40 protein-coding genes (1 of these 40 running past the window's edge) are annotated in these 57,671 nt (G+C 45.5%); 22 read left to right on the plus strand and 18 right to left on the minus strand.

The annotated features are described in order from the left end of the window. Positions 1–577: 577 nt before the first annotated feature. The 5 genes from QUA90_RS16075 to QUA90_RS16095 all read right to left on the minus strand — a co-directional run bounded on the left by QUA90_RS16075 (position 578) and on the right by QUA90_RS16095 (position 9,952). Positions 578–5,365 (minus strand): nSTAND1 domain-containing NTPase, encoded by a 4,788-nt coding sequence (locus QUA90_RS16075; RefSeq protein ID WP_333446491.1) that lies wholly within the window; start codon positions 5,363–5,365, stop codon positions 578–580. 111 nt (positions 5,366–5,476) lie between these two features. Further along, complete coding sequence (locus QUA90_RS16080; protein WP_333323905.1) at positions 5,477–7,615, minus strand: caspase family protein; 2,139 nt, start codon at positions 7,613–7,615, stop codon at positions 5,477–5,479. A gap of 71 nt (positions 7,616–7,686) precedes the next feature. Then, positions 7,687–8,328 (minus strand): lysozyme, encoded by a 642-nt coding sequence (locus QUA90_RS16085; RefSeq protein WP_333446493.1) that lies wholly within the window; start codon positions 8,326–8,328, stop codon positions 7,687–7,689. Positions 8,329–8,392: 64 nt separating this feature from the next. After that, complete coding sequence (locus tag QUA90_RS16090; RefSeq protein ID WP_333323909.1) at positions 8,393–8,938, minus strand: hypothetical protein; 546 nt, start codon at positions 8,936–8,938, stop codon at positions 8,393–8,395. A gap of 117 nt (positions 8,939–9,055) precedes the next feature. Continuing rightward, the gene (locus QUA90_RS16095) at positions 9,056–9,952 is read right to left on the minus strand and encodes a C39 family peptidase (protein ID WP_333236885.1); all 897 of its coding nucleotides are present in this window, start codon (positions 9,950–9,952) and stop codon (positions 9,056–9,058) included. A gap of 491 nt (positions 9,953–10,443) precedes the next feature. Between QUA90_RS16095 and QUA90_RS16100 the strand changes: the two genes are divergently transcribed. Continuing rightward, entirely contained in the window at positions 10,444–10,692 is a 249-nt protein-coding gene (locus QUA90_RS16100; RefSeq protein WP_333061712.1) for a gamma-aminobutyric acid A receptor, epsilon-like protein, read from the plus strand. A 133-nt stretch (positions 10,693–10,825) separates the two neighbouring features. On the opposite strand, the gene QUA90_RS16105 is transcribed toward QUA90_RS16100, so the two are convergent. Further along, the gene (locus QUA90_RS16105) at positions 10,826–11,128 is read right to left on the minus strand and encodes a hypothetical protein (protein WP_333446496.1); all 303 of its coding nucleotides are present in this window, start codon (positions 11,126–11,128) and stop codon (positions 10,826–10,828) included. Positions 11,129–11,303: 175 nt separating this feature from the next. Here QUA90_RS16105 and ychF point away from each other — a divergent pair, with 175 nt between their 5' ends. Together ychF and QUA90_RS16115 are read left to right on the plus strand one after the other, a co-directional pair. Continuing rightward, a complete protein-coding gene (gene ychF / locus QUA90_RS16110) occupies positions 11,304–12,395 on the plus strand; it encodes a redox-regulated ATPase YchF (protein WP_333446497.1) in 1,092 nt (363 codons plus the stop codon). A gap of 21 nt (positions 12,396–12,416) precedes the next feature. Continuing rightward, positions 12,417–12,782, plus strand: coding sequence for a phage holin family protein (locus QUA90_RS16115; RefSeq protein WP_333323915.1), 366 nt, complete (start codon positions 12,417–12,419; stop codon positions 12,780–12,782). A gap of 148 nt (positions 12,783–12,930) precedes the next feature. Here QUA90_RS16115 and QUA90_RS16120 read toward each other — a convergent pair whose 3' ends face one another. The 3 genes from QUA90_RS16120 to QUA90_RS16130 all read right to left on the minus strand — a co-directional run bounded on the left by QUA90_RS16120 (position 12,931) and on the right by QUA90_RS16130 (position 15,034). Beyond that, positions 12,931–13,365 carry an NUDIX domain-containing protein gene (locus QUA90_RS16120; RefSeq protein ID WP_333323917.1) on the minus strand — a complete coding sequence of 145 codons (435 nt, stop codon included), beginning with the start codon at positions 13,363–13,365 and terminating at the stop codon, positions 12,931–12,933. A gap of 184 nt (positions 13,366–13,549) precedes the next feature. Beyond that, positions 13,550–14,002, minus strand: coding sequence for a DUF3531 family protein (locus QUA90_RS16125; protein WP_333038358.1), 453 nt, complete (start codon positions 14,000–14,002; stop codon positions 13,550–13,552). A 15-nt stretch (positions 14,003–14,017) separates the two neighbouring features. Continuing rightward, positions 14,018–15,034 carry a Sll0314/Alr1548 family TPR repeat-containing protein gene (locus tag QUA90_RS16130; RefSeq protein ID WP_333446500.1) on the minus strand — a complete coding sequence of 339 codons (1,017 nt, stop codon included), beginning with the start codon at positions 15,032–15,034 and terminating at the stop codon, positions 14,018–14,020. Positions 15,035–15,406: 372 nt separating this feature from the next. Between QUA90_RS16130 and QUA90_RS16135 the strand changes: the two genes are divergently transcribed. Beyond that, positions 15,407–16,072, plus strand: a complete 666-nt coding sequence (locus QUA90_RS16135) for an energy-coupling factor ABC transporter ATP-binding protein (RefSeq protein WP_333081148.1) — start codon at positions 15,407–15,409, stop codon at positions 16,070–16,072. A 194-nt stretch (positions 16,073–16,266) separates the two neighbouring features. Then, positions 16,267–17,010, plus strand: coding sequence for a 16S rRNA (guanine(527)-N(7))-methyltransferase RsmG (gene rsmG, locus QUA90_RS16140; RefSeq protein ID WP_333323922.1), 744 nt, complete (start codon positions 16,267–16,269; stop codon positions 17,008–17,010). Between the two features lie 66 nt (positions 17,011–17,076). Here the strand turns inward: rsmG and QUA90_RS16145 are convergent, their stop codons facing one another. The 3 genes from QUA90_RS16145 to rpiA form a co-directional block, all read right to left on the minus strand. Continuing rightward, positions 17,077–17,832 (minus strand): Fe-Mn family superoxide dismutase, encoded by a 756-nt coding sequence (locus QUA90_RS16145; protein WP_333446502.1) that lies wholly within the window; start codon positions 17,830–17,832, stop codon positions 17,077–17,079. Between the two features lie 213 nt (positions 17,833–18,045). After that, a complete protein-coding gene (locus tag QUA90_RS16150; protein ID WP_445242780.1) occupies positions 18,046–19,254 on the minus strand; it encodes an aldo/keto reductase in 1,209 nt (402 codons plus the stop codon). Between the two features lie 382 nt (positions 19,255–19,636). After that, a complete protein-coding gene (gene rpiA, locus QUA90_RS16155; RefSeq protein ID WP_333383137.1) occupies positions 19,637–20,353 on the minus strand; it encodes a ribose-5-phosphate isomerase RpiA in 717 nt (238 codons plus the stop codon). Between the two features lie 39 nt (positions 20,354–20,392). Here rpiA and QUA90_RS16160 point away from each other — a divergent pair, with 39 nt between their 5' ends. From QUA90_RS16160 to QUA90_RS16180, 5 genes are all read left to right on the plus strand, one after another. After that, positions 20,393–20,608 (plus strand): hypothetical protein, encoded by a 216-nt coding sequence (locus tag QUA90_RS16160; protein ID WP_333323924.1) that lies wholly within the window; start codon positions 20,393–20,395, stop codon positions 20,606–20,608. Then, positions 20,609–20,836: a hypothetical protein gene (locus tag QUA90_RS16165; protein ID WP_333383134.1), complete on the plus strand. Its 228-nt coding sequence runs from the start codon at positions 20,609–20,611 to the stop codon at positions 20,834–20,836. It begins immediately after the preceding gene. Between the two features lie 99 nt (positions 20,837–20,935). Beyond that, the gene (locus tag QUA90_RS16170) at positions 20,936–21,361 is read left to right on the plus strand and encodes a glycosyltransferase (RefSeq protein WP_333446543.1); all 426 of its coding nucleotides are present in this window, start codon (positions 20,936–20,938) and stop codon (positions 21,359–21,361) included. Between the two features lie 213 nt (positions 21,362–21,574). Then, a complete protein-coding gene (locus QUA90_RS16175) occupies positions 21,575–24,844 on the plus strand; it encodes a tetratricopeptide repeat protein (protein WP_333446504.1) in 3,270 nt (1,089 codons plus the stop codon). Positions 24,845–25,257: 413 nt separating this feature from the next. Continuing rightward, positions 25,258–30,168 (plus strand): choice-of-anchor Y domain-containing protein, encoded by a 4,911-nt coding sequence (locus QUA90_RS16180; RefSeq protein WP_333383128.1) that lies wholly within the window; start codon positions 25,258–25,260, stop codon positions 30,166–30,168. A 77-nt stretch (positions 30,169–30,245) separates the two neighbouring features. Here the strand turns inward: QUA90_RS16180 and QUA90_RS16185 are convergent, their stop codons facing one another. Next, the gene (locus QUA90_RS16185; protein ID WP_333446506.1) at positions 30,246–34,199 is read right to left on the minus strand and encodes a PAS domain S-box protein; all 3,954 of its coding nucleotides are present in this window, start codon (positions 34,197–34,199) and stop codon (positions 30,246–30,248) included. Between the two features lie 296 nt (positions 34,200–34,495). On the opposite strand from QUA90_RS16185, the gene QUA90_RS16190 reads away from it, so the two are divergent. The 4 genes from QUA90_RS16190 (at position 34,496) to QUA90_RS16205 (ending at position 37,987) form a co-directional block, all read left to right on the plus strand. Beyond that, positions 34,496–34,708, plus strand: a complete 213-nt coding sequence (locus tag QUA90_RS16190; RefSeq protein WP_333383122.1) for a hypothetical protein — start codon at positions 34,496–34,498, stop codon at positions 34,706–34,708. A gap of 128 nt (positions 34,709–34,836) precedes the next feature. Then, positions 34,837–35,427: a cytochrome b gene (locus tag QUA90_RS16195; RefSeq protein ID WP_333383119.1), complete on the plus strand. Its 591-nt coding sequence runs from the start codon at positions 34,837–34,839 to the stop codon at positions 35,425–35,427. A gap of 180 nt (positions 35,428–35,607) precedes the next feature. Then, complete coding sequence (locus QUA90_RS16200) at positions 35,608–36,795, plus strand: anion transporter (RefSeq protein WP_333446508.1); 1,188 nt, start codon at positions 35,608–35,610, stop codon at positions 36,793–36,795. Positions 36,796–37,063: 268 nt separating this feature from the next. Beyond that, the gene (locus tag QUA90_RS16205; RefSeq protein ID WP_333446510.1) at positions 37,064–37,987 is read left to right on the plus strand and encodes a phosphoribosyltransferase; all 924 of its coding nucleotides are present in this window, start codon (positions 37,064–37,066) and stop codon (positions 37,985–37,987) included. A 110-nt stretch (positions 37,988–38,097) separates the two neighbouring features. Here QUA90_RS16205 and QUA90_RS16210 read toward each other — a convergent pair whose 3' ends face one another. Next, positions 38,098–41,811 (minus strand): alpha-mannosidase, encoded by a 3,714-nt coding sequence (locus QUA90_RS16210; protein ID WP_333446512.1) that lies wholly within the window; start codon positions 41,809–41,811, stop codon positions 38,098–38,100. Between the two features lie 182 nt (positions 41,812–41,993). On the opposite strand from QUA90_RS16210, the gene QUA90_RS16215 reads away from it, so the two are divergent. The 4 genes from QUA90_RS16215 (at position 41,994) to QUA90_RS16230 (ending at position 47,774) form a co-directional block, all read left to right on the plus strand. After that, complete coding sequence (locus QUA90_RS16215) at positions 41,994–43,958, plus strand: hypothetical protein (RefSeq protein ID WP_333446514.1); 1,965 nt, start codon at positions 41,994–41,996, stop codon at positions 43,956–43,958. Positions 43,959–44,036: 78 nt separating this feature from the next. Then, positions 44,037–44,153, plus strand: coding sequence for a photosystem II reaction center protein I (locus QUA90_RS16220; protein WP_106151135.1), 117 nt, complete (start codon positions 44,037–44,039; stop codon positions 44,151–44,153). 299 nt (positions 44,154–44,452) lie between these two features. After that, positions 44,453–46,984 (plus strand): DUF3769 domain-containing protein, encoded by a 2,532-nt coding sequence (locus QUA90_RS16225; protein WP_333446516.1) that lies wholly within the window; start codon positions 44,453–44,455, stop codon positions 46,982–46,984. Positions 46,985–47,102: 118 nt separating this feature from the next. Further along, a complete protein-coding gene (locus tag QUA90_RS16230; protein WP_333446518.1) occupies positions 47,103–47,774 on the plus strand; it encodes a hypothetical protein in 672 nt (223 codons plus the stop codon). 128 nt (positions 47,775–47,902) lie between these two features. On the opposite strand, the gene QUA90_RS16235 is transcribed toward QUA90_RS16230, so the two are convergent. Continuing rightward, positions 47,903–48,418 carry a phycobiliprotein lyase gene (locus tag QUA90_RS16235; protein WP_333081569.1) on the minus strand — a complete coding sequence of 172 codons (516 nt, stop codon included), beginning with the start codon at positions 48,416–48,418 and terminating at the stop codon, positions 47,903–47,905. Positions 48,419–49,257: 839 nt separating this feature from the next. Here QUA90_RS16235 and QUA90_RS16240 point away from each other — a divergent pair. Beyond that, the gene (locus tag QUA90_RS16240; protein ID WP_333446544.1) at positions 49,258–51,498 is read left to right on the plus strand and encodes a beta-propeller domain-containing protein; all 2,241 of its coding nucleotides are present in this window, start codon (positions 49,258–49,260) and stop codon (positions 51,496–51,498) included. A gap of 84 nt (positions 51,499–51,582) precedes the next feature. Here the strand turns inward: QUA90_RS16240 and QUA90_RS16245 are convergent, their stop codons facing one another. From QUA90_RS16245 to QUA90_RS16255, 3 genes are all read right to left on the minus strand, one after another. Beyond that, on the minus strand, positions 51,583–51,801 hold the full coding sequence (locus QUA90_RS16245; RefSeq protein ID WP_333323952.1) for a hypothetical protein: 219 nt from the start codon (positions 51,799–51,801) through the stop codon (positions 51,583–51,585). 65 nt (positions 51,802–51,866) lie between these two features. Continuing rightward, positions 51,867–53,276: a heterodisulfide reductase-related iron-sulfur binding cluster gene (locus tag QUA90_RS16250; protein ID WP_333446520.1), complete on the minus strand. Its 1,410-nt coding sequence runs from the start codon at positions 53,274–53,276 to the stop codon at positions 51,867–51,869. Positions 53,277–53,602: 326 nt separating this feature from the next. After that, positions 53,603–55,039, minus strand: a complete 1,437-nt coding sequence (locus QUA90_RS16255; RefSeq protein WP_333446522.1) for an FAD-binding oxidoreductase — start codon at positions 55,037–55,039, stop codon at positions 53,603–53,605. Between the two features lie 97 nt (positions 55,040–55,136). On the opposite strand from QUA90_RS16255, the gene QUA90_RS16260 reads away from it, so the two are divergent. From QUA90_RS16260 to QUA90_RS16270, 3 genes are all read left to right on the plus strand, one after another. Then, positions 55,137–56,600 carry an ATPase domain-containing protein gene (locus tag QUA90_RS16260; RefSeq protein ID WP_333081552.1) on the plus strand — a complete coding sequence of 488 codons (1,464 nt, stop codon included), beginning with the start codon at positions 55,137–55,139 and terminating at the stop codon, positions 56,598–56,600. 435 nt (positions 56,601–57,035) lie between these two features. Then, positions 57,036–57,407, plus strand: coding sequence for a response regulator (locus QUA90_RS16265; protein WP_333081550.1), 372 nt, complete (start codon positions 57,036–57,038; stop codon positions 57,405–57,407). Then, a protein-coding gene (locus tag QUA90_RS16270; protein WP_333323960.1) for an ATP-binding protein crosses the window boundary here: on the plus strand, positions 57,404–57,671 show its beginning. The gene runs 893 nt beyond the window's last position; only the first 268 of its 1,161 coding nucleotides appear in the window; its start codon is at positions 57,404–57,406; its stop codon lies off the right edge, out of view. Before QUA90_RS16265 ends, QUA90_RS16270 begins: the two co-directional genes overlap by 4 nt.

Here is a 57,671-nt window from a genome sequence, read left to right on the forward strand (position 1 = left end):
GGAAATCTGTTCGTTGTCATCTTACAATTTTATTCTTGAAGCCCTATTCTATGCAGCTTCATATTAAATTGGTATAAGTATGAAACCCAAACAGTTGAAAATCCTGGCTACTGCTTTACTTATGGTTTGTCTAGGGGCTGTGGTTTCAGTTACAGCACAAAATCCTACCACAGTCTCCGGCTATTTTTCAGCGAAGACCGGCTTTCGAGTCAATACAACCTGTTCGATAATATCGCCGGCTTTTTTTACTCCGCCCGATCGCCCGATCGCGTCTTAGAGGGCGATCGGCCTTTGTTTATACGACTCTTGGGTTAGAGGATGTTTTAAAAGGGTCGTTTGACCTCATAGTTGGCACAAAGAAGCATCTAAGTATGGGCCCAAACCTTGATTGATCGTCTCAGCTAAGCCCAATCAGAAGGGCTAAATTATACCTGACTGGACTTTTAAAACATCCTCTAAGGGAGATAGAGAGTGCGATCGCTATTTCTATTGGTTGTGGTTGGGAAGGGCGATCGCACTCCTGCTCGTCTCATTGGCTGGAATAATGAATGTCCCTCTTAGAAAGCTTAATATTACTCTAAGGGCGAGAATTTTCGATCCCATCACACACATGACGATCGCTGTCTGTTTCATTAAAGGTTGCTAGATATTTGCGTACTCTAGTGCAACCTTTGGTTAATAAATTGTCAAATCCTCCCAAATGCCACAACTTAGCATTACCTTTTTCGTCAATAGTAGCTATGACACTACCGTCGGGGCTAATTTCGCCAAACTTTACTTGATTAGTATTGTCATCAGAGCTAGTTTCGTTAGAACTTAAATTAAAATCAACAGACTGATTGCTTTGCAAATCCCATAAGATCATAGTCTGTCCCGCTTTAATGGCGACTAAACTGCCATCATTGTTAAAGCTAATATTGTCAATATCTCTAACTCTCAATCTTCCCAGACGTAAAATTGCCAACTGTTTACGAGAAAAGAAATCCCAAATGGCAACACTACCGTAGGTGGACATAACATCAGCCATAGCTACTAACAGTTTTTCTCCCTTGGTATCGGATTTCCAAATTGCGCTTTGAATGAAGCCTTCATCCCAATTAAATTTTTTCTCTTGTTTGCGTTTAAAATCCAACACGCGCAAAGAATTTGGCGCGTCCGAAGTTCCCTCAAAAATTGCTAATTTTGTCCCATCAGGATTAAAACTTACGCTGTTTACTGATTCATCATGTTCTAGAAGCTTTTGTTCTTGGTTTGATGACAAATCCAATAAACGAATGTCTTTAGGTTGAATGATTGCCACTTGCTTAGCGTCAGGAGCTAAAATCAATTTACTTTCTGGGCTATACTTCGGAGATAAATTTTTCAAATCTTGGCCTGATGATAAATCTCGTAGGTGAATTTTCCCCTCTTCTAAAGTTGCTAATCTCTTACCATCAGGGCTAAAACTTATTGCCTGAACTAAGTTTTGCATTTCTTGTGGTTGGCTCAATGATTCACTCTCTAGGTTCCATAGACGGATAGTATTGTCATTTCCAGCCGTGAGGAATTGCTTACCATCAGGGCTAAAACTGAAACTAGAGACTAAGCCTTGATGACCTTTTAATTCAGTTACTCGGTTGCCAAACCCATCTAACAAGCGAACAGTGCCGTCATAATCTGTGATAGCTAATTGTTCGCCATTGAGGCTATAACTCACTCTAAAAACCTGACCTAATTCTTCTTTGGGAGTGCGTTTTCCTACATTCCAAAACTGACTAATTTGTCCTACTGTTCGTTCCGACCCAAAGGTAATTACCAAGTTCTCACCATTGGGATTAATGATGACATCATCAACTGGAAACTGAGAAAACTCACCTGTGAACTTACTTGGGCCTGTGAATTTATTGTATCGATAGTTCCAGTTCCATAAAAAGAGATCCGTCCCATTGGTATCCCTGGTAGCTACCAGTAAATTGCCATCCTTTTTAAAAGTAATCCCTTGAGCCTTTACTTGTGAGTCTGTTAATGGATATAGTTGATATGGTTGTGGATTGTTCCAAGTCCACAAGTACACGACATAATTACTAATGAAAGCCAGTGTTTTGCTACCTGGACTGAAACTGATGCTTGTTACAGCACCAGGAAGCCTTGATGATTGATAAAAATGTCCGTTTTCCCAGTCCCATAGATAGATTCCTCGAAAACTCTCACTGGTTAACGCTAGTTTTGTACCATCAGGGCTAAACTTGGCATCAATCACTGAGCCAAGAGTTGTTGGTATTTTGTTGCATTGCCTATTGTTTATGTCTCCGACACAGATAGTATCTTTGTTTTTTGTAGTAGCCCACAATAGCTTGCGATTCCGGCTGACAAGGGTATCCTGTACCACTTCATCGGGAGGGAGTTGCCAACGTTCTTGCTCTTTGTTGAGATAAACAGCCCTACGTAAGGTAGCAACGATTTGACTTTGTAGCTGTGAGTCAGGTGGCGCTACTCGCAACAGCCAGTGTTTACTGGATTGGCCAGCCTGTAAACTCTGAATCAAAGTGTCTAGGGTTAGATAATTTGAGCGTAAGCCAGTTTCTGAGGATTGCCTAGCAGTGTTTATTTGACCAATTACACCTATTCTTTGCTCTCTCAAAGCCCAAACAGTTAACCAGCTCAATCCCAGAATTACTCCAGTTGCAATTCCCCAACGCAAATTAACATTTCTGCGCCTCTGCCAAATACTTTGCTGCACAAACTCAGCTTCCACTTGGTTAAACCAGTAGTCGCGAGATTTAAGAGTCTTTCTTAAGACATCAAGATAAGGATTCCCATTCCAAAGAAACTGTGCCTTCTTTTCACGCGGATTTTCTTGAGTATTTTTCTGTCTGACTTTGCTCAACCAGTCTTCAGCAAAGCCGAATGTTTGGTCTAACAAATTTAAAAAAGGTTTAGTCTTATTTAAAAAAGTTGATGGTTGTTCCTGGCTTTTGTATTCCAAGGTAGTGCTTTGTAACCGCACTCTTGCCTCTTGCAGCAGTTGTTGGATATCTTTCTCTTGGATTTGTTTTAACCAGTCTTGCGTAAGATCGATCTTCTTGTCTAAACTCGTTAAAAAAGGTTCAGTTTTTGCTAACAAACTTGGGGGCTGTTCCTTCTCTTTCCAATCCAAAGCAGCAGGTGTCAGTCGCCGTTGCAAAAGCAAATTTTCCTGCTCCTCCTCTTGCCATTTCTGTAATTTATCCCACCCTTTAACTAAGAAATCATGGGCAGGCTCTACATAAGGTTCTCCCGTTTCCTGTCCACTAACAACAAGGCGAGCTTTATCAAGAGATTCTAGGACTACTTTGACTCGCTGATTTTCTTTCTCATCTAGTTGGGTTGGCTCTTGCTTGTTGGCGTAATTCAATTCTGATAATGGCACCCGTCGCCGTACTGGTTCCCCACCTTCGATCGCCACCATCCGCAGCATTACTCGACGCATCGTATCTCTGTGAGCATTATCCGGTAAACTATTATAGATTTCATTGCCTCTGCGACTCAAAGAACCCGCAATACCACCCTGTTTGTAAAATTCTTCATCTACAGTTAAGGCACGTTCTTGCTTACCATCTTTTACCCATGCTTGATGCAGCTTAATATAAAGTTCGCTGAGGGTAAATGATAACAACGGTAAAGCTCCCGGCATTTGACTCACTTCATCAATCAGCTGATTCACTAAGTTAGCTGGCTCGAAATATAATGCCATTTCAGCTGCTGGCTGCTCAATTGCCTGCCGTAACTCATCCAAATTCATAGCTCGCACTGGGAAACGCGCTTCTGTCCAATATTCTTTAAGCGCAGATTGAATAAACCGAGGCTCAAAGTCAGAACGCAAAGTTAACACAATATGAAGTTGCGGACACTTCTTTAGAGCGTTGACAAGCAAGGCTAAAAACTGCTTCTGAATATCCTCTTTTTCTTCAGATTGGTTGTTAGCAGGATTTACCTGGCGACTCATTGTGATTAACTCTTCAAATTGGTCAATTGCCAGTAAGAGTTTGCGATTTGGATTGGTTTGGCTCCAAGTAGATAAAAACAAGCTAAGATGTTCAGGATTTTCTTTTAAGTTATCAGCTAACTTATCTTGAGTTTCCACGAGCGGAAGAATTGCTTTTGCTAAGGCATCAAAGGGGGATTCACCCGGACGCATTGGTTCTAAAATCTCCCATTGATGTGCGTAGCTTATAGGCAGAAATTTGAGAGAAATATCAGGATTAACTTCCAAAATTGCCAAAGTAATTATGCAAGCATAAATGAGAGTAATATCGAATGAGTTGGTAGCTTTTCGTAAATCAGAAATCAACCCAGCTTTTACTAAGCTCGATTTACCGGAACCCGATATTCCTAAAACAACTGTCAGTTGTTGTTCTGGTTGAGATACTGGTCGAGACACTCGAACCGATAATTGGTTAACTAGCTGTTGTCTGCCAAAAAAGAAACGTGCGTGTTGCTCGTCAAAGGATTGCAAACCTCGGTAGGGATTGTTATTTTCATCCAGTGGGGGAGCAGGCTTTAATTTTTCTCGCACAAAACCTGGTAAAGTAAAAATAAACTCCCCTCTGTCATGCTTTTGTAAAGGCCAAAGTCCAGCAGTTTGTAATTCGCTATAGCCATCTTTACCGATCAAACTATCGCGCAGATACAGATAAAGTTCTGGGGCTGTAATCACCTTATCCCCAGTTAAATCTGCCTTCATATCTTTCAACCCATTAATTAGGGCTTTAGCAAAAGGCGAATGCAGAGAATCTTTATCTATTCCTCGCTCATCAGTATAGTCTAGGGCTTCTTGATTATGAGCAGCAGAGGTGATGGCTTGCCAAGCTGGATACCGAATAAAACGATCGTAATGCTCTCTGTGAATAGTTTCTAAAGCGGAAATAACATTTCTACTACTCGACCAGCGAAAATTCCCAGCAAAGCAACAATCTAAAATCACTAATAAATGATGACAATCGAGTTTAGAAAGTGCTTCATTCAACTTCCGCATGGGTAGATAAGTCTCCCACTTTCCTAACTTGGCATCTTGAGGAATTAAAGCTCCTGCTGGCCCATCTTCACTATTACGTGCAATGCCATGTCCAGCGAAGTAGAATAGTAAGCGATCGCCTTCCGTCAATTTAACTTCATTGGGCAGTGTTTCAAACAATAGTTGATTGATTTCTGCCAATGTAGCTTCGCCATGCTCGGAAAATAGTCTGATTACTTCTTGATACTCATATTCTTGTTCTAAAATATCTGCGATCGCTCTAACATCATTGACGGCTGTTTTCAGTGGGTGAATTCCATTTTGATAATTGTCGATGCCTATAACGACTGCTATGTTGCGATCGAAATTTGTTTTATCTGGGCTCCAACTCATTGCCTTACCTCACCTTTATTTAAAAAAAAGCGAAGGTGCATCTTATAATTGATTAAATAATTTACAATTTAGATGCACTTAAAAAACAGTTTTACGTCTAAGCTTTGAAAATTATCTTTGGCTGCTTACACCTCTTTTTACAACAAGCGTTACCTGGTCTGTTGTCCATTCTTCACTGGCATAAGCCGCAGAATTGACATTTTTTGTGGGAGGAGCATCTTCGCTAGCAAAGAAAGCAGCCAAAAATTTAGCTAATGGAGTAGTCGCTCTATCTGGATTTCTACTCTCAATGGGTTTATCTAATGCGGGTAGTTCCAGCCAATCAAAGCTAGTCCCATCAATTGTGGCAAAAACTTTCAGAATATCCGTACCTTCTTGGGAACCGTTGGGAAGGCTTGTATTAATCCGCCACTTGACTTCCTTGCCAGGATCTACAGTTTGAAAGGGTGCGCCAGTTGGGTAGCCTTTTATGATACTCCAATCCGGCTGAATTGCCAGCACCGTAATGTTGAGAAATAGGGAAGATTTGTTGCGAATAATCAAATAACTGTATCGATCCACATCAAGGGTTGGTACGTTGCCAGGATTGTTAAATGGTTTTAATTCTTCCTTATCTCCAGGTACGTAGTCATCTGGTAAGGCAAATAACTCTACCTCGATCTTTCCTTTAAGAGGAGACTCCGGATCGTGGTTATCCAAATCTATAGTGGCGTGATATTTAGACAAATGCACCAAACGTTTTAATACACTAACTGCGGCATTAGGATTGTCTACTTTCAGAGTAGGTCGCAAATTAGAAATTGGTATTCCAGTGCGATCCAAAATTTCATAGTCACCTGCTGAGTTGATAGAAACTTGGTAATCAGCAGCTTCATCTCCAGATACTAACTCCACCCAACCTTTGCCTTCTGGCATTGCAGACTCAACGGCTTGCAGTGCAACTTTTGCATCTATTCCTAAAGGTTGGTCTTTTTCTTCTGGCAATACCAAATGTACTTTACTGACAAGTTGGACATGAGGATACAGCAATAAAGCGGGAGCGCCATCTTCAATATCCTCTATCTTGCTTTCTCCTAGCATTTGGGTAATAGTAGCCCAAGAATTCACCGCACCGAGTCGTGTAATTTGAACCAAAGCTAATCGCTGATTGGTTTGTGTGAAATCTGCGGTTTGAGATGGATAGATGACAAACTCTGCACCTTGACGCAAACCATGAGCTTGACCAGCATTCAACTGAACCCGATTCTCTTCTAAATTTACTTGTATTACTGGTACAGTTAACTGGGTAGATACCAAGTTATTTCCAAAGAAAGTGCCATCGCTTTTTCCCTGCAACATCGGTGTTTGTTTTTCAAACTGACTGTGGACTTTAGCGAAAATGCGATCGTGAAGTGTTTTGGAAGTAACTCCTGTTCCAAATTTCTCTAAAGACCTCAAGAGCCAGTAAGTCAGCGCTCCATTACGCTCGCCATCAAAATCTGTCTCGTAAGCATACTCATTGTCTCGACAAGCAGCTAATAAAGTGTAGCCTTTGGGTTCAGGTAGCCAACCACTACTTGTAACGTTGCGAGTATTGTGGTTGTTTTGTGCCAAGCTTTTCCACGTTTGAGCCAATTCATCCGCAGATCCCACTAAACTCTCTATGGGTCGCGGCGTTGTGTCAACAGCGCCCCCTTCTGAACGACGAATATCACAGTCATCTCCAATCTTTCGCGCAGCCCCTCCAGAATGACAACTATCCAGAGCGACTGTAACGACTAACCCCTTATCCACCATATTTTGTAGAAGTTTTGCTAACTCCATGTCGCGGAGATAGCGAGCGTTTGAATCGCCGATATCTGTGGGAACTAGCGACTCATCAATTCCATCCTCTCCTTTCAGGTTGGGGTAAATCGTCGCCGCACGTCCCCCGTGACCAGAGTAGTGAATGTACACCTGGTCTTCAGCTTGAGCCTTCTCGGTAATTTCCTTAAATTTGGCTATCATATTTTCGTAGGTTGGCCACAGTTCTTTTGGTTCCGGTGGCTCAATTGAAGCGTCAGCATTATTAGAAGCTGTTAGCTTCACAATCTGGGTTTCGGGTACTTGGAGCCTATTTTTCAGAAAAGCTTCTACGTGGTTAATATCCCGTACACATCCCTTCAAGCTTTTGTAGTAACTACCGTCAGATAATTTATTGGGTAGGTAACAATCAATTCCTATAAGTAATGCGTGGAAATTAGAGCGAGTCGAATCGGTTGCGTTAGCCATATTTTTCTTCAGTTTTTATGGTTTTTAAAGTTCTCTAGTTTATTGAGGAGGCTTAAACAACAGTTTAAAACCTAAAAAACTGTCCAATCTTCCCCTAAAAACAAAGCTCTTTCAGCCTTCCGCCTCCGTGTCAATCCTTCTAATTCTTGACTGCCTGCTTTATTCCATCGCGGGAATTGATCGCCCGCTCCCTGAAAGTCTCCTTGGTTTAAAAGCTTTAAAAGAGTTGAATCAAAAAGATTTTCAGGCCCCAGATTAAAAGTAAAAGACACTAACGCCGAAAATTGATTTTCATTGATAGAAAGTTGCACAGCCTCAGACACATACCCTTCAAATTCTGCTAAATCTTTTCTCAGCAATTCTTCCGCCTGTGCTTCCGTAATAGTCATTCCCTCATATACGCCTTGGGTATGTCCGTATCCAATTGTCCAAACGCCAACAGCATCAAGATAGGCTTCTACCTCCATTCCCTCAAAGGATTTAATCAAATTCACCCCGTCTTGATTGATTGTCATCCCTCCGCGAGCGGCTATTTCCATAACTTGAGGAGGAACTTTATCGGGAGGAGCGCTCCCAAAGGTTTTAGCTAATGTGAATCGCAAAGCTTTTGAAAGCAATTTAACTTGTCCTTCGGTGGCGATCGCCTTTACCGCCACCTCGCCTTCCATTTCATAAAGACTTCCATCAGGGAAGATTTCCAGCACCCGTTCCATCGTGATTTATCCTTACTTTTTGGATTTTATGTTTCAATTCAACCGTGAAGCATAAGCTCTATAATTAATTCACTGGCTGTTGTGCAACACTGTTTGCTGTTGGCGATTCTTTGCCGTTAAATGTATCTGTCTCTTCAGGCAGATTTTTTTCCCAAATTTCGCAGACCGTTTCCGATGTGGTTTCGGCAACTGTAGAAGTTGCCGAAACCAGGGTTTTGATAATCAATACCGCAACAATCATGGCGATCGAAAAAGGTAAATTGAGTTGACTTGCTAAAGCTGGGGCTAAAAATGTCGCTGCTTTCTCAGAGTTTTCTTTGTAGCTTGCCTGAATTTTGGCTATCAGTTCTGGGTCTAACAGTTCGCCGCACATCAACTCATAGGATTTGATATTGAATTTCTTGAAGAATTGGTCGCCAAATTTCAAAGCAAGACTATCTGAACTAAAACCTCTGGGAGTTGCGTTTAGCTCCTCTTCCAGACTCTCAATAGAAGCAGAACGTGCGGTTGTATCTTGCCCTATTTCTTGAAGCCGAATCCCAAGCTGTGCCTTGAGAGTATCTTCATCAAGGTCTAGCAATTTTTGCGCTACTTCATCAATTTGCGTCATAACTTTAGGGAAGTTGTTGTGACCGACTACAAGGTGAAAGAAAGGGCGGGTTGAGAAGAGCGATTGTTTTGATACTATCAATCTAGGAGACCCGACACTACAAATATCAAGGCTTACTTAGGGAACGGGAAAATGACACCAACTCTCGCCACCCACATCCCAAACAGCTCGAAGGTCGGAATAAGTGTAGCGAACATCTCCACCGCTAGCGTTATTGTCATATCCACCCTGATAACCTAGCCATTTGCCATAGGGATCGTTGCAGATCCAAACTCCCTCTGCATCGTCATAACCTTTGATGACAATGATATGACCATTTGTAAAATAACCGTGAATGACAACAGGATTACCTTTAGCTAAATGCTGTTTTATTTCCTGTTCAGAGGTAACATTTTTGAAGTAAGTATTCTGAAGTTTTCCATTGCCATATTTTTGACCCCACTCCCGGAGAAGCCGCTGAAGATAAATGGGGATGTGTCGCGTACAAGTGCCGTCTGCGAGAGGATAACCCTCCTTTTCATCCCACTCTTCTGTTTTTCGGAACAGCACATCTTCAAGCTGTACATCGTTTTTAATATCTTCTTGCGTTCGAGAATCCACCTCATAATACTTGAGAACCATTGCTATGCAAGTGACATTACACGCCCCTGAAGGACGTTTTAAATTATTGAGCTGAGAGTGGTAAGGAACTTTTAAATCAACTTTCGGCGGCAGTACCGGCGGGTACTGTTGAGCAACTGACTCACCTCGCGGAACAGCCGTTAAGGAGATTTCAACATCATCGCCAAAACAGTAATATTGTTTTGGGGCTGTTTCTGGTGAACGAATATCAAATTCATCGAGATAAACCCGAATATACTTACCTTGCAAATTAGGGGTGTACGCACTGATAAAAATTTCCTCTCCGGCTTTGTACTTGAGCATTTGATCTGGAGATAATAGTGATGTGTCGAGTGGGCGAGCTTTCAGCACCGAATTGTCTTTAAAACGCAATGTATATTCTAGGGTGTTCATTCTTTACCTCGTGGACTGGTAAGATGCTAGGTTCAATCGTAAGAGAATAATCCCCAAAAAGTTCCTAGCTTTTAGTTGAGTCTTAAATTAGCCAAAAGGCCAGCTCGCAACTGGCCGTAAGTACAGGACAGAACCTGTACTTTTGGCTAGGTGTCGTGCCAAACTACAGGCTGGCAAGGCTTTTCAGACGGCGATCGATTGCGCGATTTTAGATTAAAAAATTGCTCCCACGGGCTGTAGCGATCGCAGGTGATGAGTACGCTACGCTTTTTTCAAGGGTTCACTGCCTGTACCGAGGGGCTATGACCAAATTGCTTCCGGTCAGCATAAAAAATCAAATACAGATAAACCCGGTTGCTTTCCTCTACTCCAAAAAGCTGATTTAAAATAATGCAAAATGTCAAATTTAATAAACTTTAACTATTTAGATAGATGTCGTAAGTTGAGTTTTTTATCTACGATGATTGTATTGAGTTATTAATAGAATTGCCGTGATTTTTCCCAACCCTACTCCATTTCCCGGCCCGCAGATTCCCAGTACCGAACCGGGGCTGCCGACTATACCCGCATCGCCACCAGTGCCGGGCCCCGTTCCCGAACCGATTCCCGGGATAGTACCGGAGCCGGTACCTGCGCCAATTCCCCAGCCAATTCCCGAACCGGTGCCGGAAACTGTACCCTCTCCAATTCCTCAGACAGTGCCGGAGCCTATTCCTCAGACAATCCCGGAACCTGTTTAAATTATGTTTTAGTCGATCGCACAATTTAAGATTGTTTGTCAGACCGATCACAAAAACCGGCTTTCTCCCAAGTCCCCAATCATTTTGTTGAATATCAGACTTGAAAAAACTCGGTTTTTGCCTAAATTATCGATTAATTGAAGTTGAGCGCAGTCTCTTTACAAAGGTCAACAGCCTCCAAATCAGTGGATTTGCCATCAGAGTATTCGGCCCTGACATCGAAAACACAGCCCGCCTCCGACCCACCGTAGTCAGCTCGATTCCACTCAAAATCTGCCTTTTCCCGATCGGCAATGGGGGCCTCTAGCTCGTTTTCTCCCCAAGTATCCTTATCGGGAGGAGACATATAGACTGCTGTCATCGTCTGGCCGCTGTTGTTAACCACCGAAATTTTGACCATCTGAGCGAAAACGCTAGCTGCTGTCAGCCCTAACATGGGCAGCGACAGCCCCGCAGCGATCGTTACTTTGCTTAACTACTTGTTAACCATTGAGCCATCTACCTCAAGTTAGATATTTATTCAAGCTTAGCTGTAGAAGTTAGAAGGGACAAGTCAGATATATTGCTATTGCTTATGATATTTTGAAACAGTGATATGTTTCTAAATAGCTATGCTTACTGCCGGAATTGTCGGACTGCCTAATGTTGGCAAATCTACTTTGTTTAATGCTCTGGTTGCTAATGCCAAGGCGACTGCTGCTAATTTTCCTTTCTGTACGATCGAGCCAAATACGGGTATCGTGGCAGTGCCAGACGAACGGTTGAAGGTGCTGAGCAATATTTCCAATTCCGTGCAAACTGTCCCGACGCGGATGGAGTTTGTGGATATTGCGGGTTTGGTGAAGGGGGCGAGTCAGGGGGAAGGACTGGGAAATCAGTTTTTGTCTCACATTCGGGCCGTAGATGCGATCGTCCACGTGGTCCGCTGTTTTGAGAATGACGATATTATTCACGTTGCGGGTTCTGTCGATCCGATCCGAGATATTGACATTATCAATCTCGAATTAATTCTAGCAGATTTAGCTCAAATTGAACGTAGGCTCGATCGCACTCGCAAGCTAGCCCGCAACAACAAGGAAGCTCAGGCCGAAGTTGATGTGCTCGAAAAATTAGTCGTGGTTTTGAATGCGGGGAAACCAGCGCGGCAGTACAGTTTCACAGATGAAGAAGCTGAATTAGTTAAAGGTTTGGAATTACTGACCAACAAACCAATTATCTATGCTGCTAACGTGTCTGATGACGATTTAGCAACGGGAAATAGCTATGTCGAACAAGTGCGGGAAGTAGCAGCTAAAGAAAATGCTAAGGTTGTCATAGTTTCGGCGCAAGTTGAGTCAGAATTGGTGGAGTTGTCAGAGGAAGAACGAACGGATTTCCTAGAATCTCTGGGGGTAAAAGAAGGGGGCTTGAAATCTCTGATTCGAGCTACTTACGAATTATTGGGTTTGCGGACTTATTTTACTAGCGGGCCGAAAGAAACTCGCGCTTGGACGATTATCGCGGGAATGTTAGCACCGCAAGCTGCAGGGGTTATTCACTCGGACTTTGAACGGGGTTTCATCCGGGCCGAAACTGTGAGTTATGAAGATTTGGTTGCTACGGGCGCGATGAATGCGGCTAAGGAAAAAGGCTTAGTTCGCAGTGAAGGAAAAGAGTATGTTGTACAAGAGGGGGATGTGCTGTTGTTCCGATTTAATGTTTAGCTTTTGTAAGGAGATTGGCACATGGATATCATTTCGTTGGTAATTGCTTGGCTAGTTACTTCTGTGAGCTTTTTTATCATTTCCAAGTTGCCCATCGGGGTGGACATTGACACTTTTGGAAAAGCGATGATTTCGGCTGCGGTTTTTGGATTGCTGAATGCTTTGGTGCGGCCGCTTTTTGTGGTTTTGGGTTTTCCTTTGGTGTTGGTAACTTTTGGTTTGTGGATAATTGTTATCAACGCGATTATCTTTGGATTGGCGGCTTGGCTAGTGGATGGATTTCGCTTGCGCTGGGGAATTTGGAGTGCTTTGCTGGGGGCTATCGCCCTCGGTTTTATCAACTCTTTGCTCTATGAGCTGTTGCGGACTCTGCCTAGTGTAAGGTAGATCCGGGTAATGCGGGGGGCGGAAGGAAGGGGCGGGTTTATTCATCCTGTTAGTTATCGCAAATATTTCAGGTGAAACTCGCCTCTTCGGCAAATATTTTAGGTTGAATTCCCCCATATCAGGTATTTGTTTTTTGGTATTGGTTGAGTTATTTGCCTTCGCAGTAGTCGATAAATTGCTCTGGAACTAGGCGCAATTCGCCCGATCGAAAGCGCTCGATCGGCATCCAAAATGCAGTATGCTCCCCATCTCCGTCTGCAAAATCCAGACTATCCAATTCATAAAATTTGGAATCGACAAAATCGCACTGGTATAGTTGTATTAATTCATGTCCGGCTTGGTCATTATAAATAAAGAAGTTTTCCAAACAAGTCAAATATTTGATGTTTGTCAACTCGGCTTGAATTTCTTCTTGAAACTCTCTTTGCAAAGCGTCGATGCTGTGTTCTCCGAATTCTACGCCGCCGCCCAAAGCGCGGTAAAATGTGTCTTTTTTGACCGGATCTTCGCATTCTGACACGAAAATGCGATCGCCCGATTGAATTAATCCTAAAACAATTACGCGAACTTTACCTTTTTGCATAATTAGTCATCAGTCATTAGTGATCAATCCTTAACTGGTTCCTAGGCTATGTCTAGGAATCAATGTCCAGAGGCTCTGCCTCGCTTTCGGAGCAGCAAAATAGGAGGCAGAGCCTCCGGATATGTGTTACCAGGCAGAGCGTAGTAACGAGTAGAATCCGCCCCTAATGAGTAATCACTAATCACTAATTATCGGCGGCAAAAGTCTCTCGACGGCGACTGGTGTCAACGGGCCAGTTTCTATTTTCCCCGCCAATAATGAGTTTTTCAATGGTTACGAATTCTTTGCTGAGTTGCTGGAAAACATTAATCAAGACATCGAGGCCAATTGCATCGCTAGTACCCAAATCAAACCAGCAGCGAGCCCAAGAACCTTGATACTCCATTTCTCCCATATTGTGCATCAAAGCCATCATGCTTTGGTCGGCTAGATTAACATCGTAATTCATCTGACTGATATCTAAGCCTTCATCTTGAACTTGCAAATTTTCTGCATTAAATCCTCCCAGTTTTCCCAAGAAAAACCAAGAGTCAAACACTTCTTCAACATACTGTTTTTCACCGTTTGAAGGCACGTTGCTGAACTTCAGCCAAATCCAGAGGTCAAAGGGGTTAAACTCGCGAAACTCTACTTGCATAGTTTTTTGGTGTTTTTATAGTGGTGGTAAGGCCGCCGGCCCCCAGACTCCATCTGCATCTCTAATTTTATCGCGCATCGGGTCGCAGGCGCGAGATTGGCTGTCGAGACGGTTACGGGTTCTGCACTGCTGAAAGAAAATTTCTGCTACTAAACTGCGTGGCAGTTGGTCGGGTTTTGCTAAGGCTGCGTCGAAGTGTTTTCGGGCTTCCTCAAGTAAGGTTTTGTTGCTGTCTTTCCCTTGGGATTGGGAAAACAAGATTTGTCCTTTTAGATAGAGAACTTCGGGATTGTTGGGCGTTTCTGCTAGAGATTTGTTGGCAAACTCTAAAGCGCGATCGTACTTTTTCAAGTCTCGATAGCCTACTGCCATGCCGCGATAAGCTAAGTAGCGGGGAGAGGCTTTTTGTTCGAGTCTTTGAATTGCTTCGTTGGGGTTGGAAAATGGCAGGTTTGTGGCTAGCATTAAGTCCATGTAGCCTTTTATTAGGTTTAGTTCTGGGTCGTTGGGCGCTATTTTGTCGGCAGCATCTAGGTATTGAAACACTACTCGCAATTTACTCAAAGCTTGGGGTGCGCCTTTGGCTGTTCCTTCTTTGGCTATAATGTTCGCCCCTTCTAGAAAGTGACCTGCTGCTGTGTAAATATTGCCGCGCAATGGATTAGTTTTAGTCAATTTTTCGCCGACTTCGCGGGTTTTTTGTGCGTAGGAATTCATCGAGTTTAAGTCCTGCTCGATGTAGGATAGGGAGGCTGCCATTGCATAGGCTAGCGGCTCGTTTGGTTCGGTTGATAGTGCTTGTTGAATTTGAGTTTTTGCTTGTTTGTAGTTTCCTTGCTGAAACATTGTTTTGAAAGCAGTTTCGGTGTTGGGCCCGATCGCCTGCGCGTTGCTGCTGCGAAAGGGATCGCCCGCTACTGCTGAGTTAATGCAGATGCTGAGGGCGATCGCTCCTGCACAGGCGATCGCCCGCACTGTCTGTTTAGAACTTAACATTTGCTTGCCAAGCGATGCTAAAGGGGTTTTCGTCATCGTCAATTCTCTCAATGTAATATACTGTAAACTAGAAACAAGAGAGTTAAATTTTCAGACTTTCGGGCCGCGACCAAAAAAAGAGTGAAATTTGCTTGATTTTTTGTGGTTGTTGAGGTATATTTTAATAATGGAAGTGTGGCTTGTAATATATTAAAGGACAGATTTCCATTATTAAAATATACCATGAAAAAACCGAAAAATCAAACGCCCATCCTGAAAAAAAAGGAAATTTTTGTAAAGATTTATGTAAAATAATTGTGTGCGATCGGCAACAACCAGAAACAAATGGCTGAGGCTCGATAATTAATCCGTGTATCCGTGTCAAAATTCGTGTAGTGCCTTCCTTCTCCCCAATTACCAATTGCGTTAATGCTTTATCTAAAAAACTTAGTATATCATCCTACCGCCTGTCCGAATCCTATTCTGAAAAATATTAACTTAGAACTTCCCTCGCAGCAAATGGGGCTGATTGTGGGCCGCAGCGGTTCAGGCAAAAGTACGCTATTAGAAATATTAGCAGGTTTAGCGGAAAAAACTAGCGGCGACATCCGTTGGCGGGAACAAGAATTAACACCGGAACACTTGCAACAATTAGGAGGGTTAGTATTTCAGTTTCCAGAAAGGCATTTTTGCGGAGGCACAATTTTAGAAGAATTGCGACTGGGGCATCCTGAATTGGGACAAGAACAAATCAACAAAGCAATGGCAGAAGTGGGACTCGGACATTTGCCGCTGCGCGCTTCCCCCCACGCTTTGAGTGGCGGGCAACAGCGTAGGGTAGCCCTGGCGGTGCAGCTAATTCGGCAGCCGCATTTGCTACTTTTGGACGAACCGACGGCGGGTTTGGATTGGTCGATGCGTCGGCAGTTGGTAAGCTTGTTGAGTAAGTTGAAAAGTCACTGGACTTTGTTGATTGTCACTCACGATGCTAGCGATTTGCTAAGCGTTGCTGACCGATTTTGGACTTTAGATCACGGGGATTTGCAGGAGGTCGATCGGGCTAAATTAGAAGCTAAGGAAACGAGTTGCGTTTGATTTTTCTGGCGTTTCCAATGGTTTCCCGGCGAATAGAATTCGCGTCTAAATCAATTGGCAGCGAATATAATTCGCGTCTACACAAACAAAGTCCGCCTGCGCGGACTGAAGAAATTCTCGGTGAATATAATTCGCGACTACACAAACAAAGTCCGCCTGTGCGGACTCAAAGAAAAGAGTGGAAATAGAATCTGATGAATGAGATTAAAATGCCTGTGTTGCCCCAGATGAACGAGTTGTGGCAAAAAACGCTGAATTGGCAGCCGGATGAGTCGCAGCAACAAAAATTTCAGCGGCTTTATGAGTTAATTGTCGAGGGAAATCGCTCCTTGAATTTAACTCGAATTACTGAGCCGATGGAGTTTTGGGAAAAACATTTGTGGGATTCTCTGCGGGGAATTGCGAGACTGCTGCCAGCTAATAACAGTGCAGGAAAAAATAGCGAATTGCCCCTAGATTCGGTGCATAAAGTTATTGATATTGGCACTGGTGGGGGTTTTCCGGGGTTGCCGATCGCGATCGCCCTGCCGCATTTATCAGTTACTTTGCTGGATTCTACTCGCAAAAAAATTACTTTTTTGGAAACAGTTGTGCCGTCTTTAGGGATAGAAAATGCGGCGACTTTGTTGGGCAGAGCCGATGAAATTGCCCGACAGCCACAGCACAAACAAGCTTACGATTTAGCAGTTCTCCGAGCAGTGGGAGCCGCTCCTCTCTGCGCTAAATCCGCGCTGCCTCTGCTGAAAAATGGCGGTTTAGCTGTACTTTACCGAGGGAATTGGACGGTGGAGGAAGAAACCGAGTTGCAAAGGGCGAGCGAGCATTTGGGCGGCACAGTTGAGTCAGTCGAAGCATTCACAACGCCGACGAGTCAGGGGGCGCGGCACTGCGTTTACTTGCGGAAAGTTGTACAGCAGTTCGAGCGTCCCGTCCGCTAGTAGGGACACGGCAGTGCCGTGTCCTGTATTTCATCGGCCGTGTCCTGTATTTCATCTAATTGAAAACTACCCGATAGCCTTTTCGTAGCGCTTGTTAATTGCCGCCCAATTAACAACATTCCACCAAGCTTTTAAGTAGTCGGCGCGAAGGTTTTGGTATTTGAGATAATAAGCGTGTTCCCAAACATCGTTACCCATAATTGGATAGTTGCCCTCCATGAAAGGAGTGTCTTGATTTGCCGTAGTTGTAATCTCAAGTTTGCCAGCTTTATTGCGGACTAGCCACACCCAACCGCTGCCAAAACGCTTGGCGCCGGCATCGTTAAATTTTGTTTTAAAATCGTTAACACTGCCGAAATTTTGCTGAATTGCTGTTGCAAGTGCCCCTGTGGGTTCGCCGCCGCCGTTGGGACCCATGATTTCCCAAAACATACTGTGATTTAGGTGTCCGCCACCATTGTTACGCACGGTTGTGCGAATATCTTCCGGCACTTTGCTCAAATCTCGCAGCATATCTTCCGCAGAGATATTTTTGAGTTGCGGGTATTTACTGACAGCATCGTTGAGGTTTTTAACGTAAGCGGCGTGGTGTTTGTCGTGGTGAAATTGCATTGTCCGCGCATCGATGTGCGGTTCTAAAGCATTGTATTCGTAGGGCAGAGGTGGCAGTGTAAAAGGCCCCGGAGTTTGGGCTATTTTTGGACTTTCTGCAATTGGACTTGCTTGCGATACATTATTTCCTGACGCTTGGCAAGCACCTGCGGTAATAGCTCCGACGGTGGCTGTCACTAAATACAAGAAATCTCGGCGTTTGAGAGTCATAAAAAGTACCTAAGTGAATTATTAACTGTTTTATCTCAGATTAAAGCAAAATGGGAGTGAGTTGAGAAAAAAAGTGGTATCGCCCGAATGGATGAGACGGATGGGCGATGGTTCTGAGAGTTTCTCAAGTATAGGCTAATTGTGTGCGCGTAACTAACTCACGTGCTCCGGTTCACTAATCCGGTTTCTGTCTCGAAACCGGGTTTTTTTTGATTATTCTTGGGACAAGCGCTGGATGGCTTCGCCCCCAAAAAGCCGATCGGCTGCTTGAAGAATACCGGGAATTTTAGCAGCGTGGGGACTGTGCGCTAGACAGCGGCGCAAGTCTAATTCATCGAGGCGATTCCCTACGGGATAGCTACGGTTCACGGCTTTTTGGCCGGGGAACCAGTGGCCCCCATTACCTAAAAGGTTGTAGCGCATCTTGCAATAGTCGATCGTATCGTAAGCCTGCGCCAAATTCCACAGCCACAAAATCACATAAATATTAATACCTCCGGGAGTATTTTCTATAGTTGGTAAACCGACGTGCCAAGTTTTAAACCAATCTTCTCCTAATTTATCAATTGCTGCTTTTTCTAACTTTTCTAATATCGGAGGCAAAATTTCATCTGATCTATCTAACAATTCTAAAACTTTGAGATGTTCGTTAAAATTTTCAGGTTTCGCTGCACCCAAACTCAAAGTGTGTACTTGCGGATGCGACAAACAAAACAAATCATTAAACACCATCGGGCTCAGCGGATAGCACAAGTCGATTAATTTTTGTGGCGGGTTGTAAAGTTGACCGCCTTTGTCGGAAGGACTGATAATAAAAACGCCCATATCGTGACGTTTAGCAGCTTCAATAGCAGGCCAATTACTTTGATTGATGTAGTACCAGTGCAAGTTAAGATAATCAAATTGATTGGTTTCAATTGTTTTGACAATCACGTCCGTCGGGCCGTGAGTTGAAAAACCAATAAACTTAACTTTCCCTTCTGCTTGCAACTTTCTCGCCACATCCATGCAGCCGCCCGGACGGATAGACTCCTCTAACAATTCCCACGTATTAATACCGTGTAGCGACAGTAAATCGACGTATTCCAGTTGCAAATAAGCTAAGGATTTATCAAATTCTTCGCGAAACTCTTGGGAGTTCTGTTTGGGGCTAACTTTCGTTTGCACGATCAAGTTTTCGCGGGGAAAGTTCGGCAAAATTCGCCCCAATTGCATCTCGGAAGTGCCGTAACCGCGAGCAGTTTCTATGTGATTGATTCCGCATTCAACTGAGTAGCTAATCGTCGCTTCTAGATTTTGTTGATTGTCTGGGGGGACTTCATTGGCTGGCACGTCTTGCCATTTGTACTGATATCTCATGCCACCGCAGGAAAAGACGGGCATGGATAATTCTGTGCGACCGAATCTGCGATATTGCATCATAAACAGTTGACAGTTGACAGTTGACAGTTGACAGTTGACAGTTGACAGTTGACAGTTGACAGTTGACAGTTGACAGTTGACAGATGAATCGCCTGGTTTTTAGGATGGAGATTTATAAACCACCCTAAAAATATTCCTCCGCCATACAGGAGTTTAAACCCCTGAATTTTGACAATCAAAGTCAAGGTAAGCCCAAGTGCATTTAAATTGTATAGTCAAATTTAAGAAAAGTCTTGTGGGGAGTAGGGGTTGGGCCCGAAAGCCCGCCCTAAAAATACAATTTAGATGCCCAACAGCTTAACTCGCATATTGCAGCATTCTCCTGAACAGGCAAAATGCCTGTTCCACCAAGAGTTTTTGACCGCCAGTGGGGCAGTTTTGACTATTGAGAAATCTCCCGGACTACGGGTTTTCCGTCTTGGATTTCGCCGACTAAAACCAAATCTGTACAGTCTACAAACAAACCATTTTCTAACACACCGGGAATGTTATTCAAGCTTTTTTCCATTTCTCCGGGGTTGGCAATGTCATCAAATTTGACATCAATTACCATATTACCTTGATCGGTAATTACGGGGCCTGCTTTTTTCACGCCCATGCGGAGTTCGGGTTTGCCACCCAATTTTTCAATGGCGCGCATCACGGGTGTTAATGCCATCGGTATAACTTCGATGGGGACGCGAAAAGTCGAACCCAATTTATCTACGATTTTAGAACTGTCAACTACTACAATAAATTGAGTGGCGAGGTAATCGACTACTTTTTCGCGGGTGTGGGCGGCGCCGCCACCTTTAATTAAGTTGAGGTGGGGATCGACTTCATCAGCGCCGTCAATAGCCACATCAATTCTGTCAATTTCATCTAGTGTTGTCAGCGGTACTCCGTACTGTTTGGCTAACACTTCTGATTGAAAAGATGTCGGCACTCCCTTGATATCTTTGAGTTCACCTGATTTTATGCGGTCGCCCAATGCTTGAATAGTATAAGCTGTAGTTGACCCGGTGCCTAGTCCGACAATCATACCAGATTTTACGCGATCGGCAGCAGCAAAGCCGACTTGCTGTTTCATCAATTTTACGGGATCTTGTTCTGTGGTCATGTTCGGTACTCCTTAATAGTTTTAAGATTATACCATTGAATGAAAATCGGCTTTCTCGATACCTACACCTGGGATTACAATATTGCAACTCCTTACCGCGAACCTTTGGGAGGCACTCAGTCTGCTATTTGTTACTTAGCTGAGGCGTTGGCTGCACAGGGAAACGAGGTATTTTTGCTCAACAATACTTCCGAGTCGGGGATGTCGCACGGTGTTGATTGCAGGCGCAGGGTGGGGGACAAATCTAATTTATAATTGCTGCGATCGCTCGATTTTTTAGTTATAGTTAATATAGCCGGCAAAGCGCTGGAAGTTAAGCGGCTTTTGGGGGAACAAACTAAATTAATTTTGTGGATTAATAACGAACCCGGCTTTGTATTCCTCGAAAATTTTAAGAATGAGCGAGAAATCAATGCTTGCGATGCCTTTGTATTTGTCAGCGACTGGCAGCTCGAGCAATTTTGCCAGCGCTTTGGGAGTTAATTCCATCGCAGTTGTGTTTTAACAAATGCGATTACACCTTGTTTTGCTAACATTTTCCCCGATAATATTTCTATTTTCTCTCAAAAATCTCTGCCGCCCATTCTAGCTTACACCAGCACTCCATTTCGCGGACTCGATATTTTGTTAAAAGTCTTTCCCGCAATTCGTCAAGCTTTCCCCGGAACCACATTAAAAGTATTTTCGAGCATGAAAGTACACCAAATAGACGACAATGATAACCAGCTTTTTTGCGGTCAACTTTACCGCCAGTGTCAGGGAACAGAAGGCGTCGAGTACGTCGGTTCCATACCCCAACCCGAACTCCTCCGGCAACTGCGTTCAGTTGCGGTTTTAGCTTACCCGAATACCTATTTGGAAACCTCATCTATTGCGGTGATGGAGGCGATGGCCAGTGGTTGCCGGATTGTGACGAGTGAATTGGCAGCTTTGCCGGAAACAACTGCTGGATTTGCCCGTCTAGTTTCAATGTCAGGGGTGGAAAATTTTGCATTGATCACTAATTAGAAGCGGGCGGGCAAAGCAGATTGGGAGGGATATACAAGGCGGTTTTCAGAGGCCGTAGTCCGAGTTTTAAATGAGGCCAGGGGTGCGGGCGGCGCCACTGCTGAAAATCATCGGAGACAGCAGGTAGAATATATAAATCGAGGGTGTACTTGGTCTGTGCGATCCCGATAGTGGGTAGAATGGCTGAATAGTATTAGTGTAAAACCTGTAAGAGTGGCAGAGCAAATGATCGGGAATTCTTTAGTAGGTTTAGAGGCAGTGAGAGATTATTTTCAAAAGGGAAATTGGCTGAAAGAGCGAGGTGATCTCGGTGGCGCAATCGAGAATTATCAGAAAGCTTTAGATTTCAATCCAGGAGATGCAGAAGTTCATAAAAAGTTGGCGGAAGTTTATGTTTTGCAAGGAGAATTTGAAAATGCGATCGCCTCTTGCAATCTTGCTCTTAAATTCAAACCTAATTTTGCTGCCGCTTACTTGACAATGGGCAATGCCCTGCACAGTCAAGAAAAGCTGGAAAGGGCAATTGAAGCTTACTTGCAAGCTTTAGAAATTCAGCCGGAATTTGCTGAAGCCAGCGCGAATCTCGGCAGTATGTATTACAAGTTAGGGCAATTGGAACAGGCGGCAAATTATTACCAGAAAGCTCTGGCGATTAATCCTCAATTGTGTTCGGTCAATATGATGCTGGGCAGCGTTTTGCAGCAGCAAGGAAAGTTAGATGCAGCCATTGCTTGCTATCAAAAAGTGCTGCAACAGCAACCGGAAGATGCCAGCGCTGCTGAGAAACTATCGAGTTTGATCGCACAAAAAGAGCGGGAAAATACTGACAGCAACTTTATTGAATTAGAAACAGAATCAGGGGAAACGCAACCAGTATCTGTCAACAAAGATGAAGGCTACGGCTTGCAGCCTTCGAGCATCAATTTGTCGCCAGCCCCCACCACTGAGACTTTAAATACTCCCTTTACAAACCCCGCCGAACTTTCCGAACAAGTTACCTCGCTCAACGTTCCAGATAGCGGACAAGTTGCCAATTTTGAAGAAGTAGAACCGTACAATAAACTCGCCGAAAACTTTTTACTTCAAGGTAAAATTAAAGAGGCGATCGCAGCTTGTCAGCAAGCGCTAAAAATTCGACCGGATTTCATCTACGCTTACGTCACTTTAGGCAATGCCTTGCAAGCAGGAGGCAAAACTGAAGCTGCAATTCGATCGTATTCTCAAGCCCTAGAATTGCAGCCAAATTTTGCGGAAGTGCGCGCCAATATCGGCAGTATGTATTTCAAAATGGGGCGTTTGGAAGAAGCGATCGCCCATTACCAGCAAGCCATTGCCCTGAGTCCTGATTTAGCGGGAGCTCACTGGAATTTAGGGAAAGTATATCACCAACACGGCAACATCGAAGCTGCGATCGCCTGTTTTAAAAGAACATCCGAACTCAACCCGCAGCTAGTCGGTGCAGACTTCCACTTTAACTTAGGTAATCGGCTTTTCAGCCAAGGAAAGCGCGAGGAAGCCATCGAAAGCTACGAAAATGCGATCGCCATTAAACCGGATTGGGCCGAAGCTTACGGTAACATCGGCAGCGCGCGATCCCAACAAGGCAATCTCGATGCTGCCATCGCTTACTATCAGAAAGCTGTAGCTTTAAAGCCGCATTTAGAAGTTTTGCACTTCAATATAGCCAATTCTTTTTTACAGCAAAACAAGTACGACGAAGCAATTACTAATTATCAAAACACTCTGAAAATAAAGCCCGACTGGCCGGAAGTTCACGCTAACCTCGGCAGTTGTTTTTCCATGCAGGGGCGGCTGGAAGAAGCTTTAGCCAGCTATCAGCAAGCTTTGGGATTAAAACCGAATTGGGCAGAGGTTTACTGCCGGATGGGACACATTCAGAAACAAGATAAGCCGTTGGAGGCGATCGCCAATTTTGAAAAAGCGATCCAATGCAACCCTAAATTTAGCGAAGCCTACCAACAACTGTGCGACTTGCTAAGCCATTCCACCAACCTCGCCGGAGCCCGTAGCATAGCCGACAAATACTGCGAAAACTGTGGCGAAAATGCCCCAATCATGTCAGCTACAGCCTACGTCTTTTCCTACCTGCAATCAGGTGTCAGCCAACACGCAATTCAAAAACTCGAAGAAATCGAAAAACTCTGCTACGAAAAGGTCGAAACCTTTAGTGTTATCGAACTAAAACTGCTCTACGAAATCTTCCTGTTTGCAGTTTCTCACCTGCGAGACAACCGCGAAAAGAATGCCAGTTTCTACAGACTAATTGCCAAAGAATACTACCAAAAAGCCGTCCCTAAGCGCCAAGACATTAACAGAATCAACTTAGCAAATTACCAAACAAAAGAACAGCGTCCTTTAAAAATCGGCTTTCTTTCCAAACACTTCCGCCGCCACTCAGTAGGCTGGTGCAGCGAAGCTCTAATTCGCGAATTAAGCCACATCACCCCCCACGTGCACCTTTACGTCACCGGCAAACTCCACCGAGATGAAGTTACGCAGCGGTTTGAAGACATGGCGGGCAAGTTTTACTGGCCTAAAAAATATCCAAACGGCTTTGCTGATGGCGGTGAAATCTTCGCCGAAGTAGCGCAAGACAACTTGGATGTTTTGATAGACTTAGACTCGATGACAGTGCCAACAAATGTGGAAGTGCTGTATCAATATCCTGCGGGTATTTGCGTTTCTTGGCTAGGATTTGACGCACCCTACATTTCAGATAATCACTACTTTCTCTGCGACGAACACACTCACCCCCCTGGTGTGGAAAAAAATTACTTAGAACAGTTAGTAAGATTGCCTGTTTGTTCGGTAGCAATTGGTGCACTGCAAAGCATTCCTGTGAATCGAGAGGCGATTAGAAATGCTCTCGGAATTGGTTTAGAGCAAATGACTTATCTGTGCGTTGCCCCCGGGAGAAAAACCAATCCCGAAATGGTACGAGCTCAAGTTACAATTCTTAAGGAAGTACCAGAGAGTGTGTTAATCCGCAAAGGTCAAGGCGACCCGGATGTTATTCACAGCACTTACCGCCAAGAATGCGAAATTCAGGGAGTAGATTTTGGTCGGATTAAGTTTATAGGGCAAACCAGAAGTGAAGAAGAGCACCGCGCTATTTATTATGTAGCCGACGTGCTTTTAGATTCCTATCCTTACAACGGCGGGACTCACAATTTAGAGGCTTTGTGGGCGAATTTGCCAGTGGTAACTCGATCGGGCGACCAATATCTTTCGCGCATGGGTTACGCTTTTCTGAAAAGTGCAAATGTTGATGTTGGTGCGGCGTGGACTTGGGAGGAATACACGCAGTGGGGAGTTAAGTTTGGTCGCGATGCGGGTTTCAGAAATGCGGTGAAAGAGCATTTATTAAAATCTAAGCAGCCAGAACATCTCGCACCTTTGTGGAATCCTAAAAAGTTGGCTGAGGATATGTATGAGGTGTTTCAAAAACTGTTAGCTAAATAGGTAGGGAATTGCTATAGGAATTCCTCATTACTTGTGAACTCCTTCCTACCTCTCTTCTCTTCCTCTGCGCCTCTGCGTTCTCTGCGGTTCAATAAAAAAAGAGAGCTTAGGTAGAGAAACGTGGTTTCTGGATATTTGTACGCTACTCACGGTAAAGTTTTGTAAAAAAATCCGTGGAAATGCGTAAAAATTCCGCGCCGATTCTGATAGATAAATAGCTGATTCATAGTACCGCGATCGCACTAACTTTATGCCAGTTAGGGCGATCGTTTTTTTGTGGTGCTAGAATTACGCACAAGTTAAAGTTGCGTAAATTTTTTGACAGGAGGTAGAAAAACGATGACACTCATCAGTAAATTTGCTAGGCTTTCACATTATAAAACTCAGCAAAATCATCTACCTTTAGGTACATCATGCCCAATCTTACCCTCTACGACGCGATTACCAACCTTCCAGCAGGAACGCCCCCCGGCATAGGGACGCCCAACGCCACCGCCCTTGCTTACGGACAAATAGCCCCGCCCGGTACGGCACTTCCCGCCCCTTTCCCCCCTGCTTCTCTGGCTACGGGTGCGTTTACGCCAAACTCGACGGGTATCAATACTCGTACCATCTACACTCCTAATAGCAATGCTGGCTATGCGGGTTACAACAATTACGATCCGCAATCGCTACTTACTCCGACACCAGCGATACTGCCGCCTTTCACCACCTCCACATTAGACCGCACCGCTGGTTATACGATATCTTTTAATGCAGCAATTCCCACAGAAACTAGCAACCCCAACCGCGCGGGTTTTAGTGTCACAGCTATTAGCAGCGACGGCTTGAACGGTTTAGAATTGGGTTTTAAAAATGGCAGAATATTCGGTCAGTCAGCAAATTTTCAAGAGTCTGAAACAGTTAATTTTAATACCGCTGCTAATAACAATTATGTCCTGAAAGTACAAGGCACTACTTACCAGCTTTTTGCTAATAATTCCGCCGCCCCAATCCTAACAGGGCCGCTGCGTCCAATTCAGTTTAACCCCAATCAAACTTTTCCTCCTTTACCTTTCAATCCTTACACATTGCCGAGTTTCCTATTTTTTGGGGACAATACTGACCAGGGAAGCGCTACATTTCGCTTGGGCAGGATAGCTGTTAATGACTTGCCTGTTGCTACTCCAGACAATGCGGTAACAACTGTCGGCACTCCTAATATTAAAATTCAAGTCCTGACCAACGATACGGGCGGCACAAAAGCACTGAGAGTGCAGAGTGTTACTCAACCAACAGGCGGCACTGTTACTGTTGATGACTGGATTTATGCAGGAGGAAATTTCACGAATATCGGCGGGCAGCCACGCAATTATATTGCCCGATTGTACGGCAGCGACGGCACGGCAGATCCTACTTTTAATCCCAATGCGAATAGTTGGATCTGGGCGATCGCGATCGATGCTAATGGGAACCCAGTAGTAGGGGGCGAATTCACCAATATCGGCGGGCAGCCGCGCAACTATATTGCCCGGTTGAACAGCAGCGACGGCACGGCAGATCCTACTTTTAACCCCAATGCGAATAATAGTGTCAGAGAGATCGCGTTCGATACTAACGGCAACCCAGTAATAGGTGGCTTTTTCACCAATATCGGCGAGCAGCCGCGCAACTATATTGCTCGACTCAACAGTAGCAACGGCACGGCAGATCCTACCTTCAACCCCAACGCTAATTATTATGTCAGGGAGATCGGGTTCGATGCTAACGGCAACCCAGTAGTAGGGGGCGAATTCACCAATATCGGCGGCGGGCAGCCTCGCAATTATATTGCCCGGTTGAACAGCAGCACTGGGTTGGCAGATCCTACTTTCAACCCAAATGCGAATAATAGTGTCCTCGCGATCGCGATCGATGCTAATAACAATCCAGTAGTCGGGGGCACTTTTACCAATATCGACGGGCAACCCCGTAACAATATTGCCCGGTTGAACAGCAGCACTGGGTTGGCAGATCCTACTTTCAACCCCAACGCGAATAATAGTATCGCTGGGAGCGTGATCGATGAGATCGCGATCGATGCTAACGGCAACCAAGTAGTAGGGGGCCTTTTCACCAATATCGGCGGGCAGCCACGCAATTCTATTGCCCGGTTGAACAGCAGCACTGGGTTGGCAGATCCTACTTTTAATCCCAATGCGAATAATAGAGTCATAGCGATCGCACTTGATGCTAATAACAACCCAGTAGTAGGTGGCCCATTCACCAGTATCGGCGGGCAACCGCGCAACTATATTGCCCGGTTGAACAGCACCAATGGCACAGCAGATCCTGCTTTTAACCCCAATGCCGATAGTACAGTCTTTGCGATCGCGATCGACCCCAAACGCAGCATTGTCTACACTCCTAAGCCCACTTTCAACGGCCTCGACACCTTCTCCTACACAACTACCGACGGTTACAGTACCTCAACATCACAAGTCAGCGTCCTCGTCAACAATTCCCCAGTCTTAGACAACTCGGGCACGCCTAATTTAACAGCGATTAATGTAAACGAAACCAACAACAGCGGCACATTAATATCTGCTATTATCGGCAGCAGCATCACCGACCCAAACGACGCCATTTCCCTTCGTCCGAGAGGCATCGCTCTCACAAATTTAGATACTACAAATGGCACTTGGCAGTATACGACAGACGGCACAAATTGGAACAATATTACTACTGTTCCTACCGCTGCAACTGCCCTGTTGTTAGCAGCAGACGCGACAACTCGCCTCCGCTTCGTTCCCAATAGCAACTACACCGGAACAGTTACTAACGGCATTACTTTCAATGCTTGGGATAGAATTACCGGCACTAACGGCGGCACGGCAGATGTGACAGGGGACTTAGAAAATAATGGCGTTTCTAGTCCTTTTAGTACAGCCAGCGAAACAGCCAGCATTACAGTTAGTCCTTTAGCTGCTATTACTAATATCACATCAGATCAGGCAGATGGAAGTTACGGCATCGGTGCAGTAATTCCCATTACCGTCACATTCAGTCAACCAGTTACTGTTACGGGTACGCCGCAGCTTACCTTAGCCACAGGCGGTGCAGGTACTGTGATTAATTATGCCAGTGGCAGCGGCAGCAATACTCTGACATTTAATTACACAGTCACAGCAGGCAATAGCAGTCTCGACTTAGATTATACCTCCGCAACTGCCTTATCTCTCAACGGCGGTAGTATTAGGAATTTGACTAATGGTGATGCTGTCTTGACTTTGCCGAATCCGGCTGCTGCTAATTCCTTGGGTCAAAATAAGGCAATAGTAATAAATGGCATTGCCCCAACTGTAAATCCGACAACTATTGCTGATATTACGGTCGCGGGGGGAACCACTCAAGATTTTACTGTTACTTTTAACGATGATAGCGCGATCGATGTTACAACTCTAGACAGTTCTGACTTTTTAATCAATTGGTCGGGCGGTGGTATTCCTGTTAACTTTGTCAGTATTGATACTAATACGAATGGCTTGACGCGGACAGCTACTTATTCATTTACTCCGCCTGGGGGAAGTTGGGATATTGCAGATAATAATCCAACTTACAGTATTAATCTGCAAGGTAATCAAATTCAAGATACTGCTGGGAATCCTGTAAATCCTACGATTTTAGGAACTTTCAGCGTTAATATTACCGCGCCAACTCCCACCCCGACTCCCACACCAACTCCCACACCAACGGAAACTCCGACTCCCACTCCCACACCAACTCCCACACCAACGGAAACTCCGACTCCCACTCCGACTCCCACTCCGACTCCAACGGAAACGGAAACTCCGACTCCGACTCCAACGGAAACGGAAACTCCGACTCCGACTCCGACTCCAACGGAAACTCAGACTCCAACGGAAACGGAAACTCCGACTCCGACTCCAACGGAAACTCCGACTCCGACTCCAACCGGAACACCAACTCCGACTCCGACTCCAACGGAAACGGAAACTCCAACGGAAACGGAAACTCCGACTCCGACTCCGACTCCAACGCCAACGGAAACTCCGACTCCGACTCCAACGGAAACTCCGACTCCGACTCCAACGCCAACGGGAACTCCGACTCCAACGCCAACGGGAACTCCGACTCCAACGCCAACGGGAACCCCGACTCCGACTCCCACGGGAACACCTACTCCAACGCCAACTGGAACACCAACTCCGACTCCGACTCCCACGGGAACACCGACTCCGACTCCGACGCCAACGGAAACTCCGACTCCGACGGGAACACCGACTCCGACTCCGACGCCAACGGAAACTCCGACTCCGACGGGAACACCGACTCCAACTCCAACGGAAACTCCGACTCCGACGGGAACACCGACTCCAACTCCAACGGGAACACCAACTCCGACGCCGACCCCAGCCGGAACGCCTACGCCAACGCCCACTGAAAGCGATTGCATTTGCGATACTATTCCGCAGCCCAATTTCAACCAACCCAATCAAGTTGACAATATTATCAACAGCAATGGTAGCGGTGAAATTCAGTTTGGCACTGCAGGAAATGATGCTTTTTACGGCAGTCCAAATCAGAACCTTTTCGATGGGGATTTAGGCGACGATAACCTCTATGGCGGTGAAGGAAACGATATCCTTTACGGGAACCGAGGCAATGATTTTATTGACGGGAACAAGGGAGATGATATCCTTTTTGGAGGAAAGAATAATGACATCATTTTTGGTGGTGAAGGTGAAGATATTATTTTTGGCAATCGTGGCAATGATTCCATAAATGGCAAGGAAGAAAACGACTTAATTTTTGGCAATGAAGGTGCTGATTTTATCGACGGCGGTAAAGGTAATGATTCTGCATTTGGTGGCAAAGGTAATGATATTGTGTTGGGTGGCAAAGGCAATGATCTTCTCTACGGCAATTCGGGCAGCGATACTATCTGCGGAGGTGCTGGCAAGGATTTTTTAAGTGGGAATCAAAGTAACGATTTGCTGGATGGCTGCGAGGAAAATGATACTATCTTTGGCGGGGCTGGTAGTGACACTCTCACTGGCGGTTTGGGCGATGATATTTTAATCTCCGGTTTGGGGGATGATACTATAATTGGGGGTCTAGGAAATGACACATTTGTGTTAGAAAGTAACGGCGGATTTGATATTATTTATGATTTCACGAAAGGGCTGGATGTGCTACAATATAAAGGCGGAACTATTGGAAATTTGGCAATAACTCAAATTCCAGAAGGCTCTTTAATTAGTAAAGCAAATGGGGAACGGTTGGTTCTGTTGGTAGGAGTGGAAGCTAGTGCGATCGCACTTAGCGATATCACTTTACTTTAGTTATTGGTTATTTGTTGGTTATGAGTTAGGGGAAACAAATAACTACTCACCAACAAGTAACAAGTAACAAGTAACAACTACTCATTAATAGCCACTCGATCGCGCCCGCCAGACTTAGCTCGATACAGTGCCTTATCCGCCGCTTCAATCAACATTTTCGGGGAGTTTTGACTTTGCGAAACGCCCGCCACTCCCAAGCTGAGAGTCACACAATCACTGACAACAGACTTGATGTGGGGAATGGCCAATGCTTTGACGCGGCTGCGGATTGCCTCCGCAACCGCCTGTGCAGCGACGACATCCGTATTTGGCAAAATTACCCCAAATTCCTCGCCGCCGTACCTAGCAGCCAAATAGAGGCGTTCTGCGGGTGCCTTTGTGCAAGCATCCCCGATCGCCCGCGCCACTTGCTGCAAACAAGCATCCCCGGCTTGGTGGCCGTAATTGTCGTTGTAAAGTTTAAAACAGTCAATGTCGCACAGAATCAAAGATAGCGGTTCCGAAGAGCTCGACTGCTCCCATTCTCGGTTGATCACCTCGTCAAAACGGCGGCGGTTAGCTAGTTGAGTCAGACTGTCCAAATTCGCCAACCCGTCCAACCGCTGGTTGGCCGCAGCTAGCTGCTGGTAAAGTAAAGATTGTTCGATCGCGATCGCAACTTGAGTACCCAACTGACTCAGCAAATCCACATCAAACTGCTGCCACTGGCGGGGTGCCGAACAGTGGTGGGCAATCAGCAAACCCCACAACTTCGGCACTTGACAAGAACCGTTCCCTTCCCTAGGTTCTATTCCCTGCTGGACAATCGGCACCACCAAATTTGCCTTCACCTGACAAGTCTCCAAAAAATTCAGGTGACACTCGCTCAAATTAGAAGCATGAATATCCTCTATGGCGCGAATGCGGCCCTTTAAATACTGTCCGATGTAAGTATTGGCAAAACAGCAATCGTCAATTCCCATCCCTTTGAGTGGCATCCATCCTTCTGCAACCGACTCCACCACCACATCTCCGTTCCAGTCTGGTCGGAAGCGGAAAATCAGCACGCGATCGGTTGCCAAAAACTCCCGCACTTCCGCTACTGTAGTGTTGAGAATATCTTGGAGATCCAGAGAAGAACGAATGCGCGATTGAATCTGCCCGATCAGGCGTTCCCGTTCTATTTGTTGCCGCAGCGCGACTTGGGCTTGCTTACTTTTAGTAATGTCCCGACCTTCCGGCAGCAACAATACTATTTTGCCAGTTTCATCCGCGACAGGTTTGAGAGAAAAATCAACAATTGCCGTCCGATTTACACCTTGAACTTCCACTTCATAGCGGACAAATTCACCTTGTGCCGATCGAGAAATCGCCTCCTGCAACTGTTCCTGAACTTCCTCAGAATCTCCCCACCAAGGCAATAGCCAAAACGGTTTATTAGCCACATCCCGTAGCTTAATTCCCGCAAAATCTAGAGAAGTTTGGTTAGCTTCCAGCAGAGTACCGTCCGGTTTCAATAAGCTCACAAATTGGAAAGAAGAATCAAAAATTGCCCGAAAGCGCCTTTGAGAATCTCCCAACATTGCCGTCACTTTTTCGCGAGAGGTAATATCGCGGAAGCGCCACACCCTGCCAATAATATTTTGTCCGACTCTAATTGGCTGCGTGTAGCGCTCAAAAGTGCGGCCGTCTTTAAATTCTAGAATATCGCAACCTTCCGACTCCGCATCACTATAAAATTCTTTAACTCTCTGCAAAAAAGCCCTCGGATCTTTCACTTGCTTAGTGAGAAATGCCAGCCGCACCGTTCTATCCATTGAGTTTCTAACTTCTTCATAAATCCCCCACATTTGAACTAACTTTTCGTTATAACTAATCATTTCTCCGGCGGTAGTAACGGCGAGAATGCCGTCTGCCGTTGCTTCTAAGGTAGCGTGCAGCAAAGAGCGCGATCGCTCTAATTCTGCAGCGGTCAATTTGCGTTCCGTGAGGTCTCGGACTGCTTTCACCTGTACTAAACGACCTTCCCAAAATACGAATTTGCTGCGAACGTCAGCAGGAAAAGCAGTTCCATCTCGCTTAAGAAAAATAGTTTCACAGACTGTATTGCTGGCTGCTGAAATCATTTGCGGCGCCTGTTTGTATGATTTCGGCGACAGTAGTTCCAGCAAGCTCATTCCCACCATTTCCGCCGGTTCGTAACCGAAAAGTTGGGCAAAATTACTGCTGACGCTCAAAATTGTGTCGCGGTCAGCCACGGCAACTGCTTCAAAATAAGCTTCGCATTCGAGCAAGCGCGCTGCTGAGTAACTGCTGCCATTTTCGCCCGAGGAATAGCTGTTGTTAATTAACTGTTGCAATTGCGTATTTGCCGAGTACAAAGCGGTCATGGCTTGCCTGTACATAGCAGTACGTTTTTCGACTTTTTGTGCGAGGCGATCGCGATATTCTCGCAGTTCTCTTTCGACTTTAATTAAATCAGTAATATCTACTGCAAACACGATTACACCAGCGACTTTACCTGTTTCATCACGGTAAGGTATTTTATCTGTCCGCACCCAGCATTTTTGACCCGAAACTGTTGGTAGCAGTTCGACTTGCCCCTGCTTGGGAATGCCGGAATTGATTACTTCCAAATCTTCTAAATAATATTGCTCTGCTTCGTCTGGATAGATTTCATAAAAAGATTTACCTTCTAATTGAGCTGCGGGCAAACCTCTTGATGCAGCGGCGGCTTGATTAATTCGCAGCAGGCGACTTTCGGTATCTTTGAGCCAAATCATCGCCGGCACGGAATCAAAAATAATTTGCTGTTCTTGTTGCTGCAGGCGTAGTTCTGCTTCTGCTTGTTTTCTTTTAATTATTTCTTTTTGCAGTTTTTGATTAGCTTTTTTGAGTTCAGCAGTGCGTCTTTCTACTCTTTCTTCTAGTTGATCGTAGTATTGGGTCAGCAAGTTTTGCTGCTGTTCGTGCCGCATTGCTTCTAATTTTAACTTTTCGCTAGCTGACAAACTTGAGGATACAAAATCTGCTAATATTTGGGTAAATTCGTGTTCTTCTTCCGTCCAATCACCGTCGGAACCCTGGCGTTCGGCGCTGACTATTCCCAACCTTTGACCTGCTAGCATAATCGGTACGTTTAACAGGGAGGTCGTTGCCTGATCGAGCAAATAAAGGCCGACAAGTTCTCGTGTTCTGGGGTCATTTTCTGCTGCCACAGTAGCGATCACACTTGCAGATTTTAAAGCTTGAAAATATGCCGGACAGTCGGATGCTGTGATGATGATTTGTACGGAATGGAGTTTAGTATTTTGTTCGTAAAGGTCGATACAGTGAAGCTGCGTTTTGTCTTCGCCATACAGCCAAATACTAGCTCGATCGCAGTTGACAATACTGACAGCGGTTTCTGTTACTTCGCGGATGAAGTCTTCTATATTGTGGCGTTCTTTAAGTTGACTTTTGGCTAATTTTGCGATCGCCAAAGTTGGACTGCGCCAATTTCCTCTCTGGTTGGGCGGCATGGGTGACTGCGAAGTGGCCTTAATTTCTTCGCAAACTAACAGTACAGCCGGTCGTTGGAAATTGGCAAGTGAGCGACCCTTGGTATTTTCATCTATTTTCCAATCTACCGCCGGCATTGGTCGCGCTGTTGCTTTTACCCTAATAATCTTGCCGTCTTTGCAAGTCAAGCAGCCTTCCCAACAGGCAATTTTTGGAGTTGGCGTACCGTTTTCCGGCTGGGCCAATCCGGCAAATTCTGCCTGCATTTTCCCTTGCTCTTGGCAGTAAAATATGTTAAAAATTGAATGACAAATTAATTCCTGCGATTTGTAGGCGAGGCGAGACGTGCCGAATTCATTTAGCGAAAAAACTCTTCCCAAAGCATCTAGAACGAAGTAAATGCCCGGAAAATTCTCGTAGAGAGTTCCATACCAATCTTGTTCGACTTGTTGGCTACACGAAAGTTTTGCTGTCGCGAAGTCGCCGTCGGTGTCGATCAAGTGAGAATAGTTGGTTTCGGGGTTGCTTGAATTACTTTTTTTAGCAAACACTTTTAGCTTAACTCGACTGTAATTAATTTTACTTTCTGGAATTTAACTTTTTTGTGAAACTAAATTAAACCTGTTGTTTGAAAAAAGTTACAATTTGTAACAAAAATACCACTTGTCCAGCACCCTGATTTTCGCTTCCCAATGCAACCACTGTGTTTGTTTGTAGTTGGTAGACCCTCTGCCGGCGATATTTCCCGCTAGTTGCAATACCAGCAGGTTTAGCTGCAATTACCCAGTCTGTACTTTTAGCATCCTAGACAATAAAAAAAATCGGCAATCAATAGTTTTAAGTATATATGATAACACTCAAATACCTAGTATTGGGACTGACCTACTTCGGATTCGGTTTGGGATATTTGCCGGGGCGGCGGATGAACCGGGCGGCGGTTGCAATTATCGGGTCAGCTTTTGTGGTGGCTTTAGGGATACTCGACCTGAAAACTGCTTGGGAGGCGATCGACCCAAGTACGATGTTTTGTGTTGGGAATGACGATCGTGAATATAGTTAATTAGACTGTTTAATAAATATTTGTAATAATTAAGTTAAGTAAATCTTATAAGGCACAATCGACCACGGGCTTTAGTCCTATAGTTTATACTTAATCTTGTGCAGCAAACGCTAAGGAGGTAAGAAAGAGTGAGTACCGTAAAACCCGCTGCGAAACCCAGACTTAATTCTGCGTTCAAACAATTGATGTCTTTACACTGGGTAATGTCAGCTTGCTATTTAGTGCTGTTTATTACCGGTACTTCTATGGCTCAATTGCCAGGAGAATTGTTTATTCGAGGCCCCCTTTACGATTTTCACAAATCCGTAGGAGTGCTGACAATGGCTTTACTGACTTGGCGGATTTTAACTCTGCTGCGGGTATGGTGGAAAAAATATACTAAACGCCTGCCAAAGTTTACGAAGGAATGGTACAAAAATTTTGCTCTGCACGCAACTTTGTACGTTTTTATGTGGCTAGTTCCGGTTGCTGGTTTCTTACTTTCTAACTCTTACAAAAGTAACAATGTGAAATTTTTCGGGATTCTTTTGCCGGATATGTTTCCGCAGAATTCCGCAATGGTTGAGGTGGGAAGGAGTTTGCATTTTTGGCTAGGGTACACGTTTTTAGCATTCGCGATTTTGCATATTTTAGATCAGAAGAAAGTTGTGAGGGCTAATTGGCGCAGGTTGGAAAATTTTGTTCGCACTAAGTTCGCAAAGTCTCAAAAGGTTGGATAAAGTTGCGATGAGGTACTATATCTAAATTGGTATTGATAAATTTACTGCAAAACTGGCTATTTTCCACGGCGATATTTAGCGCTAGTTGCAATGCCAGCAGGTTTAGCTGCAATTACCCGGTCTGTACTTTTAGCATCCCAGACAATGGAAAAAAGCGGCAATCAAGGATTTTAAGTATATATGATAACACTCAAATACCTAGTATTGGGACTGACCTACTTGGGATTCGGTTTGGGATATTTGCCGGGGCTGCGGATGAACCGGGCGGCGATTGCAATTGTCGGGTCAGGTTTTGCGGTGGCTTTGGGAATACTTAACCTCAAAACTGCTTGGGAGGCGATCGACCCAAATACGATCGTTTTTTTGCTGGGAATGATGGTCGTTAATTCGGCTTTGGGAGCATCGGGTTTTTTTCAACTCGCTTTGGAGTTTTTAACTCGCTTTACTCGTTCTCCTTTCGGCATTATGGTGGCAGTTACTTTTGGCAGCGGCATTTTATCGGCATTTTTTCTTAACGACACTACTGCTATTTTGCTGGCCCCTTTAACGCTGAGTCTGACTCGCTCTTTGTCTCTCAATCCTATCCCTTATCTTTTAGCTTTAGCCGGAGGTACTAATTTAGGTTCAGTGGCGACTGTGAGTGGCAACCCGCAAAATATTCTCGTCGGTTCTTTTTCGGGAATTAGTTATTTGGAATTTGCCCGGTCTCTCGCACCAGTAGCTTTAATTTGTTTGCTGGTTCAAGTAGCTTGGCTGTGGTTGCTTTATCCAGAATTGCGTTCTTGCAAATCTTTGCCGCAGGTTACTCAAGTCAGGTATCGATTGTTCAAGCCTTTGCTAGCAAAAAGTTTGTGGGTGACAGCAGCACTTTTAGTAGCTTTTTTAGCGGGTGCACCTTTAGCAGAATCTGCCTGGATAGCTGCCAGTATATTGTTAATTACTAGGCGCGTCAAGTCCGATCGCATTTTGCAAGGCGTCGATTGGAATTTGCTAGTAATGTTTGCAGGATTGTTTGTGGTGACTAAAGCCACTCAACAACTGGGTTTGTTGGACAATTTAACTAATTTGACTAATACACCGCTGAGTTTGTTGGGAGTTACCGTAATTCTTTCTAACTTAATTTCTAACGTACCGGCAGTGTTGGTTCTGCAATCGGTGATTGTCAAAACAGATACGCAAGCTTGGCTGTTGTTGGCAGCGGCTTCTACCCTGGCAGGGAATTTAACTTTGTTGGGTTCTGTGGCTAATTTAATTGTAGCTGAAGTCGTAGGACAATCAGGCGATCGGCTGACTTTTAAGGAACATTTGCGGTTCGGGCTGCCGCTGACTTTCTTTACTTTGGCAATAGCTTATTTTTGGCTGTACTAAAAGAGGATAATCATTGCCCTATCAGGCTCGTACAATTAAATTTTAGTTTTGGGCTTTTAGCTGTGCAAACTGGATTTGTTTTCCATGAACCGCAGAGAGCGCAGAGGGCGCAGAGGGGAGATGAGAAGAGAATAAATGAGAGAAAAAGATGTAGGTTTATAGCCTATCGCAGATTTCGGTATAATACAAAATCCGGGAAATAAAACCCCTTTATCCTCCGATTCCGTATGCTATAATGTGCAAAAACAATATCACCAAGTCATGAGATATGATAATCTTCAGCGATTCTAAAGATATCTATTATTTAAGGAACTATCATCCTCTTAAGTGGCAAGGCGAAGAGAATGATTGTTTTGATTACTTTAGTGAAAAAATACTTGAATTGAAAAACAAAGAAAAAACAAGTATTGATTTCTGGTTTGAGGAGCTAAAAAAGCATTTAAAGATGGATGAGAGCTTTGCCATTGCTGTAGTTCCTTCACATTCGTCAGGTAATCAAGTATCGGGTATCCATCTAGTAGCCCAAAAATTAGCTAAATCTCTCCCAGAAAAAATCACTGACGCAACTCTTTGCTTAATACGAGTTAAAAACATCGATCGATTATCTACAGGAGGCAATCGGGAACTCGACATTCATTTTCAATCAATGAAAGTAATCAATTTAGAATTGATTCAAAATAAAAATGTTCTTTTGCTCGATGATGTATCAACGACTGGTAATTCTTTACGCGCAGGCAAAGAGTTACTTCTGAAAGCAGGTGCTAGTAAAGTGAAATGTGTAGCTCTCGGAAAAACAGTCACATATTATGATTTTGATGATTCAGTTTACGAAAAAATGGGTAGGGATGCTAGTGGCTGTTTCTATGCTATAGACAACTGGGAAATTGATGAACACGAAAAAATTTGCAGGGATGCAGAACAGTCTCACTTTTGTATTTGTGAAGAAGCTGAAGACCTACGAAAACAAATAAAAGATGAGGTAGAGTATGCTGGCGATGCTATAGACAACTGGGAAATTGAGGAACACGAAAAAATTTGCAGGGATGCAGAACAGTCTCAATTTTGTATTTGTGAAGAAGCTGAAGACCTACGAAAACAAATAAAAGATGAGGTAGAGTATGCTGGCGATCAAATACAAAGAGGCGCGCATTATAGTCACCTCGAATTATGTTTTATACCAATCCGGGGTTAGATATCCCTGTTATGACTCGGCGGTTGAAACCGCGTCCACACGGACAAAGTCGGCAGTAAGGCAGACTAAGAGATAAAGGGGGTAAGAAACCCGGATTTGGTATAAAGTCTTTAGGTCTCTGTTTGGCGCACAACTGCAAAACTCGCGATTTTCCAGGGTTCTATCTTAAATCCTCCTCCTTCGGGCAGCTTTTCAGACAAATTGGCAGGTCGTTCTAACAAATCTACTGGCTCTACAATCTCTAATCCCAAATCACTATTGAATTTTAACACAGCCTCTTTCCCCTCGGATTCGCAACACCGCAAAATCCACACATTAGAATCGTCTTCCGACTGTTTGAAAGCCATCAAAACTAAATTGTCCGCCGACAAATCCAAAAACTTGCCAATTGGGGGTAAATTCTTGTTTCGATTTTCTCCCAACTGTGGTAACACCTTTACTAGCAGTGGTAAATTCAACTCGTAGCCGCGCCTAACTGTGCCGGCCTGTTGCCAATTTCCACCGTGGGTATAGACTGCACAAGTAAATTCGGAAACTCCTACATCTGCGTGTTCATCCGGCCAAGTCGAACCCCGAAGCAAAGTCAGCCGAATGCGATTCGGTTGAAGGTCGCAACCGTATTTGCAATCATTGAGCAAACTGACTCCAAAACCGTCATTGCTGATATCAGTCCAGCGCAAAATCGGCACTTCCCATTTGGCTTTTTCGGCGGGTGTTTGCGGCTTGGTTGTGCGAGCGATCGCACCGCCGGGAATTTCGCAAGTTGCAAAATCTGCTTCTACATTTAACCCAAAGGCTGCTTTTACTAAAACGTGAGTTTCTTGCCAATCTGCAACAGTTTTGATTTTCAGCAGAGGCGAACCTATTTCTACTATATAATCTTGGCAAAACTCCGATTGACCAATTTGTCGGACTACTCGCAAACTCTGCCGTATTTCTCCCTGTGCTATCCAAGAAATATCTTTGAGTATCGGCGCTGCTAGTTGATGTTTTTCATAATTTGGGTCTATGTTCCAAGCATCCCAATATTGGCCGCTGTCTTGAAATGCTTGCAGTTGATTTCCGCCTGCTGCATTCAGGACTTCTCGGTTATTTAGTTTATCCCAAATGCTGGATAAATTCCCAGTTTTGCCGTCTACTGTTGCCCGAATAAATTCATTTTCTAAAACCATTTGTGCGGCTGCAAAAGGCGTTTCTTGACTAGCTGTGTTTTTTTGTGCTATACCGTATGTAAGTTTTGATAACTCTGTCTTTTTTTCGGTTTCTGGACTCGCGGACGCATTATCCACAGTTTGAGGCTCTTCACGACACAGCCAAAACACCTGGTAGCCAACGGCGGGGAGATTATTTGCCCAGAATAACAGTGTAGATTGCGATTGCGGTCGATCGCCCTTGACAATCTGTGAAGCCAATCGCCGTCGGGAAAAATCGTAAATTTGCCAAGCTGAATCAACAGAATCGGGAAGCGGTACGGCGACAACCTCAGAGCGCGACCAATTGAGAGTATTGAAAATCAAAATCGGTTGAGCGTCGGGCTGCGGAGGATTCGGCAGAGAAATTTGAGCCGAGATTGCATCCAAAGATTTTAGCAGGATTTCGCGACAAGTGCGATCGACCTCGGCAAAGGCTATATTAGCATCGGCGTAGACTTGGGCGAGCGCAGAACCGGGCAAAATATCGTGAAATTGGTTAAACAAAATTTGTTTCCAAGCTGATTCTAACTCAGATTTCGGATAAACCGCACCAGTACAAATAGTGGCCAGCGAAGACAACAACTCCGTTTGGTAGAGCAATTCTTCGCAGCGGCGGTTTTGGCGTTTTTGGTCTGCGCGAGTCGTGTAGCAACCCCGGTGGAATTCTAAGTAAAGTTCGTCTTTCCAAATGGGGAGAGTGCGCGGAATAGTTTTGATTTGTGAGATGGGAGGATTTGCATCCGAAATAGCCGACAACTTTGACAATTCTCGCGCCTGTAAATTCTCCTGGTTCTCGGATTCGGGAACATAACTTTCGGATTTAGTTCCCACAACTTCCGGCAAAAACTGACTCTCAATCAAAGACAAATAATCAACCGCTTTCGCAAACTCCAACTTCGGGAAAAAAGGCGACATTTTCCAGCGTTTCGCCACCTCCAACATATCACGAGTCGGGCCACCGCCGTGGTCGCCAACCCCAGGCAACCAAAGAGCATCTTGCAAATTAGTTTTAGCTTGCCAGTCAAAAGCATAACTTGCCATTTTCACAGATTCTATGCCTTCACCAATTGGAGGAGACATCATACTAAATATTTTAGTACCGTCCAACCCTTCCCACCAAAACGCACCGTGGGGAAATTCCGTTGTATCATTCCAACGCAACTTTTGCGTCACAAAATATTCAACTCCACCTTGTTGCAAAATCTGAGGTAATTGCCACCCAAAACCGAAAGTATCCGGTAGCCAAGCCACCCGCATCAATTCCCCAAATTTTTCTTTTGCGTAACGCTGTCCGTAAAAAACTTGCCGCACCATTGATTCAGCGGAAATCAAGTTTAAATCCGGTTCTACCCACATCCCGCCGACAACTTCCCAACAACCCGCCGCCACCTGTTTTTTAATCGCAACAAATAAGTCCGGGCGATGTTCTTCCATCCAAGCATAAAGTGCGGGAGTTGAATGGCAGAAAATTAAATCGGGAAACTCGGATTGCAATTTCAATACCGACTCAAAAGTTCGCTTTGCCGCTTCCCAAGTTTCCGGGACAGGCCACAGCCATGCTAAGTCTAAATGAGCGTGACCGACCAAATAGATTTTACTTGTATATATAGATGTCAGCTCACCACTTTCTCCTATATATATAGATGTAGAATTGCTATTTTCTCCAACCTCAAAAACATCCTCCCTTATTCCTCCCTCTGCGGACTCTGCGGCCTCTGCGGTTCCCCGATCTAAATCCCCAGAAAAAGATGTCAGTTCACCGCTTTCTCCTATATATATAGATGTAGAATTGCTATTTTCTCCAACCTGAGAAACTTCCTCTCTTCTTCCTCCCTCTGCGCCCTCTGTGGCCTCTGCGGTTCCCTCATCTAAACCCCCAGAAAAAGCCCGCAGATATCCCAGTAAATTGTGCCGCAAAACAGACAGCGAGCGATCGAACTTTTCGCGATCGCCCACCGCCGACCAATCAATCAAATCCATCGCCAAATCAATCTCAGATTTCAGCGTTTCCCCCTTGACAAACAGTGGGCGACTTGCTATTGTTTCAGTGGAGAGGTATTGGGAATTTACATTTTCTAAATTTCGACTTAGCGAATTTTGCAAAATCTCTAATTCGGCAGCCACAAAACCCGGATCGAAACAAGAAGAGTCCGCAGCTTCGTACAAACAAATCGATCGCACTAAAGCACCGTTATCGTGACCCGGACTTACCAACCGCAAAATTACTAAAAATTCATCTCCGGGATTGGCCGACGAACTCAACAAAACTCGATCGGCAAAATCAAATAAATCTCCCTGTCCGACTAACTCGCCGTTGACAAAAATTTGAGCATCTTCCGCCCACCAAGTCAAGCCCAGTAGCAACCGCAAACCAACGACAGGATAGCCGTGCAAATTGTCAGGAATTACAACTTGCTGACCCAAATACAAAACTTGCTTCCCCGACGGCCAAGCAATATGTCCTTTGCCGTTAAGTTCGGCAATCGGCTTGTTACAAATATTTACTGAAGAGACAGCAGAGTCAGAATCGCAGTACCTCCAACCAGACTGAACCTCCACTTGGCTGAGGCGGCGCAACTTCTCGACAGTGGCAGAAATATTGTTGCTAGCAGGTGACACAGAAGCGCTCATATTTAGCTAAACTAGGAATTGTGTATTAATCAAAAATCGGATTGAACCGCCCCGACGCAAAGGACGCGAAGAAATAAAGGTTTCAGAGGGTTTGAAGCTGCGATTAAGATCTCGCTTTGATTTTACAGCAATATTCAGCAATTCCGGCGCGAATCAAAAATCTGAATTCAAGAATAAAACTTATGTCCAACGGTTACTACGGCCCCTACCAAAGCCGACTATTAAATTTTATATCGAAACAGTCCCGCCAAATCGCTGACAATTGCGATCGAACTTGGCGTCAAATTAAAGAAACAACTCTCACGGCTACCCAAATTCTGCTTTATCCAGCTTATTTGCTTGTGCAAAGTTCCCGAATGCTGGGCCGACAGTTGCGGGAATCAAGTCACAAAGTAGATTTACCGGAACTGCAAGAATTTGGCGGCGACGAAAACCCCGATTTGCCACAAAATTGGTATCAGGGGGAAGTTTCCGAGGAAAGTTCGATCGCGGAAATTTTGCACCTAGCCGAAAATTTACTAACCTCGTCGCAAACCGCGAAAACTTTAGCCAGCTTCCCGCTGTTAATTAATCAGGGAAATACTGCTAGCGATTTACCTCCGGCAATCACTCTTAAGGGACAAATCACAAAGCATCAAACCACTTCCGTATTAGAACATCCGCTTGCTAAAACTGAATTAAAACCGCAACCAAAAGTTGAGGGAATCGCCAGTTTTATCCCAGCCCGCACTTTAGTATTAGTCGGAAAAGAAAATCAGATATTAGATATTTTGACACCCGAACAGCAAGAACTGCTCGAAGGTCGCATAACTTGGGAAGTAGCAAACTGTGGGCCCGAACGGCGGGAAATTACCCAAAAAGAATTAAAATTTAATCTCGGTTTGGAGTCGGCTGCCAAAAAAGCGCAGTTGCCGCCGATGCGTCGTTTTTGGGAATTGATGGCATGGCTTCAGACGAGCCCGGTTGCTCTCAAAAGAAATCAGTTTGGAGAATCAATCCTCGCAGTTAAAAAATCGATCGACCGCAATGCCATCCTAGTCCAAAAAGCCCGCGCCCAGATTGAATCAAAAACCGCACAGCAGTCAATTGCGGCATCGAATTCGATCGACCACAATACCCCAAAACTAGAAACTAATTTTAACAGAAAGTTCGATCGACCCCCTAGTCCTCTCTCCTTTGTTACATTACTCGATCGCGCCGCCGTCAACCTCGAAGAATTTACCCTCCCCCCCTCGGTAAAAACAACCCCCGCACCCACAGAAAACCCCGGAGTCAAAATTGACACATCGGGCACCGAAACCAATTTAGATTTGTCCGCCCGCGACATCCTCGAAAAATACGCTCGAAACATCGAACAAGTGATTTGGTCGTCAGTAGACCACCTCCTAGGCAAAGAAACGGCTGCCAGCGATAATACGGAGAAATCCGTCGCTATTCAGTATTATTTGAAACAGCGACAAGAACAAGAAAACAGGCAAATAAGCCAAGAGGTCGATCGACCGTGGCTGAATTGGCAAGACTTATTTGGGGAACCAGCACCGCAGCATTTAATAGAGGAAAGTTCCGCGCCCCTATTATCACAAAGCAGTCCAAAAGTCAAGCAAGAAATTGCAGAATTAGGAGAATTGTCAGAAGGTCGATCGACCGCAGTCTCAATATCCCCATACCCCGAAGCACTTCACCGCCTGCTGGGGCAGCTAAAACAGAGCTTGCTAACAAAAAGCCCAACAAGTCAACCCCAAACAGCATCTAATTTATCTGATTTAGCAGTTACTCACAAAAATAGCTCTGCACTCGCAGCAGAATCAACCCCAGGGCGTGCACAGGAAACCGAAGTGCCAAAAAACACAAACCCGAACACCCGACAAAACAACCACTCTCCAGCAATCACCGCCCAAACTAGCAGATACACCGCCGCAACCCCCCCCACAGCAGAAGCCAAAAATCCCAGCGCAGGCGTCCCAGCAGAAGACGACTACTTAGAAACAAAAGCAGAATCGATGGGATACATTAAGCACCCCCTAGAACAAGTGCTCGAATGGCTCGATCGAGTTATGCTGCGGCTAGAAAACATCGCCGAGCAACTCTGGAATTGGGCAAAAATCAACTTGCCCAAAATCCTCAAAAGCAAAGATAAAATTGACTAATCTTTAGCTTATGATAAAAAAGTTGCGGCAACAGCAGCAAATCAGCTCAGTATTATGCCATCTTTGGAGACTCCCACAGTGCTAACCCTCAAAATCGTAGTTAATGTAGTTGTCCTATTTTTTGTTTCCCTGTTTGTATTTGGATTTTTGTCCAATGACCCAGCCCGGAACCCCAACCGCAGAGACATGGAATAAACAAGTTATCTCGCCCGCAGAGTAGGGGCGCGCCACCGCAGCCCCTGCAACAGCCGACAAACCCGCAAAAATTAGTCGGACAAAACTTGACCTCGCACCGCCAGCGAGGTTATCTTGTGGCGAAAGCAACTTCTGAAAGCAGCCCTATTCCGGCGCACCAAAGCCACGGGGAATTTTAGATATCAGATTAATGTTTAAACAGTTGCCTTCTAGATGCAAAATTTTCAATAATTTGCACCCTATAAAATCTAAAATCTAAAATCTAAAATCTAAAATCGGATGACTTACCTGTTGTAACTATGCCCTATCCGGTACCGCCGCCAGAACCCCCTGGCATCATCTACATCGCAAAGCCAAAAAAAGTCGCCCTCACTGTCGCGGCCGGCGATGGAGACACCCTCCGCAACCCCGCAGAAATACCGGAACCAAGCCCAGATATCGTTCAGCCAGAACCCACACCGGCCCCAGAAAAACCCGCAGCCACACTCCGGGGCACCACCCCAGCCACCGACCAGCTTCCAGAAATCGCCGACCCCTTAGCTGCAGTGGAAAGCGGCGAGGCAGTGGTGGGATTTCAGCGTCAGGCCCCTGTGAGAGAACCCGAAACTGCGGAAAATCCGAAAGATTCCTCGTTTACGGCTTACCCATTGGGTTCGGTAGAAAATGCCATTGCCATTCGCAATCAAAAACGAAGCGCAGAGGCGCAGAAACAACAGGATGGGAATGTTGTCCGAAAGCAGGAAAGTTGGTATCAGACCCAAGGCCGGCAGTTAGAAGATAACTCTCCCGAACCTGCGGAGATTCCCGTTCCAGAACCCGCGCTAGAACCAGCACCCAGCGGGCAACAGCAGTTCGACATTCCCACACCAGGAACTGCCCCCGCACCCAGAACCCCCGCTGCCCCGACACCGAAACCTAAACCAGCCGCGCCGCCGGGAGTCCGCACCGCCCCTTCTCAGCGGACGGTGCCTTTTCCGGTGAGTCCGGCCGATACTATTGAAGTTAAGGCTGACAGCCAAGAATTCGACGACAAGCAGCAAATTGTCACGGCGGTTGGTAATGTCGTTGTGCGGTTCCGGCAAACTGTGATAGATGCCGATCGAGCGATCGTCAACTTAGTCACCCGCCAAGTGGTAGCATCCGGCAATGTCGCCTATACCCGCGGCCAACAAGTAGTGCGCGGTCAGCGGATGGAGTTCAATCTTGGCCTCAACAGCGGCGCAGTCGAACAAGCCAGGGGCGAAATATTCCTGCCCGCAGCAGGTAGCGAATTGACTCCCACACTGCCGACAGATATTAGTGCCGGGACGATTCTTGAACAGCCCCTGAGCGATCGAATTACCAGCCAGCAGCCCCTGCGCGGAGTCAAATCCCCCGGCGCTGCTACAGTGACTCTCGGTGGCGGTGGACAGCTAGCAGCCCCCCAAGTTACTGGTGCCGTCAACCGCATCCGCTTTGAAGCAGAACGCATCGAACTGCTACCAGACGGCGCGAGGGTAGCAACCAACATTCGGCTTACTAACGACCCGTTTTCCCCGCCGGAATTTGAATACAGGGCCCGGAGGGCGACGATTAGAAGGATTTCGCCCACGGCAGAGGAATTGGTCACAACTAAACCCCGCTTGGTGTTCGACAACCGGGTGAAAATACCCGTGTATCCCCGCAGGCAAGTGTTTGACAGCCGGCAGCAAAACGGCCCGTGTTTGACCTTTGGCTACGACGGGGGCGAAAGAGGCGGTTTGTATGCCGAGTGCGGTTTTGAGGTGTTGCAAAACGGGCCGGTGCGACTGACTCTGACACCCCAAATTTACCTGCAGCGGATCGTGGCAGAGAACGGTGGCAATCCGTTGTCTCCCGATAGCTACGGGCTGAAAGCGAGGTTGGGCGCTAGTCTCGGCCCGCGCACCAGCCTGGACGGATCGGCAATATTTCTGAGTTTTGAAAATTTCCCGAACTTGCCGGAAGACAGCTTTAGGGGCAATTTGCGCCTGCGACAGTTGATCGGCACTCACACTCTGGCAGCAGAATACAGTTATCGCGATCGACTGTTTAACGGTTCTCTGGGCTATCAAACCGTGCAGAGCAGCCTGGGGGCAGTCCTGACTTCCCCAGTCATCCCACTCGGAGGCACGGGCATCAATCTCAGCTACCAAGCTGGGTATCAATTTATCAATGCTGACACCGATCAAGCAGACTTGCTCGAACCAGTGCGGGAAAACAACCGCGTCGATCTGGGGCGTTCCCAGCTCAGCTTTGCCTTGAGTCGCGGCTTCAACCTGTGGGAGGGCGAACCGCTGCCTCGCACTCCCACCCAGGGTTTGAGGTATACGCGGACGCCGGTGGTTCCTTTCTTGCAACTGGCCTTGGGACTCCGGGGGGTTGGAACTTATTACAGCAGTGGCGACAGACAAAATTCCCTCGCCGGCAGCGTCGGCATTCAAGGGCAGTTCGGCCATTTCTCCCGCCCTTTCCTCGATTACACTGGTTTTAACGTGACTTATACCCAGGTGGGACGGGACGGTATATCGCCGTTTTTATTTGATCGCTTAGTAGATTTGAGAGTCCTGTCTTTTGGACTTGTCCAGCAAGTTTACGGAGGCTTTCGAGTTGGATTTCAAAGTGCTATTAATTTAGAAAGCGGGGAAACAATCAGTACGAATTACACTTTAGAATACAGTCGCCGCAGCTACGCAATCATTTTGCGTTTTAATCCTGAGCGTCAAGTCGGCAGCCTGACTTTTAGAGTTAGCGACTTCAACTGGAATGGGACTCCCGAACCTTTTTCCGGGGACGCGCGAACTGTAGAAGGAGGGGTGCGTTTATCCGATTAATTCAATTTGCTAATTGGGCATTGGTCATTGGGAATTTGGAACCAACAGTCAAAAGTCAACAGAAAACAGTCAACAGTCAACAGTCAACAGATAACAGTCAACAGTCAATAGACAACAAATGACAGAAGTGACCGCAATATCTGCACAAGCAGCGGCTCTGCTGGTTCACTACGGTTTTGACCTAGGTGGCAAAAAAGCCGAGAAATTGGCGGGTGAATGGCTGACCAAGTATCCCGGCTATTGGCTGCGTTTAGCAGTGGTTGAAGCGCTTTATCAAGGCCGCTACAAGGCTGTTTCTGTGGGACAGCTATTGAGTATGTGGCATCGGATAGGTCAACCTCTCTATCATTTCAATCGCGAGTTTGAACGCTTGGTATGCAATAATTTTCCTCAAAATTTAACCGGGGAAAATGCTGCTCAACTACCACAGGAAGATATACTTTTATCTGACCCGGAATCCAAAGTAACTGCCGCAGAGTTAGATTTGCTTGGGAGCTCAGAGGCGCAACTTGATGTGGCGCTTCATGCAGAAGTCCCAAACACAGAGGCAGAGGAAACAGGAAAATTGCCCGCAGCCGACGATCGCACAAAAGAAAATACAGAATTTGTTGTATATGAAGATGTGGCTGTTACCGCCCTCGCCGATCGAGCCGAAGCCGAGCAAAAATTAGCGGACAAACCTGTGGCAAAATCATTCCCAGTTGTCAAACACACTGATTTTCATACCAAGTTAAAAGCGATTGCCAGAGAAGGCCGAAGAAAGAAGGGAGAAAGCAGAAATAGAGTTTAAACTTTGGGAACTATAGCCTTTCTCAGTAACATGAGGTGGTCATAGGGCATAGGGCATAGGGCATAATAGGGCATAGGACTCGCCCCCATACCTCACAACGCTTAAGAACCGCTATAGATAGTTATTTTTCACTTTTCACTTGGGGCACTTACTCCCATCCGAATTTCCGAACAAAAAGAAGCTTGTTCCGTACCGTTAGCTTGCTTAACAAAGCTAGTCCGCAGCCGCAAATTGGGCATGAGATACCACAGCCTTTCTTCGGCATGGAGGGTGTCTGATTCTGTAATCAATGTCAGCACGTCGTCGCCCATCACGTAGCGACTATTACCCTTGTCTTGCAACACTTTGCCTTCGCTTGGATTGTCGGGGTTTGGTACGATCGCTAGTATTGTAGAACCGATTTGTTTAGCTTTGTCGCGATCGGGAATACCGTCCCAACTAATCCGAACGCCCTTTAGCCCAGTTGAAGCCGGGTTAATCGAGTGTTGTTGGCAAAGTTTGACGACTGCTGCATCGCTAGCTGTCAGTAGTTCTATTTTGAGGTCGGATTTACCGGCCTGCAATTCCCCAGAATTGAGATTGTGTACGGTACGCTGAGAAAACCATTTGCCTGCACTTAACTCGAAAAACTCGATAACATCCATGAAATTTGTCTCTAAAGTCAATACTGCTTTATTTGCGATCGTGACTTGCGCGCTATGGAGTCAGAAACCCGGTTTCTTCCTACGTACCTAGCGGTCAAACCAATGATTTTGTCTAGAAACCCGGTTTAAGAGTGCAAGTCCTTTTCTATATTTTAGAGGAAGGGGGCGCACCTGCAAAGCTTTCTGAGAGCTTTGGGTGAAACAGATTGCAGATGCCGCCCTGGTACGAAACCCAACCAGGGGGGACATCTGCCTCGCTGATGTGGCCGACTTGACAGAAAATTAGAGCATCCGCCATCATATTTTCGTTATAAAAAGTCTTTTTCGCACATTAAATAGGATTACGATACCTGAAATTTTTTAGCTTTGACCGAAAGCATCCAGGATACAAGCCCCCGGATTCATCCGTCCAGAAATAAAAAACTTGTATCCGAGAAACTTGCCCCCCGAATTTATCCGTGGGGTCAAGGCTTCAATCTAAAATCTAAAATCTAAAATCTAAAATCGATTGACAGTGCTGATCGAGCGACCATCATCGCCCAAACACCAGCTATGTTAAGAAAAGCAACGATATATGTGAGCTTTTGTCAATTGATCGGTAAATTGGGCGTTGCTGAGTTTAATTATATTAGCGACGATTTATTGTAATCGCACTGCTTGAAAATTCTCAAAGCAGACTCCGACTAAAAAACAAGCAATTCATCGAACCATCACCAAACCGAGGACAGCAAGCCCGTAGCACATAGCATTCAAATATGTCATGCTAAGTCTAAGAGACAAGATTCTCGATCGGCTTTTCGGTAGGGTGCAGCTAGCGATCGCATACATTTAAAAAACACATCCGTAAATTTATGACCGAGTTTAAACAAGGGCTGGATAAAATGGAGCCCGCAGAACAGACGCACTACCTGGAAATCCTGCCAAGTCAGCTAGCAGCGAATTCAGACAGCGAAAAATTATACAGCTTACTAACAGATTACAACTTTATTAAAGCCAAGCTGTCAGCATCGGGAGTACAGGCGCTAATAGAAGATTACGATTTAGCAACAAGTCCCGATATTATCTCAGACAAAAAAGCCGACCAACTCAAATTAATCCAAGAAGCTATTCGGCTGTCTGCCCACATTCTAGCCACAGATAAAAGCCAACTAGCCACCCAACTAATAGCCCGCTTGATGTGCTTTGAAAGTCCAGAAATTCAAGCAATGCTAGCACAGGCACAACACCAAACAACCCCCTGGCTGCGACCGCTAACGCCCAGCTTTACCCCTCCTGGCGGGAGATTGTTGCGTACCCTCACCGGACATACAGACTGGGTACAAGCTGTAGCAATCACCGCCGACGGCAAGCGGGCAATTTCTGCCTCCTCTGACCACAATCTCAAAATTTGGCACTTAGAAACAGGAGAAGAACTTGCCACCCTCAAAGGTCATCTTACCTACGTCAATGCTGTAGCTATCACCCCCGACGGCACTAAAGTAATTTCCGGTTCTTGGGACAATACGATTAAAATTTGGGATTTAGAAACAGGGACAGAAATATTTACCTTTGCAGGCGATACTTTTGCCGTAGAAGCAGTAGCAGTAACTCCCGACGGCAAGCGAGTAATTTCAGGTTCTTGGGATGGCAGTATTAAAGTTTGGGATTTGACAAGCAGAGAAGTAATTTTTAACTTCAAAGGTCACAGCAGTTTTGTCCAGTCCGTAGCCGTAACTCCTGATAGCAAACGGTTGATTTCCGGGTCGGGAGACAACAGCATGAAAGTCTGGAACCTAGAAACTGGAAAAGAAGTTTTTACTCTCACGGGTCATGAAGACTGGGTAAAAAGTGTAGCAGTTACTCCCGACGGCGATCTCATAATTTCCGGCAGTTACGACGGAACTGTTCAAGTCTGGAGTTTGTCAGAAAGAAAGCAACTTTTCACTTTAGGAAAACACAGCAGTTTCGTTCAAGCTGTGGCAGTCAGTCCCGACGGCAAACGGGTAATTTCGGCTTCAGGTGACAAAACGCTGAAAGTTTGGAATCTGGAAACAAAAGAAGAACTTTTCACTTTTACCAATCACATCGCCCCAGTGAATGCTGTGGCTGTTACCCCCGACGGCAAGCGGATAGTTTCTGGTTCCTCTGACAAAACTCTCAAAGTTTGGCACTTAGAAAGAGGCAAAGAAAATTTATCATTTGCAGGTCACGATGACTGGGTAAATGCTGTAGCAGTGACGGCGGACGGTACGAAAGCGATTTCCGGTTCAGGAGACAACAGCATTAAAGTCTGGAATCTCAAAAACGGACAGGAAATTTTTACTATTTCTGGACACCAAGATTGGGTAAAAGCGATCGCAACTACACCGGATAGCAAGCGAGTAGTTTCGGGTTCCGGCGACAAAACTGTGAAAGTTTGGAATCTAGAAACCGGAAAAGAAATCTTTACTTTCACTGGTCATACAGACTGGGTAAATTCTGTGGCAGTGACTGCGGACGGAACGATGGCGATTTCCGGTTCGGGAGACAAAACTATTAAAGTTTGGAGTTTAGAAACAGGAGAGGAACTTTTTACTTTTTCAGGTCATGAGGACGGGATAAAAGCCGTGGCAGTTACTCCCGACAGCAAGCGGATTATTTCGGCTTCCGGCGACCAAACTCTGAAAATTTGGAGTTTGGGAAAAGAAAAGAATATTTTGGCAAATTTATGGAATTTAGCCGTCAAAAATCTACTTTTTACTCTCAAAGGTCATGAGAGTTTTGTGAATGCTGTGGCAGTTACGGCGGATGGCAAAGGGGCGATTTCTGGCGGGCGGGAACACAATTTGAAAGTTTGGGATTTGTCAAGTAGAAAAGAAGTTTTTACTTTGGTAGGTCATGCTGATGCGGTAACATCTGTGGCGACTATGGGAACAAAGGCAATTTCTGTTTCGGACGATAATACTCTCAAAGTTTGGGATTTGTTAAGTCGAGAAGTAATTGCTAGTTTCAGGGGAGATAGTGCTTTGAAAGCTTGCGCTATTGCACCTGATGGGGTGACAATCGTAGTGGCGGAAGCTTCGGGACAGGTGCATTTTTTGAGGTTAGAAGAGGGCAAATAGTCATCAGTCATTAGTTATTAGTTATTATGCCGATCGCACTTTTGCTAAAATTTAAAAGTGCGATCGCCCTTTTCCCAATCTAGTTTACAATTGTTCCGGGTCAATTCCCATCGCTCGCAGTCTTTCTGCCAGTAAAGCAGCCCGCTGTTCGGCTTGTTCTGCCCGCTGTTCGGCTTGTTCCAAGCTGCGAGAAACCTCCTCATAACTTGTAAACGGTGGACCGTCAGGGCGATAAATTTGCCACTCTTCACCTGCCGCTCCTCTGTGGAACAGGTGTCCCGTTTGTGAATTCCTGCAATTCATTAAAAAAATCTCATTCACAGGCGGGGCGCATCGAAAATAGGGCAGACACCGCCCGCCCTACAAAACTACTTCCTCAGCAACTTCACCCCGCGAATCGAATAATCCAAAAGCTCAATTGGGTGCATTAAAGTAACTGTTTTTCCCTGCAACTCCAAATGCTTCTTAATTTGCAAAGAACAACCCGGATTAGAAGAAGCAATCAACTCCGCCCCAGTATTCAGCAAATTCTCCACCTTTTGCACTCCCAATTCATCAGCAATCTCCGGCTGAAGCATATTGTAAACCCCCGCACTCCCGCAGCACAAAGCCGCATCCACAGGTTCTTTTAACTTCACCCCCGGAATTTGTTGCAGCAACTGACGCGGCTGCAAACTAATCTTTTGCCCGTGCAACAAATGACAAGCATCCTGATAAACAATTGTCAAATCTCCGTCAATCAAAGGATTGAGTTTCGCCGTAATTCCTGCACTTGCCAAAAACTCTTGCACGTCCTTAACATTAACAGCAAATTTTTCAGCTTTCTCCCGATAATCAGGGTCATCTGCTAAAATATGACCGTATTCTTTCAAAGTGTGGCCGCACCCAGCAGCGTTGATAATCACAAAATCAACGCCAGTATTTTCAAAGCTATCAATCATTTGTCTCGCCAAAGCTTTTGCCTGTTCCGCTTGGCCTTGATGTTCCGGCAAAGCAGCACAGCATCCCTGACTTTTAGGAACCACAACCTCGCAACCGTTAGCCGTCAAAACTCGTACCGTAGCCTCATTCACTGGCGAAAATAACAGCCGCTGCACGCAGCCTAAAATCACGCCGACTCGATAGCGTTTCTCCCCTTGTGCCGGAATTACCTCTGGTAAATTATCCCGGAAGGAATCGACAGTAACTTTCGGCAAAATTGATTCCATCGCAGCCAAGCGAGGAAATACTTTTTTCAGCAAACCTGTTTTGCGGACAATTTTTGGCAGTCCTAATTTTTGATAAATAAACAGCGGTACAAGCAAAGGCCGCAATCTGTGAGGATAAGGGAAGAGATTAAAAATCAGAGTGCGAATTACATTGTCGGAAAAAGTGCGTTCCTGATTTCTAGTAACTTGGTGGCGAGTTGCGGAAATTAATTTGTCGTATTGAACTCCAGAAGGGCAAGTGGTAACGCAGGCCAAACAGCCCAAACAAGTATCGAAATGCTGTGAGGTTGCTTCGTTTAAAGGTGCGTCGCCTTCATTAATTGCATCCATTAAATAAATGCGGCCTCTGGGCGAATCCATTTCTTTGCCGAGTACGCGATAACTCGGACAAGTTGACAAGCAAAATCCGCAGTGTACGCAAGTATCGATTAATTTCGGGTCAGGCGGATTATTGGCATCGAAACCTGGGATTTCGAGGGTTTCTAAGTGGGGATTTTGTGCTAGAAAATTGCTTTCTTTGGCAGGTCTTAAATCGTCGCTGGGAACTTGAGATTTTTCTGAAGTTTGCATATATGGCAGAAAGAAGGAACAAGGAAGTTCGGCAACGGATTCGCTCGACGGATGTAACAGATGTCAGGAAGAAGGAAGAAGGAAGAAGAAAAAAAATTAGTTATCCTGGAGAGAATTCAGAAGCAATCGACCGTATGGATAAAGTGCAATTAAGAACGTCCTAAACGTCCCAACAAAAACTTCTCTTCTTTTCTCTTCCTTCGCGGTCTAGCGCTAACGCGCCGCTTCGCTAACGCGCCTTCGGGGTTCGTTAAAAAAAAATCTGGTACACCAATAATTCAGACTAGGAATTAAAAAAAACTGAAGTCCTGACTACAAAGTTTAAACTAAATACCGCTTATAAAACGATGGGGACTCAAGAGATTTTCCGGGTCAAACTGCTGTTTAATCCGGCGCATTAAATCGATCGCACTTCCAGTATAGCCCCAAACCTCTAACTGTTGCTTGATGTCGGTCGGCGCTGCTAAAACAGTCAGAAAACCGCCTTTCGCTTGGCACCCTCTGCGTACCTGCAACAACCTGTCCGCCGTCGCATTCTCAAACCGCAAAACCCCCAAACCGCTGCCTGCATGAATCCAAGCGTCCTGTACCGGCAATTCGTTAATGGTCGTTACAGCTTCCGACGGTCTGATTCCTATTTTGCAAATAATTGCCGACTTTGTGCCAGAATCCCACATAGTTTCTGGCAATCTTTGCCATAACTGATGCTCATCATTCTCGCAGCAGCTAGTGCCTTGCAAACCTAACTTTTCGCCAACTTCCAGCAAGCGGGCTGACTGTTGTTTAACACTTTCTGCGATACTTTGAAATCTGACGATTAATCCCGTGCCCTTTCCTAAGCCTAATTTTGCGACTAATTCAGGTGACAGCAAATCAACGGCTGTTGGTGTCAAAGCAGAGGATAATAAGATTTGAGCCGTTTGGGACAAAGCATTAACTTCCCCTGTCAGCACTACGGTTCCCGACGATTCAGGCAGCGGATAAACTCGGAAAGTTACTTGACTTATGACGCCCAATGTGCCGTAAGCACCAGTAAACAGTTTCATCAAGTCGTAGCCGGCGACATTTTTAACAACTCGACCTCCGGCTACGGCAATTTTACCGTCCGATCGCACAAAGGTAATTCCCAATAGCAAATCTCTCACCCCCCGATAGCGATGCCGCAAGGAACCCGCATCAGCAGTAGCGACAATGCCGCCCAAAGTTGCCTCTTGCGGATATGCTGGATCAATCGGCAAAAATTGACCTGCTGCAGCTAAAATTTGTTGCAAATCCCCAAACTTCATCCCCGCTTCCGCAGTCACGGTTAAATCGCCCACAGCGTGCTGTACAAGTCGATTGAGGCGCGAAGTGCTGACAGCCACAAGCCCCGCTGCATCAGGAGATACCCCTAAATTCCCCTTCAAAATACCCACTTTGACAACATCTTGCTCCCCCCTTGGTAGGGGCGGTGCCCCCGTGCCCGCCCTGGGCTGGGGGGGATCGGAGTCGAATTTAACTAAACCGCCCCAATCAAGTTTGCTGCCACTGCCACAGGGCAAGACGGCACAGCGATTTTGCCCAGCCCAAGCAATGACAGCCGCCAGTTCTTCCTGAGTATTCGGGTAAACGGTACAATCTATTTTCGTGTCGGGGGCAACTGCTTTTTCTACTCGTTCTTGCCAAAATGGCTCTGTATCTTGCCAGCGACAGATGCCAGCAGTCCCGACAATACTTTCTAATTCTTGTATGCTTACGTAATTTTCGGTAGAAAAAGATTTCATCAAGGTTATGAGACGCCCGGTAAAAAAAATTATCAAAACACTGCCTAAAACCATTAAATATTAATACGGGCCCGATATTCAAAACATGAAAAAACAAATGTCTCAAAACCGACTTTCTGTGGGAATTACCGGTCTCAACGAAGTGATTGGCGGCGGCCTAATTCCTCAACGCTCTTATTTAGTGCGCGGGGGCCCCGGTACTGGCAAGACTACACTGGGCTTTCACTTTTTGGCAGCAGGTGTGGCTCTGGGAGAAACGCCCCTGTTTATTACTTTAGGAGAACCGGAAGCGCAATTGCGGGCCAATGCCACAAGTCTCGGTTTTGATATGGAAGCGATGGCGTTCCTCGATTTGAGCCCATCGTCAGAATTCTTTACAGAAGTTCAGACTTATGACATTTTCTCCCCCTCCGAGGTTGAGCGAGAACCGACTACACAAAAGATTATCGAACAGGTACGGGCGCTAAAACCTGATCGGGTGTTTTTGGACGCGATAACTCAATTTCGCTACTTAGCTGCGGATGAGTTTCAGTTTCGCAAGCAAGTTCTGTCTTTTCTGCGCTTTTTGGTGGAAGGGGGGGCGACGGTGGTATTCACCTCCGAAGGCACATCAAGTGTTCCAGACGACGATTTGCAATTCATCAGCGACGGAGTAATTTATTTAGAACTGCGCCCTGAAGGACGCGCTGTGTCTGTCACCAAGCTGCGAGGCTCTAACTTCCGCAGCGGCCGCCATTCGCTGCGCCTGACTCAGGCTGGTATGGAGGTATTTCCGCGATTGCTGCCAGACAATTATCAGCAGGATTTTGTTGCGGAAGCGATTTCTTCTGGGGTTCCAGAAATCGACGAACTACTGCACGGGGGACTGGAACGGGGGACTGTGACGGTGATTAGCGGGCCTAGCGGCGTGGGTAAAACGACGGTGGGGGTTCAGTTTATGAAGGAAGCCGCAGGAAGGGGGGAACGATCGGTAGTTTACATTTTTGAGGAGTCAAGTTCTACTCTGCTGAAGCGCTGTGAATCAGTTAACATCCCGGTTGGGGCGATGATGGGGCAAGGAAGTCTTTCGGTGATACCTGTGGAACCTTTGCTCTACTCGCCAGATCAGTTTGCCTGTATGGTTCGCCAGGAGGTGGAGCAGGAAAAGACGCAGATTGTGATGATTGACAGTATTTCTGGCTATCAGCTTTCGATGCAGGGGCAAGATTTGGTGAACAATTTGCACGCTTTGTGCAAGTATCTGAAGAATATGGGAGTCACCGTTATCTTGATTAATGAGGTAGAAGCCATTAGCGGAGATTTTCGGCTGACCGAGATCGGGATTAGCTATTTAGCGGATAATCTTCTGTTTATACGCTATCTGGAACGCCAACTGCATAATAGGACAGAAATCCGCAAGGCGATCGGAGTAATTAAAAAACGAGTCAGCAATTTCGAGAGAACTCTGCGAGAACTCGAGATTACTCGCTACGGCATCAAAGTCAGCAAACCGATAGCGGGGCTGCGGGGCATTTTGAGTTCGGCGCCGGTGTGGATTGAGGGGGAAGCTGATCAAGATTGAATCGGGGTTTGTCCTGCTGTTTTGGGGCAAGTGCAGCTAATTTTGGAGTCGTGAATCTACTAATGAGTAGGGCGCGCAGCTCACCACTACCTGTAGGGGGCGCACCGCGCACCTCACCACTAGCCTAAGTTCTGGAAAACTTAAATATATTGGTAAATTTGTGTATTTTTCGACTTTTATAGCAGTTTTCACTTGTATGAAATAGAGTAGGGCACAGGGCGCGGAGCCGTGTCCTGTGTCAGATCATCTGTACTTCACTCAACTGAAAACCAATGTAATCCCTCGCCGAAAAGTAAGCTAATACCAGATAAAAAAAGAATCCAACTTTAGGCCACATCCCAACCCATATATAATCAGTCACTACCCATTCTAAAATCTAAAATCTAAAATCTAAAATCTAAAATGGTATAACCCGTATTCAAAGGAAGCTGATAGATGAATGAAAACTCAATAATTTTAGCCGTAGACCGCAATCATCGAAACTTGGAACTATTAGCACAATTTCTGAATAAAGAAGGATACCAGATGATCGCGGCTTATAACTTTGAAGATGTTGCACAAGCTATCAGTCAGCCTGCTAGGATCGGGATGGCTTTAGTAGATATTTCTGGTTTCGATCGCCGGATTTGGGAGTGCTGCGAACAACTGCGAAATCACCAAATCCCTTTTCTGATACTCTCGCCCAAACAAAGCGCTGCCATTCAGCACGAAAGCCTCTGCCACGGTGCTCGGAATATGTTGGTAAAACCTTTGATCGTTAGAGATTTGCTGGGAATTGTGCACACATTGCTAGGAGAATCTGCGTGAGTCAAATTTTATTGCTTGTCGAACAGAAAGAAAATCGCCGCTTGTTATTAGAATGGTTAGCTGTTTACTATGAGGTATTGCTGCCAAACTCAACAGAAAATAGTGAGGAGTTTTTACCATTTAATCAATCTTTTGACCTGGCGATAATTGACGGTATTTCCCTGAAACGCCACTGGGAATGGGTAGCCGCCCAAAAACAGGCAGAACAACCGGTATGCTTGCCTTTTCTTTTGATTACATCTCGCTCGGATGTAGGAATGGCAA

The sequence above is a fragment of the Microcoleus sp. D3_18_C4 genome (genome assembly GCF_036702355.1).
Lineage (GTDB): Bacteria > Cyanobacteriota > Cyanobacteriia > Cyanobacteriales > Microcoleaceae > Microcoleus.

Coding starts and splice junctions, on each gene's coding strand:
- QUA90_RS16075 (WP_333446491.1), bottom strand. CDS start 5,365: ATGAGTTGGAGCCCAGATAAAACAAATTTCGATCGCAACATAGCAGTC.
- QUA90_RS16080 (WP_333323905.1), bottom strand. CDS start 7,615: ATGGCTAACGCAACCGATTCGACTCGCTCTAATTTCCACGCATTACTT.
- QUA90_RS16085 (WP_333446493.1), bottom strand. CDS start 8,328: ATGGAACGGGTGCTGGAAATCTTCCCTGATGGAAGTCTTTATGAAATG.
- QUA90_RS16090 (WP_333323909.1), bottom strand. CDS start 8,938: ATGACGCAAATTGATGAAGTAGCGCAAAAATTGCTAGACCTTGATGAA.
- QUA90_RS16095 (WP_333236885.1), bottom strand. CDS start 9,952: ATGAACACCCTAGAATATACATTGCGTTTTAAAGACAATTCGGTGCTG.
- QUA90_RS16105 (WP_333446496.1), bottom strand. CDS start 11,128: ATGTTAGGGCTGACAGCAGCTAGCGTTTTCGCTCAGATGGTCAAAATT.
- ychF (WP_333446497.1), top strand. CDS start 11,304: ATGCTTACTGCCGGAATTGTCGGACTGCCTAATGTTGGCAAATCTACT.
- QUA90_RS16115 (WP_333323915.1), top strand. CDS start 12,417: ATGGATATCATTTCGTTGGTAATTGCTTGGCTAGTTACTTCTGTGAGC.
- QUA90_RS16120 (WP_333323917.1), bottom strand. CDS start 13,365: ATGCAAAAAGGTAAAGTTCGCGTAATTGTTTTAGGATTAATTCAATCG.
- QUA90_RS16125 (WP_333038358.1), bottom strand. CDS start 14,002: ATGCAAGTAGAGTTTCGCGAGTTTAACCCCTTTGACCTCTGGATTTGG.
- QUA90_RS16130 (WP_333446500.1), bottom strand. CDS start 15,034: ATGACGAAAACCCCTTTAGCATCGCTTGGCAAGCAAATGTTAAGTTCT.
- QUA90_RS16135 (WP_333081148.1), top strand. CDS start 15,407: ATGCTTTATCTAAAAAACTTAGTATATCATCCTACCGCCTGTCCGAAT.
- rsmG (WP_333323922.1), top strand. CDS start 16,267: ATGAATGAGATTAAAATGCCTGTGTTGCCCCAGATGAACGAGTTGTGG.
- QUA90_RS16145 (WP_333446502.1), bottom strand. CDS start 17,832: ATGACTCTCAAACGCCGAGATTTCTTGTATTTAGTGACAGCCACCGTC.
- QUA90_RS16150 (WP_445242780.1), bottom strand. CDS start 19,254: ATGATGCAATATCGCAGATTCGGTCGCACAGAATTATCCATGCCCGTC.
- rpiA (WP_333383137.1), bottom strand. CDS start 20,353: ATGACCACAGAACAAGATCCCGTAAAATTGATGAAACAGCAAGTCGGC.
- QUA90_RS16160 (WP_333323924.1), top strand. CDS start 20,393: ATGAAAATCGGCTTTCTCGATACCTACACCTGGGATTACAATATTGCA.
- QUA90_RS16180 (WP_333383128.1), top strand. CDS start 25,258: ATGCCCAATCTTACCCTCTACGACGCGATTACCAACCTTCCAGCAGGA.
- QUA90_RS16190 (WP_333383122.1), top strand. CDS start 34,496: ATGATAACACTCAAATACCTAGTATTGGGACTGACCTACTTCGGATTC.
- QUA90_RS16200 (WP_333446508.1), top strand. CDS start 35,608: ATGATAACACTCAAATACCTAGTATTGGGACTGACCTACTTGGGATTC.
- QUA90_RS16205 (WP_333446510.1), top strand. CDS start 37,064: ATGATAATCTTCAGCGATTCTAAAGATATCTATTATTTAAGGAACTAT.
- QUA90_RS16210 (WP_333446512.1), bottom strand. CDS start 41,811: ATGAGCGCTTCTGTGTCACCTGCTAGCAACAATATTTCTGCCACTGTC.
- QUA90_RS16215 (WP_333446514.1), top strand. CDS start 41,994: ATGTCCAACGGTTACTACGGCCCCTACCAAAGCCGACTATTAAATTTT.
- QUA90_RS16225 (WP_333446516.1), top strand. CDS start 44,453: ATGCCCTATCCGGTACCGCCGCCAGAACCCCCTGGCATCATCTACATC.
- QUA90_RS16230 (WP_333446518.1), top strand. CDS start 47,103: ATGACAGAAGTGACCGCAATATCTGCACAAGCAGCGGCTCTGCTGGTT.
- QUA90_RS16235 (WP_333081569.1), bottom strand. CDS start 48,418: ATGGATGTTATCGAGTTTTTCGAGTTAAGTGCAGGCAAATGGTTTTCT.
- QUA90_RS16245 (WP_333323952.1), bottom strand. CDS start 51,801: ATGAATTGCAGGAATTCACAAACGGGACACCTGTTCCACAGAGGAGCG.
- QUA90_RS16250 (WP_333446520.1), bottom strand. CDS start 53,276: ATGCAAACTTCAGAAAAATCTCAAGTTCCCAGCGACGATTTAAGACCT.
- QUA90_RS16255 (WP_333446522.1), bottom strand. CDS start 55,039: ATGAAATCTTTTTCTACCGAAAATTACGTAAGCATACAAGAATTAGAA.
- QUA90_RS16260 (WP_333081552.1), top strand. CDS start 55,137: ATGTCTCAAAACCGACTTTCTGTGGGAATTACCGGTCTCAACGAAGTG.
- QUA90_RS16265 (WP_333081550.1), top strand. CDS start 57,036: ATGAATGAAAACTCAATAATTTTAGCCGTAGACCGCAATCATCGAAAC.